Annotated in this window: 44 protein-coding genes; 24 read left to right on the top strand and 20 right to left on the bottom strand. The window is 50.4% G+C overall.

What is annotated here, in order from left to right; genetic code table 11:
• Window positions 1-72: 72 nt before the first annotated feature.
• Window positions 73-1,575: a class I adenylate-forming enzyme family protein gene (locus tag G8770_RS14055; RefSeq protein WP_167187934.1), complete on the top strand. Its 1,503-nt coding sequence runs from the start codon at window positions 73-75 to the stop codon at window positions 1,573-1,575.
• On the opposite strand, the gene G8770_RS14050 is transcribed toward G8770_RS14055, so the two are convergent.
• Window positions 1,535-1,912 (bottom strand): hypothetical protein, encoded by a 378-nt coding sequence (locus G8770_RS14050; protein ID WP_167187931.1) that lies wholly within the window; start codon window positions 1,910-1,912, stop codon window positions 1,535-1,537. The two genes, G8770_RS14055 and G8770_RS14050, sit on opposite strands and share 41 nt — an antisense overlap.
• 257 nt (window positions 1,913-2,169) lie before the next feature.
• Window positions 2,170-2,970 (bottom strand): enoyl-CoA hydratase, encoded by an 801-nt coding sequence (locus G8770_RS14045; protein WP_167187928.1) that lies wholly within the window; start codon window positions 2,968-2,970, stop codon window positions 2,170-2,172.
• A gap of 630 nt (window positions 2,971-3,600) precedes the next feature.
• Here G8770_RS14045 and G8770_RS14040 point away from each other — a divergent pair.
• On the top strand, window positions 3,601-6,051 hold the full coding sequence (locus G8770_RS14040) for a TonB-dependent receptor (protein WP_167187926.1): 2,451 nt from the start codon (window positions 3,601-3,603) through the stop codon (window positions 6,049-6,051).
• A gap of 190 nt (window positions 6,052-6,241) precedes the next feature.
• Here G8770_RS14040 and G8770_RS14035 read toward each other — a convergent pair whose 3' ends face one another.
• From G8770_RS14035 to G8770_RS14010, 6 genes are all read right to left on the bottom strand, one after another.
• The gene (locus tag G8770_RS14035; RefSeq protein ID WP_167187924.1) at window positions 6,242-7,102 is read right to left on the bottom strand and encodes a MaoC/PaaZ C-terminal domain-containing protein; all 861 of its coding nucleotides are present in this window, start codon (window positions 7,100-7,102) and stop codon (window positions 6,242-6,244) included.
• Between the two features lie 166 nt (window positions 7,103-7,268).
• Complete coding sequence (locus tag G8770_RS14030; protein WP_167187921.1) at window positions 7,269-8,450, bottom strand: lipid-transfer protein; 1,182 nt, start codon at window positions 8,448-8,450, stop codon at window positions 7,269-7,271.
• Window positions 8,451-8,514: 64 nt separating this feature from the next.
• Entirely contained in the window at window positions 8,515-9,351 is an 837-nt protein-coding gene (locus tag G8770_RS14025; protein WP_167187918.1) for an enoyl-CoA hydratase/isomerase family protein, read from the bottom strand.
• A gap of 6 nt (window positions 9,352-9,357) precedes the next feature.
• On the bottom strand, window positions 9,358-10,236 hold the full coding sequence (locus G8770_RS14020) for an SDR family NAD(P)-dependent oxidoreductase (RefSeq protein ID WP_208022267.1): 879 nt from the start codon (window positions 10,234-10,236) through the stop codon (window positions 9,358-9,360).
• A 105-nt stretch (window positions 10,237-10,341) separates the two neighbouring features.
• A complete protein-coding gene (locus G8770_RS14015; protein WP_167187915.1) occupies window positions 10,342-11,250 on the bottom strand; it encodes an alpha/beta fold hydrolase in 909 nt (302 codons plus the stop codon).
• A 273-nt stretch (window positions 11,251-11,523) separates the two neighbouring features.
• On the bottom strand, window positions 11,524-12,192 hold the full coding sequence (locus G8770_RS14010) for a TetR/AcrR family transcriptional regulator (RefSeq protein ID WP_167187912.1): 669 nt from the start codon (window positions 12,190-12,192) through the stop codon (window positions 11,524-11,526).
• A gap of 128 nt (window positions 12,193-12,320) precedes the next feature.
• Between G8770_RS14010 and G8770_RS14005 the strand changes: the two genes are divergently transcribed.
• The gene (locus G8770_RS14005; RefSeq protein ID WP_167187911.1) at window positions 12,321-13,799 is read left to right on the top strand and encodes an aldehyde dehydrogenase family protein; all 1,479 of its coding nucleotides are present in this window, start codon (window positions 12,321-12,323) and stop codon (window positions 13,797-13,799) included.
• 50 nt (window positions 13,800-13,849) lie between these two features.
• Here the strand turns inward: G8770_RS14005 and G8770_RS14000 are convergent, their stop codons facing one another.
• The 3 genes from G8770_RS14000 to G8770_RS13990 all read right to left on the bottom strand — a co-directional run bounded on the left by G8770_RS14000 (window position 13,850) and on the right by G8770_RS13990 (window position 18,243).
• A complete protein-coding gene (locus G8770_RS14000; RefSeq protein ID WP_167187908.1) occupies window positions 13,850-15,478 on the bottom strand; it encodes a GMC family oxidoreductase in 1,629 nt (542 codons plus the stop codon).
• Between the two features lie 157 nt (window positions 15,479-15,635).
• Window positions 15,636-17,183 carry a class I adenylate-forming enzyme family protein gene (locus tag G8770_RS13995; protein WP_167187905.1) on the bottom strand — a complete coding sequence of 516 codons (1,548 nt, stop codon included), beginning with the start codon at window positions 17,181-17,183 and terminating at the stop codon, window positions 15,636-15,638.
• Window positions 17,184-17,241: 58 nt separating this feature from the next.
• On the bottom strand, window positions 17,242-18,243 hold the full coding sequence (locus G8770_RS13990; RefSeq protein ID WP_208022266.1) for an aromatic ring-hydroxylating oxygenase subunit alpha: 1,002 nt from the start codon (window positions 18,241-18,243) through the stop codon (window positions 17,242-17,244).
• Between the two features lie 238 nt (window positions 18,244-18,481).
• Between G8770_RS13990 and G8770_RS13985 the strand changes: the two genes are divergently transcribed.
• The 4 genes from G8770_RS13985 (at window position 18,482) to G8770_RS13970 (ending at window position 22,691) form a co-directional block, all read left to right on the top strand.
• Window positions 18,482-19,150: a TetR/AcrR family transcriptional regulator gene (locus G8770_RS13985; protein WP_167187902.1), complete on the top strand. Its 669-nt coding sequence runs from the start codon at window positions 18,482-18,484 to the stop codon at window positions 19,148-19,150.
• Window positions 19,151-19,759: 609 nt separating this feature from the next.
• Entirely contained in the window at window positions 19,760-21,067 is a 1,308-nt protein-coding gene (locus G8770_RS13980) for an amidohydrolase family protein (RefSeq protein WP_167187899.1), read from the top strand.
• A 339-nt stretch (window positions 21,068-21,406) separates the two neighbouring features.
• On the top strand, window positions 21,407-22,513 hold the full coding sequence (locus tag G8770_RS13975) for an NAD(P)H-dependent amine dehydrogenase family protein (RefSeq protein WP_167187896.1): 1,107 nt from the start codon (window positions 21,407-21,409) through the stop codon (window positions 22,511-22,513).
• Between the two features lie 10 nt (window positions 22,514-22,523).
• The gene (locus G8770_RS13970; RefSeq protein WP_167187894.1) at window positions 22,524-22,691 is read left to right on the top strand and encodes a hypothetical protein; all 168 of its coding nucleotides are present in this window, start codon (window positions 22,524-22,526) and stop codon (window positions 22,689-22,691) included.
• 54 nt (window positions 22,692-22,745) lie between these two features.
• On the opposite strand, the gene G8770_RS13965 is transcribed toward G8770_RS13970, so the two are convergent.
• The 4 genes from G8770_RS13965 to G8770_RS13950 form a co-directional block, all read right to left on the bottom strand.
• Window positions 22,746-23,183, bottom strand: coding sequence for a Zn-ribbon domain-containing OB-fold protein (locus tag G8770_RS13965; RefSeq protein ID WP_208022265.1), 438 nt, complete (start codon window positions 23,181-23,183; stop codon window positions 22,746-22,748).
• A 22-nt stretch (window positions 23,184-23,205) separates the two neighbouring features.
• Window positions 23,206-24,396 carry a thiolase family protein gene (locus G8770_RS13960; RefSeq protein WP_167187891.1) on the bottom strand — a complete coding sequence of 397 codons (1,191 nt, stop codon included), beginning with the start codon at window positions 24,394-24,396 and terminating at the stop codon, window positions 23,206-23,208.
• Between the two features lie 110 nt (window positions 24,397-24,506).
• Window positions 24,507-26,870 (bottom strand): acyl-CoA dehydrogenase family protein, encoded by a 2,364-nt coding sequence (locus G8770_RS13955; protein ID WP_167187888.1) that lies wholly within the window; start codon window positions 26,868-26,870, stop codon window positions 24,507-24,509.
• Between the two features lie 157 nt (window positions 26,871-27,027).
• Window positions 27,028-28,656 carry an AMP-binding protein gene (locus G8770_RS13950; RefSeq protein WP_167187885.1) on the bottom strand — a complete coding sequence of 543 codons (1,629 nt, stop codon included), beginning with the start codon at window positions 28,654-28,656 and terminating at the stop codon, window positions 27,028-27,030.
• Between the two features lie 338 nt (window positions 28,657-28,994).
• Between G8770_RS13950 and G8770_RS13945 the strand changes: the two genes are divergently transcribed.
• The 13 genes from G8770_RS13945 to G8770_RS13885 all read left to right on the top strand — a co-directional run bounded on the left by G8770_RS13945 (window position 28,995) and on the right by G8770_RS13885 (window position 45,284).
• Window positions 28,995-29,363, top strand: a complete 369-nt coding sequence (locus G8770_RS13945; RefSeq protein ID WP_167187882.1) for a Zn-ribbon domain-containing OB-fold protein — start codon at window positions 28,995-28,997, stop codon at window positions 29,361-29,363.
• A gap of 187 nt (window positions 29,364-29,550) precedes the next feature.
• Window positions 29,551-30,324, top strand: a complete 774-nt coding sequence (locus G8770_RS13940) for an SDR family NAD(P)-dependent oxidoreductase (RefSeq protein ID WP_167187879.1) — start codon at window positions 29,551-29,553, stop codon at window positions 30,322-30,324.
• A gap of 9 nt (window positions 30,325-30,333) precedes the next feature.
• Window positions 30,334-32,706, top strand: a complete 2,373-nt coding sequence (locus G8770_RS13935) for an acyl-CoA dehydrogenase family protein (RefSeq protein ID WP_167187876.1) — start codon at window positions 30,334-30,336, stop codon at window positions 32,704-32,706.
• A 43-nt stretch (window positions 32,707-32,749) separates the two neighbouring features.
• On the top strand, window positions 32,750-33,979 hold the full coding sequence (locus tag G8770_RS13930; RefSeq protein WP_167187873.1) for a CaiB/BaiF CoA transferase family protein: 1,230 nt from the start codon (window positions 32,750-32,752) through the stop codon (window positions 33,977-33,979).
• On the top strand, window positions 33,979-35,136 hold the full coding sequence (locus G8770_RS13925; RefSeq protein ID WP_167187870.1) for an acyl-CoA dehydrogenase family protein: 1,158 nt from the start codon (window positions 33,979-33,981) through the stop codon (window positions 35,134-35,136). The genes G8770_RS13930 and G8770_RS13925 overlap by 1 nt, the downstream gene beginning before the upstream one ends.
• A 5-nt stretch (window positions 35,137-35,141) precedes the next feature.
• The gene (locus tag G8770_RS13920; protein WP_167187868.1) at window positions 35,142-36,194 is read left to right on the top strand and encodes an acyl-CoA dehydrogenase family protein; all 1,053 of its coding nucleotides are present in this window, start codon (window positions 35,142-35,144) and stop codon (window positions 36,192-36,194) included.
• A gap of 42 nt (window positions 36,195-36,236) precedes the next feature.
• Window positions 36,237-37,472 (top strand): acetyl-CoA C-acetyltransferase, encoded by a 1,236-nt coding sequence (locus G8770_RS13915; protein ID WP_167187865.1) that lies wholly within the window; start codon window positions 36,237-36,239, stop codon window positions 37,470-37,472.
• A 152-nt stretch (window positions 37,473-37,624) separates the two neighbouring features.
• Window positions 37,625-38,818 carry an amidohydrolase family protein gene (locus tag G8770_RS13910; RefSeq protein ID WP_167187862.1) on the top strand — a complete coding sequence of 398 codons (1,194 nt, stop codon included), beginning with the start codon at window positions 37,625-37,627 and terminating at the stop codon, window positions 38,816-38,818.
• Window positions 38,819-39,072: 254 nt separating this feature from the next.
• On the top strand, window positions 39,073-41,325 hold the full coding sequence (locus tag G8770_RS13905) for an acyl-CoA dehydrogenase family protein (protein WP_208022264.1): 2,253 nt from the start codon (window positions 39,073-39,075) through the stop codon (window positions 41,323-41,325).
• A 61-nt stretch (window positions 41,326-41,386) separates the two neighbouring features.
• Entirely contained in the window at window positions 41,387-42,544 is a 1,158-nt protein-coding gene (locus tag G8770_RS13900) for a thiolase (RefSeq protein WP_167187859.1), read from the top strand.
• 111 nt (window positions 42,545-42,655) lie between these two features.
• Entirely contained in the window at window positions 42,656-43,456 is an 801-nt protein-coding gene (locus G8770_RS13895) for an enoyl-CoA hydratase/isomerase family protein (RefSeq protein ID WP_167187856.1), read from the top strand.
• A gap of 101 nt (window positions 43,457-43,557) precedes the next feature.
• On the top strand, window positions 43,558-44,334 hold the full coding sequence (locus tag G8770_RS13890) for an enoyl-CoA hydratase/isomerase family protein (protein ID WP_167187854.1): 777 nt from the start codon (window positions 43,558-43,560) through the stop codon (window positions 44,332-44,334).
• An 89-nt stretch (window positions 44,335-44,423) separates the two neighbouring features.
• Window positions 44,424-45,284 (top strand): MaoC/PaaZ C-terminal domain-containing protein, encoded by an 861-nt coding sequence (locus G8770_RS13885; protein ID WP_167187851.1) that lies wholly within the window; start codon window positions 44,424-44,426, stop codon window positions 45,282-45,284.
• 92 nt (window positions 45,285-45,376) lie between these two features.
• Here G8770_RS13885 and G8770_RS13880 read toward each other — a convergent pair whose 3' ends face one another.
• Both G8770_RS13880 and G8770_RS13875 read right to left on the bottom strand, forming a co-directional pair.
• Window positions 45,377-46,282: a MaoC/PaaZ C-terminal domain-containing protein gene (locus G8770_RS13880; protein WP_167187848.1), complete on the bottom strand. Its 906-nt coding sequence runs from the start codon at window positions 46,280-46,282 to the stop codon at window positions 45,377-45,379.
• Between the two features lie 485 nt (window positions 46,283-46,767).
• Entirely contained in the window at window positions 46,768-47,613 is an 846-nt protein-coding gene (locus G8770_RS13875; protein ID WP_167187845.1) for a TetR/AcrR family transcriptional regulator, read from the bottom strand.
• A 28-nt stretch (window positions 47,614-47,641) separates the two neighbouring features.
• Between G8770_RS13875 and G8770_RS13870 the strand changes: the two genes are divergently transcribed.
• A complete protein-coding gene (locus tag G8770_RS13870) occupies window positions 47,642-49,219 on the top strand; it encodes an amidase (protein WP_167187841.1) in 1,578 nt (525 codons plus the stop codon).
• 1,373 nt (window positions 49,220-50,592) lie between these two features.
• On the top strand, window positions 50,593-51,489 hold the full coding sequence (locus G8770_RS13865) for a LysR family transcriptional regulator ArgP (protein WP_167187838.1): 897 nt from the start codon (window positions 50,593-50,595) through the stop codon (window positions 51,487-51,489).
• Between the two features lie 56 nt (window positions 51,490-51,545).
• On the opposite strand, the gene G8770_RS13860 is transcribed toward G8770_RS13865, so the two are convergent.
• From G8770_RS13860 to G8770_RS13850, 3 genes are read right to left on the bottom strand one after another with little or no spacing between them, the layout of a single operon-like run.
• On the bottom strand, window positions 51,546-52,940 hold the full coding sequence (locus G8770_RS13860; protein ID WP_167187835.1) for an MATE family efflux transporter: 1,395 nt from the start codon (window positions 52,938-52,940) through the stop codon (window positions 51,546-51,548).
• A 24-nt stretch (window positions 52,941-52,964) separates the two neighbouring features.
• The gene (locus G8770_RS13855; protein WP_167187832.1) at window positions 52,965-54,239 is read right to left on the bottom strand and encodes a cytochrome c; all 1,275 of its coding nucleotides are present in this window, start codon (window positions 54,237-54,239) and stop codon (window positions 52,965-52,967) included.
• A gap of 18 nt (window positions 54,240-54,257) precedes the next feature.
• The gene (locus tag G8770_RS13850) at window positions 54,258-54,851 is read right to left on the bottom strand and encodes a TetR/AcrR family transcriptional regulator (RefSeq protein ID WP_167187829.1); all 594 of its coding nucleotides are present in this window, start codon (window positions 54,849-54,851) and stop codon (window positions 54,258-54,260) included.
• Window positions 54,852-54,964: 113 nt separating this feature from the next.
• Between G8770_RS13850 and G8770_RS13845 the strand changes: the two genes are divergently transcribed.
• Both G8770_RS13845 and G8770_RS13840 read left to right on the top strand, forming a co-directional pair.
• Window positions 54,965-56,260, top strand: coding sequence for a hypothetical protein (locus tag G8770_RS13845; protein WP_167187826.1), 1,296 nt, complete (start codon window positions 54,965-54,967; stop codon window positions 56,258-56,260).
• Window positions 56,250-57,671 (top strand): DUF1592 domain-containing protein (locus G8770_RS13840; protein WP_167187823.1); only part of this gene is annotated, 1,422 nt, incomplete at its 3' end. The genes G8770_RS13845 and G8770_RS13840, both read left to right, overlap by 11 nt.

Raw genomic sequence — 57,671 nt, 5'->3', positions numbered from 1 at the left:
TTCAGTATAAAAATAAATCCCAATTCGTTAATTTCCCTGTAACAGCTTCCAAGAACTTACGAGGTCATCTATATGCAAGCTTCCACTCTTGCCGAAAAACTATCCTCTGCTATTTTGAATCAACCACAGGGGATGGCATTTGACTTTAAAGGCAAGAGCTATAACTGGAACTATGTCAGCCATTTTGTTGATGCTTTGAAGAGGCGTCTAGACGTCTTGGGTATTGTATCGGGTGAGCGAGTGGGGTTAATCGCCCACACCCGTCCGCATCATGTAGCCTGTCTCTGGGGCCTGTTGATCCACGGTCGGGTAGCATCCATGATTTACGGCTATCAATCCGCTATCAAAATGGCATCTGATATCCGTCAGATGCGTTATCCGCTGATTATCGCCGATGCCCATGATTGGAACCCGGTCACCATCGCCGCAGCCAGGGAGGCGGGGAGTGCAGCCTTGAGTATCAGTGCTGAAGGCGTCCGCTGGGTTGAAGATCTTACCGGTGTAGGTCTAACCACAGACCGCTCCCGGTTACCGGAAGTTGCTGTAGAAACGCTTAGCAGCGGTACAACCGGCACGCCCAAACGAATTCCTCTGTCACTCGCTAACCTTCAGTCCAGTGCCGAAGCGGCTGTCAGCAGTATTCGCAATATGCAAGGTGAAGGCGCATCGTCGCCTATGATTATCGCTTTGCCCTTGGGCAATATCAGTGGAGTATATGCGGTGCTCCCGCCAGCTTTAATGGGTCAATCTCTGGCGTTGTTGGAAAAATTTGATGTGGATGCTTGGCTGACACTGATGGCGCGTTATCAGCCTGCTACTGCCGATATTCCTCCGGCCGCTATGGCGATGCTGTATAAGCGCGGCATCGACCGGAAATCCTTAAACTCTGTCAGGGTTATTCGGACCGGTGCAGCACCGTTGGACGCAAAAGTTCATGCCTATTTTTCCGATACGTTGGGTATTCCGGTCAACCTCAGCTATGGGGCCAGTGAATTCTGCGGCGTTGTTACGACTTGGATGCTGGATGAATTACACACCTTTGGAGCCAGCAAGCGAGGCAGTTGCGGTCGTGCGTTACCAGGAATAAACCTGCGAGTGGTCGATAGAGATACCGGTGTGGTCTTACAGAATAATGAAAGTGGATTGTTAGAGGTACTGACGGCACGAGTGGGGCCAAACTGGATTCGAACATCGGATCTGGTGCACATTGATGACGATGGCTTTATGTGGTTTGAGGGTAGAAATGATAACACCATCTTTAGGGGCGGCTTTAAAGTGGCTCCTGAAGTGGTTGCAGAAATATTGCGCCAACATCCCCACATTGAGGATGCCGGAGTCGTGGGTGTTGGCGATGATCGATTAGGTCAGGTTCCTGTGGCAGCATTGCAGCTTAGCAAAGATGGTTCAAAACCTTCTGACAAAGCTTTGAAAGATTTTTGTCGAGAGCATTTGGCCGCCCACCAAATTCCGGTTGAATTTATCTGGCTTAAAAAGCTGCCTCGGACAACCAGTCTTAAGCTCAGCACTGCTGATCTTAAGGCACAATTGACGGGATTGTTAGAAGAGTCAATTTAGATGCCGGGCATTCTGATTCGGAATAGGTCGTGTTAATGGCCGGATTTGCCAGGCGCTGCCCGTAGGTGTTGTTTGTTTCAGAGATTTTCTTGAAGAGTGCGTTTAAGGGGGAGGCGGGAGCTTTCCAGTCGAGCGTGATTTGACGGTGCGACAATTGCCAATCGGCATTATCCAAAGTTTCAAAAATATCCGTATAGTAGCCGCTATGATCAAGCCCAAAGGGAGACATAACCATAAAGCGGGTGAAACCTTTGGCTGTGGTGGATGTTTCAAAGTCAATTTTGGATGTAGTCAAATGGTGATTTAACTGGAAGCTTTTGGGATCGATACCGGGCAATGACCGTATCAGATCACCGAAGTCAGTAAAAAATTGGCTGATGTCCCATGACCAAAACAGGTAGGATAGTCAGATAAAGGTCGAAAAACAGCATGGTCAGTAAAAACTGAGAGCAGTTCGGGCATATTGCCCCGATCAACTGCGCTGGCGTAGATCGCAAGCGTTTTTTGAATGGCAATGCGACTGAGTCATTCGTGCATATTTTTACCGTGACGTTCACGGCCCTCAAGTGGCGGGGCCGTGAATATGTGCATTAATCAGGAGCTGGATTTTTTGCCGCCTTCAACCATGCTGGCTGCGCCTTGATTGACGATATCCCAGAACTCTTTAGTGGAAGAGCTGACAGTGTGGGTATCAAAATGAGCGTTAATGCTGCCGCGGAACCCCTGGATATCCGCAGTACGATTCAATGAACGCTTGAGCATACGCATGGCATGAGGAGGCGCTTTGGCAATCTGTTCTGCAAATTTAAGGGTGAAGTCTTCCAGTTCTTCACGGTTGACCACATGATTGACCATGCCCCATTCTTTTCCTTCCTGCGCGGAAATTCGACCACCGGTAAACAGTAGTTCTTTAGCTTTACGCAGTCCGAGAACCCATGGGTGTACCAAGGCTTCAACGGCAGCAGCGCCCATAGAGTGTAGAACCGGATCGGAGAAATAGGCATCGTCACTGGCAACGACCAGATCGCAAGAGTTGGCAACCATAAAACCACCTGAAATACAGGCACCACTGACTTGAGCAATAGTCGGCTTCGGGAAATCCCAGATACGCATTGCGTTGCCCAGAAAGTGTTCTTGCTCCCAATCCCAATGCTGTTCTACAGTGTAGTTTCCACGTAATTCAAGCCCATCTACCAGATCGTGTCCGGCTGAAAAGTGCTTGCCAACGCCTCCAATAATCAATACGCGAACATCATTATCTCTTTTGGCGCGGTCGAGGGCATCGTCCAATTCTGCTAATAAGCGGGTTGACTGAGCATTGCCTTTGCTAGGGCGGTTGTGGCAAACCCGCAGGACATGCCCGATTTTTTCATAGGTAATATCATTGTAATCCATAGGTTTGATGCCTCGTAAGTAGTGATTGTGCTAAATGTAAATCTAAGCCCTTAGTGATTTTAACTGGCAGTATATCAGTTAATAAGTTAACACCAGATATATTTGGATGCAATTCTTTCTGTTTCAGCCGATTTACAGTTTTAATCTTGGCAGTCCAGAGAAAGGGGGATTTCAATATTTTAAGACCATACGTGTATGGAATAGAATGTGTTTACTGTCCATGTATGGGTAAAGATAATAAGGTTTATGTTGCCGGTCTTTTATATCTGAAAAACGGTATTAATTAGCGGTTTCTAGCTTTTTATATAAGTTTTTTGGCTTTCATATCTTGTTAGGATGTTTCAACTTAATGCTTTGCTTATTCTTAAAGTATCGATCTCCATGCCTTGGATATATTGTGTGATTTCTTCACGATAGAGCCGAGGATGGGTTACTAGCGGTAATGTGGCTACTGACCTAAATAACAATTCTGATCATTAAGTCTGTTTCTTAATTAAAAGCTGACTATTTGTTTATTATATCTTGCGGGTCGATGTTTTTTCGTACAAAATATTAAAAGTGACGATTAGTCAGTTGTTGTCTGGGGTAAATTCTGTTTTTATAAAAATAAAAATTAAGGGAGTTCCAGCTATGCCCGTTAATACCATATTTTACAAAACGTCTAATAAAATATTTCATAAGACTGCACTCGCGGCAGCTCTGGCAGCATTTACCAGTTTGAGTCATGCTGCCGTGATTGAGGAGGTTATTGTAACTGCACAAAAGCGTGCAGAAAGTCTACAAGATGTACCTATTTCTGTGGATGTTCTTCAAGCAGATGCTTTGAGAGCACGTTCGATCAATAATGCGCAAGACCTGGCTATTGCTACGCCTTCGGTGGTATTCCAGAAAGGCGGGATGCCATTTGCCAACAATTTTGTTATTCGTGGTATCGGTTCCATGGGTATAGAAGGCGGTATTCAACCGAGTGTTTCTTTTGTTGTGGATGGTGTTCCTCTGTCACGAATCAGTGAGTTCTCTGCAGATTTGGGCGACATTGAACGTATTGAAATACTGCGTGGCCCGCAAGGTACTCTTTACGGCCGGAATGCTACCGGTGGTGTGGTTAATATCGTACGTGCAGCACCCACATCCGAGACCGAAGGGTATGTGCAGCAGTCTCTCTCTGATGATGAGGAATATACTACTCGTTTGATGTACAACACAGCGCTGAGTGACAAGATTTATTTGCGGCTGTCTGGAATGTACACCAACCGCGATGATTATATTGAAAACGTGATTGATGGTAATCCTGACTTGGGTGGCGAAGAAACCATGGGAGTGATGGGTAAACTTGCCATCAACTTTAATGATTCGACTGAATTACTGGTAACCGCCGACTATCGTAAAGTACGTTCGTCTGAAGGTGCACAACACGTTGACGCGGTGGAATCTGGTTCTGGCGTCGATCCAGTATCTGGTTTGACCTACGATACGATCGGTGCCATCCGTCTGAGATCGTTGGGGGGCGGTAATGCGGCTCTCGGTCAAGAGGTTGTTGATGACCCCTTTAAAACCAGTCAGGACCATGACCAACAAGCGAATATGGAATCCTATGGTATTAGCTTTGATCTGACCAAAGAGTTTAGTGATGAGCTGACGTTGAAATCCATCACTGCCTATCGTTCCAGCTCTAGTTATTCCTCAATTGATGTTGATAATACCCCAGCCAATGCCACTCAAACTTATGGGCTGGGGTTGGTCGCGATGATTGATACTAACGTTAGTACACGTCCACACGATGAGCTGATCGCTAACGAGATTGAGTATTTCAGTCAAGAGTTACGTTTTGAAGGCAGCACTGATAAGCTCGACTGGATTGCCGGTGCTTATTACAGTCACATGGAAGAAGTAGCGGATAATATTGCTCCAACGTCCTTGTTTAACAACGCCGTCTATCGTGCCGATCCCAAAGAAGCAACGGCGACCTGGAATAGTTATGCTGCGTTTGGTGACGTGACTTTCCATGTGAGTGACACATTTGATATTTTTGCCGGTTTGCGCTGGACTCAGGAAGATATGAATATCAAATACTGGAATCAGGTTTATCAAGTGCCGCTGGCTTTTGTGACTCCGGGGGCTATTGATTTCGGTGTGGAATATACTTACTTGGATTTGTCCGATCCTTCGGTTGCTGCGGTTTTAGCTGGCGGTGGTTTAACAACCACGGAATTTGAGCGGGATGATACTTCTGCAGACTGGAGTGGTCGAGCGGGTTTCTCATGGGATTTTTCAGACAGTGCCCAGCTCTACGCCACGGCTTCTCGCGGCTTTGTGGGTGCCGGCGCTAACATTGGACGTTCCGCGAATGCATCAAATGCAGTGGTTAATCCATCTACTACGACGGCTTATGAAATCGGCTTGAAGTCCCAGTTGTTTAATAACAGCGTTCAATTGAATGGAGCTGTATTTCGGCAGGAAGTGGTCGACTTGCAAACCTCGCGTGTGGTGCCTGGCAGTATTAACACTGAAACATTTAACGCGGGTACTTTGACGACACAAGGTATTGAAGGAAGTTTAGACTGGGCTGCCACTGATATCCTGATGTTATCAGCCAGCGTGTCTTATCTTGATACTGAAATTGATGATCTAATCCAGCCATGTTACCCCGGGCAGACGGCATCTCAAGGTTGTAACGTCGATAATGGTGGTGTGTTTGTACAGGATGTTTCTGGCAGCCAAATGGTACTTGCTCCAGAACTTTCTTATAATGTCCAGGCTCGTATGAATATTCCGTTGGAGTCGGCTCCGTTGAATCTGTTTGCTCAAGTATCATACACCTGGCAAGATGACACTTCCTTGACTCTGGACTATGATCCAGCACTGACGCAAGAGTCATATGGTTTAACAGATGTGAGCCTGGGTATTGAGGATCAGGCTGGGTACTGGAGCGTCATGTTGTTCGGGAAAAATATTACGGATGAATATTTTGCAAGCTCACTGTCAGCCTCTAATGGTTATGCCGGTCAGGGCCGTGTTCAGAGTCGGACTACCCGTGGTGCTCAGGCTTACTGGGGAGTGACTGCAAAATATAATTTTTAATATAATCGTGTCAGTATACTAAAGAAAAACCGCCGATTCCGGCGGTTTTTTTATGATGGTGTAAACTGATTTTTTGGATAAAGCGGAAGAAAGAATTTATATAAAGCCATGTACTTTTAAATGGCTTTTAAAGTTTTGTGAATGGTATTGTATTCGGTAATAGGTAGTGGAGATACACGTATGCCTTGCATCACAGACTGAATTCAGCAAGTCCATTGGTAAGAACAACGGTATCTGTCTCCAACACCTTAACTCTGAAGGCAACTTGACCTGGGGCTTCTTCCCAGATTTCCGTACGAAGCGTGTCTCCAGGCATGACCGGCGACGCAAAACGTAAATTCAAGGTTTTCAAGCGATTCGGGTCATTGTTGCAAACGGCCTTGAGGATAGCTCGACCCGCAATACCAAAACTGCACAGCCCGTGCAAAATAGGGCGGTCAAATCCACCCATGGCAGCAAACTTGGGGTCAATATGCAATGGGTTAGAATCACCACTAAGGCGGTAAATGGCAGCCTGTTCTTCACGAGTAATAAAATCTATGTATGTATCAGGATCTCTCTCTGGCAGAGGATGTGGTTTGGGTTGGCCTTCAGATGGCCCACCACAACCGCCATTACCGCGTAAAAATACACCGGACGTTGTGGTGGCCAGTAATTCATTACTTTCGTCATCATAAATCTTTCGGCTCAGCATCATGACTGAGCCCTTTTCAACTCCTTTGTCATAAATTTCCTCGACAAAACTAACACCGCGAACTCGACCGTGAGATGGCAGAGGCTTGTGAATGGTCAGATATTGCTCGCCATGCAGAAGCTTGGTTAGATCAATCCCGGTAGCGGGATCTGCTACCCACATAGGCCCGGTAGCGAGCACAACGGCCATTGTTGGAAAAGCCTTGAGATTCATTTCGTAGATAAAAGGCAGGTCTTCACTTGGATTTCCTGCTCCTGCCGCGATACCTAACGCATAAAGTATGGTGTCGTTGGCGGAATAGCTTTGTATGTCTTCCGGTATTGGCCAATTTTTTATTTTTTCATATTCGAAAGCCATGGGATCTCCCGTTTATTGTTCTGAGTAAATGTTGATGTATTAAATAGGTCCGCTGTTCATTTAAGGTAGGCTAACTCGATTGCGCGTTCGATGGAATGCACTCGATCAGCAACAGGAAGTAAAAATACACTCCCTGTTATCGTGTTTACTCACCTGGACTTATAATCTATTGGGTCAGTACAGAGACGACACAAGCACCACCTAAGCCAATGTTGTGTTGTAATGCTACTCTGGCATTCGGTACCTGGCGATCGCCGGCGGTGCCCCGCAGTTGCCAGGTGAGTTCTGTAATTTGGGCAAGTCCAGTGGCACCCAACGGATGACCTTTGGAGAGAAGGCCACCGGAAGGATTCGTCACTATTCGGCCACCAAAGGTGTTATCACCGTCGGCCACGAATTTTTCAGCACCACCTTCAGAGCACAGTCCCAACGCCTCATAACTGATGACCTCATTGGTAGAAAAGCAATCATGCAGCTCTACTAAATTAACATCTTCCGGGCCAACTCCGGCTTGCTCAAATGCCGCTTGAGCTGTGCGACGAGTTACTCCGGCACCGATGGCATTGATCATACTGCCACTCTCAAAAGAGTCAGGGCCATCGGTCTGCAAAGAAATACCTGCTATACGAATCGTATTTTTTAGATTGCGCTTTTTGGCGTAGTTTTCAGACACGACAACCACGGCTGCGCCACCACACGTGGGGGGACAGCACATCAAGCGAGTTAGAGGACCGTAGATGCTTGGTGCACCCATGACATCTTCGAGCGTTAGCGGCGTTGTAAACAAAGAATAGGGGTTTTGTGCGGCGTGTTTTCGGGCTTTTACAGAAATCTTTCCGAACAGATCGGCACTGGCGTTGTATTTTTCGAGATACTCTTTACCTGCGCCGCCAAAATACATCGCAGCTTGCATCACGTTACTATCCCATCCCTGGATGCTTTCTACCGCGGCATCCAAACGGGTTGTTGTGGCCTTTCGATCAGAAGTATCACTGGCAAGAGCACCACTGGGCATTTGTTCGAAACCAACGGCGAGAGCAACATCAACGGCACCACTGCGAACAGCTTGCTGTGCTAAAAATAGTGCTGTTGAGCCGGAAGCACAGGCATTATTGACATTGATGATTGGGATTCCGGTGAGTCCTACATTATAAAGAGCGGTCTGACCCGAGCAGGTGTCACCAAACACAAACCCTGCAAATGCCTGCTGGACATCCTGATAAGGAATGCCTGCATCGAGAAGGGCATTTCTGGCAGCAGTGGCTCCGAGAACATCATATTCTTCACTTTTTCCGGGCTTGGTAAATTTTACCATGTTGACCCCGGCAATTAGAGCGTTACTACTCATGATTTTTCCTCTTCAGATAGGCTTATTCAGCCTATAAAATAATATCGGTAAGGTATCTGTCGTTCTAACAACCTTTAAACGTTGGCGACCGCTTATCAAAAAAAGCACTTAAGGCTTCTTTAAAATCGTCTGTGTCTGCGTTGTTTGCAAAGCTCTCACCTTCATCATCAAGCTGTGATTGCAGGCTGGAATCGAGGCTTTTTCGAACCAGACGTTTGATCGATGCCAATGCTTGAGGGGCGGATGCCGCCAGTTGTTGTGCCAAACTTTCGGTTTCGGTTTGCAGTTTATCGACCGCAACGACCCAATTCACCATGCCTAATCTGAGTGCTTCGTCAGCATTGATATTATTGGACAACAGCAAAATTTCCATGGCTTTATGGATGCCAACCAACCGCGGAAGAGTCCATGTGCCTGAACAATCGGGATTGTTGGCGACACGGATATAGGCCGAGTTAATGATGGTGTTATCGGCCGCAATAACCAGGTCTGAGATCATTGCCAAACTCATTCCTGCGCCTGCAACAGCTCCGTGAATTGAAGCAATAACAGGTTGCGGCGCTTCTGACAGGGCTGCAATCGCGGCATGAATAGGGTCTATCAGTGTGCGTGCAGCTTCACCTGCATTTTCACCGGCAGCCTGAAAGTAGGAGAGGTCGCCACCAGCGAGAAATGCTCGTCCTTCCCCGCTGAGGACAATTACCCTGACCGATGGTATGTCTTTAATCTCATTGACAATCGACAGTAGGGCTTTGGCAGTATCCACATTAAGTGCGTTCAGGCAGTCTGGCCTGTTAAAGCGAATATGGGCAATGTGGTTGTCTACAGAAAACACAACCGGGCCATCAACGCGCTTGCCACTGTTTGTGACCCCTGAGATTGAACTGTTGTTATCCGTCATAAGAAACTACTTTGCAAAATCCATAATTGTCAGTGTTGGAGCATCTAAAAATATTTTGTCTTCTGCCGCTGCAATGCTTTGTGCGTCGATTTCCGGGTTTTCGCCAGGTCCCCGGATGCCATCAGCGCTAACAAATTTTAACTCGCGGATACTTTGCCCTGACGCAAACAGGCAATGTCCCGTGCGATTGCCTGACAAATTGCTGACCATATAAAGAACGGTTTCAGCCACATGCTTAGGGTCAAGCAGCTGGCGCTGTTCGTCGTTCATGAGTGGAGCGGTTAATGCCGAAGTAGCCGCCGGAGCGAGAGTCCATACGCGGATTCCAGATTTTTCGCCTTCAATGGCCATAACGTTTGACAAGCCCAGTACACCGGCTTTAGCTGCCGCATAGTTTAATTGGCCAAAGTTTCCAATTAGCCCGGATGTGGACGCTGTATTAACAATTACGCCGCCTCCATTTTCTTTCATCCAGGCGAATACGGGTTGCGCAACATTGAACATTCCTTTTAGATTAACAGTCAGTACCGAATCCCAGTCTTCTTCTGTCAATTTTAAAAAGCTTTTGTCACGCAATATTCCGGCATTGTTTATTAGAATGTCCGCACTGCCAAAACACTCAAGAGCAGTTTTCAGGAGTGACTTTCCTCCTTCAGCTGTCGATATGTCTCCGGTATGGGCTACTGCTTTGCCACCAGTGGCCTGAATGCTCTGTGCCAGTACCTCGGCCAGATACTGACCCTCGGTATTTTTACCGATATCATTAATCACAACTGCTGCGCCATTGTCAGCCAGCAAGCGTGCGTAAGCTGCCCCCAACCCTTGGCCGGCGCCGGTGATGAGTGCAACTTTATTTTCTAATAAGGACATACTTTCTAAGGGCATGGTTTCGGTCTCTTTGGTCTGTGATTAAAGACAGGCGTCATTGCACCTGTCATGTTGATTTATGGATGTGAAAACGTGTTATCGAAACTTTCGATTCAAACAGCATTACTCTCTCACCGCCTGTAATAATTTTTGTAACGTATCGACAAGCTCTAAGGGGTGGTCCAGCATTAAATGGTGGTAAGCGTTATCCAATTTCACTAACTGATTCGCATTAGGAAGAAGCTGAAAAATGCGCTGAGCCCGGCCATTTCCAGCAACAATACTTCGCTCACCATAGACATAATCGATTTTTGTCTGAACATTTTCCAGCAGGGCAGGACCATTCTTTTCTTCGAAGTTGGTGAGCGCGGGATCAAATTTCCAATGCCAGCCAGCGTGACTGTGTCTGACGGAATGGTAGGCAATATGGTGCAGTAATATATCTGATACTTCAGGTTGAGGAGGATCAAGTCGGAAACGATCAATTGCCTGTTCCCTTGAAGGATGTTTTTTTGTCTGCAATAAGGGTGCGATAACCGGTAACTGATCGCTATCGGGAAAATTAACATAAGTGTCAACGATAATGGCATGTCCAATTCGTTCTGGTGCTTGAGCGCAGACTTTTAAAACCTGTGATCCACCAAAGCTATGACCAATTAAGGTGGGTGCGGTTAGCGAAAAATGATCGATAAATGCAAGGATATCTTCTGCGAACCGAAAGGGGCCATAGCTATCACGATGGTCACTGTCCCCCATGCCTGATAAGTCAATGGCCGCGATACGATAGGTATCCAGGAAGAAGGGAGCCAAAAAGCTCCACCAATGGGCATGACCGCGAAATCCGTGAATCAGAATAATTGCCGGACGGCTTTGATCGTCCCACTCCCACCCCAAATAATGTATTGAAGCGCCATCTATAAAAACCTGGCCAGACAGGCCAGCGCACGCCAAGTTGTTCCGTATCCACGCAGGAGCTTTGTGAGATAAGGTGTAATGGCTTTTTTGCTTTAGCAAGTTTGTGGCTGGCTCCATGGTGAGCTTTCCTGGCGGCGTATGGGTTATGTTATTTTCCTGATAGTAAAACTAATATATCATCAGTTATTGGGGTGGGCAAGCCGCTAGTTTGCAGGGGTGGGTTTGCGATGGACAATTTGCGAGAAGGGTGACGGGGCAGGCATCAAGCGATCGTTAAAGGCGGTTTTATGGAGGGTCGTTGCAGGGATGATAGGGTGGGTCAATCCGCTCGGGTGCCTGGAGCCCGGTATTGGATTGGTAGCGTGAGCTGAATAGGAGTCAGGTTGATACTCAGTACTGAGGCTCCATTGATCGCAATCTTTCATCGAGAATCCACAGGCCGATATTGATTAAATATTTTTGAAAATCGGGTTCGTAGATCTTCTCCGGATAGAATTCCAGCGCATTAAAGAATTGGCTTTGCATGCCCTGTAACAAGAAGGTGACGGCTTCCCGGGCTCTATCGGCCGTGACATCGGGATGAGTCTTTAGCACTAAAGGCACAAAGTGATCATCCACAAAGTTTATAAGCCCGTAGTTTTCCCCGTAGATTTTACCAATATCAAAATACGCGCTATAACGAGTGTGGAACGATAAGTGTAAAGATTTCAGTCGATCATGAAGGGCAACGCTGCAGTTAATCATTTTTTCTAATAATGACTCAAGTGTCACTTCTGGGCGACTATCGAGGAAGAGTAAGCGGAAAGCACTATCCTCTATGGCTGCGTGGCATTCGCGTTGATAAAGTTCGGCAACGATCGCGTCAAGATTGGGAAAATATTGATAGATAGAACCCTTTCCCGCTCCGGAAACATGCTCCAGTAGCGGTAAGGTGAGTGCTTCCTCGCCATATTCGGTCAGTATTCTCAAGCAGGCATCCAAAATCGAAGAGACCATATGTTGAGAGCGGCCTTGTTTGGGCACTTTTCGAGGTTGAGGCGGGGGGGTTTGTTGAAGCATCGGAATCGGTCCCAAACGACTTACTCAAAATACCCAAAATGCGACCCGAAAGTGGTTTTCTTTCCAGTCTTGTCAGCAATAATGGGTGGCAGAAATCCAATCATAAATAAAAAAGGTGTCGATACACTATGCAAAATCATCTTCGAAATCAATTATTTATCAACGGCCAGTGGCTGGATAGTGCTAACTTGCAATGTCAGACAGTGATTAATCCTGCCGATGAATCGGTTCTCTGCGAAGCGCCGCTGGCGGGTGACCGCGAAACTGAGCTGGCACTACAGGCGGCTCGTCAGGCGTTTGATGAAGGCGAGTGGTCAAAATTATCTCGTCACCACCGGATAGAGTATTTGCGTGGGTTTCACCGTTATTTAATTTCACAGCGTGAACGAATTATTGAGTTGATTGTCACTGAATGTGGTGCAACACAAATGGTTGCTGCGGTTATGCATTTTGATATGAGTATGAAGCATGCCAGCCAATTACTCGAGGATGCGTTACAACTTGTGCCGGAACCTGTGCCATTGGAAGTATCGCCTGCGATGGATGGCTCCACGGTTCTGGGGGGCGCGCAGCTGGTGTATGAGCCCGTTGGGGTGGTGGCGGCAATTACAGCCTACAATTTCCCATTTTTCCTGAATGTCGTCAAAGTCTTTCACGCCCTTGTAACGGGCAATACAGTTATTTTAAAGCCTTCCCCTTACACGCCACTACAGGCGTTTATATTGGGTGAAGCTGCAGTTGCTTGTGAGCTGCCCGAAGGTGTTTTGAATATTCTCAATGGTGACTTGCTGGTAGGAGAGCGACTCACCACCGATGTACGTGTTGATCTTGTCAGCTTTACCGGTTCGGATGCCGTTGGCTCGAAAATTATGACTCAGGCAGCACCTTCTCTCAAGCGACTGCACATGGAACTCGGCGGAAAGTCCGCGCTGATCATTCGAAACGATGCGGATTTACTGAAAGCAGCAGAAGCTGGTTTGATGAGCTTTACGTTTCAGGCGGGACAGGGCTGTGCTTTAACTACTCGTCATTTGGTGCATAACGATGTCAGGGCTCAATACGTAGAACTACTGCGGCAAATGTCATCATTTATTAAAGTGGGTAACCCTCTGCAAGCGGATGTCACCATGGGGCCTCTGATTCGTGCGGCGGCAAGGGAGCGGGTAGAGCAGTATATTGCATCTGGAGTTGACGCTGGCGCCAAGCTGGTTTTTGGTGGAGACCGCCCACCAGGGGTAAATACTGGTTTTTATGTTAATCCAACGTTATTTGATGATGTTGACAATCAATCAGTGATCGCACAGGAAGAAATTTTTGGTCCGGTGGGCGTGGTTATTGGTTTCGATAGCGATGAAGAGGCTCTGTGCCTGGCGAATGAATCCAATTATGGCCTGGGCGGCATGATTTTTTCCAAAGATACGGGTCAAGCATACCGTATGGCGTTGCAAGTGCGTACTGGGAATATTGCCATTAATGGTGGCGCTGGCACCATGCTGTCGGCAGCTCCGTTTGGGGGTTATAAGCGTTCAGGGTTTGGCCGGGAGCTGGGACGTCACGGACTTCTGGATTTTTGTCAGGTTAAAAATATCAGCTATCACGCAGGGTAAACCATAGGCCGCCGACCAGATGCAAAGTATTCTGATCGGCGGCCGATTTATCAACTTCTGAGTGCGTCTTCGAGTATCATTCCAGCGGCATGACGGGCAACTGCCATCGTCGGTGCATTGGTATTGCCAGAGGGCAGGCGAGGGAAAATTGAGGTGTCAACAACTCGCAACCCCGTCACTCCGCGAACGTTTGTGCGTGTATCCACCACCGAATCAGAATCACCTCCCATACGGCAGGTGCCTGACACATGGTAGGCCGTCATGCCGTTTCTCTGATAGAAATCCAGTAACTCTTCATCAGTCTCGACGTTTTTTCCTGGACTCAGTTCTTGTTCGATATAAGGTGCGAGAGATGGTTGTTGTGAAATATTTCTGATTTTCCGAAGCATGGCGACGGCAGTTTTTTGATCTTTGTCCGTTTGCAGGAAGTTGGCGACAATCAGCGGCGCTGTGTCAGGATCGGCTGACTGTAGAGACAAGCTACCTCTTGAGGTTGGGTGCATTGGGTAGCCGCCAATGGTTATGCCAGGGAGTTTTTCAGGAGCCGGAGGGTATTTGTTTTGAGCCAGGGAATAAAGGCCGACACCTAATTGACAATCAGAGCGTTCGGCCTCCGATCGACTGGAAGTATAGGCAATAATTTCCTGTGCAGCGTGGCTCATTGGGCCATTACGAAACAACAAGTAACGGAGTATGCTTTTTATTAACCCCAGGCCCTGAAACGCGGAATTTAAACTGCCATCCCGAACACGGTACTGAGTTTGGATAAAATAATGTTCTTGGAGATTGCGCCCGACCTCGGGTGCATGATGAATCGAAGGAAGGTTCAGCGATTGCAATTGCTCGGAATCACCAACTCCAGAGAGCAACAGTAATTTAGGAGACTCAATGGCCCCGGCGGAAAGAATGATATCTCGTTGGCAGTCTAAGCGCTTTAAGGTACCTTTGTGTTTAACTTCTACAGCAACAGCTCGTTTTTTGTCAAATACGATACGCTGAGCCTGGCTGCTGTGAATCACGGTTAAATTCTTACGCTGCATCGCTGGCTTCAGGAATGCGGTTGCAGCACTGCAACGTTTTCCGCCGCTAATAGTACGAGGCTGATAGCCCGCACCACCATCCAGATTGGTATCCTCGGTAGTTTTAATGCCAGTGTCTGCCATTGCCTGAAGTGTCGCATCACCCAGCTGACGAACTGGCAGTCCGCTACCGTCCTTTGGGTGAGTGGTGATACGCAACGGGCCTTTGTCGCCGCGAGCAGGGTTGGCGCCGAGTTCGTGCTGTTCGTGAGCAATAAAGTGCGGTAGTAAGTTCTGCCAATTCCAGCCTTCGCATCCCAGGGTTTCCCATTCATCGTAATCAGATGGAAAACCTCGAGCATACACCATGCCATTAATGCTGCTCGACCCGCCTAGAACCCGGCCTTTTAACCAGGTTTCTTGATTGGAGTCGCTGCTTTCGTTGAAGTGGGGAAAGCCTTTATGTATTTGATACTGCCAAACATAACGGCTATCAGGCTGCAGAATTTTTCCAATTCCTCGAGGCATGTCGAGTAAAAAGTTTTTGTCTTCAGGGCCGCTTTCAAGCAGTAATACCTGATACTTTCCGTCGTGGGTCAGTGCGTCTGCCAACACGCAACCAGCAGATCCTGCTCCGACGATAATGTAGTCGTAAACCATTATGAGACCTTTGTTATAACTTTTGTGGAGGATAGAGAAAAGTTACACAAGGGATGGGGTATCTTCAACGAATAGAGAGTCGCATTTTGATTTTCTCGCTCAGGGAGGTTGATCGATCTTTGTCAAAGATAGCGTTTTATCTCTGTTGACGTGGCGGTTAGCCCCCCATTTGTTGCCGTAAAACTTTTTTGTCAATTTTACCCGTTGGCATTTTGGGAATGTCGGTGACCGAAATCACAGAGCGAGGCTTTTTATAGCTGGCAATCATAGTTTTTACATGATCGATAATGTCTTCTTCAGACGCTTCCATTCCCGGCTTAAATACCACTACCGCACATACCGTTTCACCCCATTTGTCATCAGCTTGACCAATTACCGCACACTCGATAATGGCGGGGTGAGTGAGTACAGCATCCTCAACTTCGCGGGAATAGATGTTTTCACCGCCCGAGATAATGACATCTTTTTTTCGATCGACCAGGTATAACATGCCATCTTCGTCGATAATCCCCACATCACCGGAATGGCACCAGCCGTCGCGAAAGGTCTCCAAAGTGGCGGGGTGATTATTCCAGTAGCCGCGAGCCATAGCGACTGACTGGACAATAATTTCGCCAGCAGTTCCGGTTGGGCAGTCGCTACCGTTATCATCAACAATGCGAATTCGGGTGTTGGGAAAGGGTTGTCCAACAGAGGTTAGCCAGTGTTTTTCCTTCTCGCTACCCTCTGGTCTGTGTTGTTCGCGCAGCAGTCCAGAACTGAACACTTCAGTCTGGCCATATAAGTTGACAAAGACGTTACCCAGCATGGACATACCACGTTTAAGCAGCGGCAGTGGCATGGCCGCTGCGGAATAAACCAGGGTGTGTAAACTGGAGAAATCAGTATCCGTTACGGCAGGGTGGTCAAGCATCATTTGAACCAATGTCGGTGCCAGATGAAGTATGGTGATGCCGTCATTGGTGACGCTCTTGAGTAGTTCAGTTGGGTCAAACTGACGATGAAGCACAACACAACCGCCACGAAAGTGGACGCCCATCTGCATCGCCAAAGCGCCAATATGGAATAATGGCATCACCAGCAAAATTCTATCGCAGGGGCCAGATCGGGTTTCCACAGACATGCATTGGGCTGAGACCCTCATTTCCCGCTGTCCGAGTATGCAGCCTTTAGGTTTTCCCGTGGTGCCGCTGGTGTATATTAAGCAGGCAATATCTTCTTCTTTGGCCTGAAAGGATGACCCTTCATCTTGACCGGTTTCGATAAAAACTTCGTAATCAATGGCCCAGTCTGTGCTTCCACCGATACACACATAGCGCTCAACGCTGGATAGCTGTGATCGAAGCTGTTCAATGACGGGTAGGTACTGAAATTCAAAGAACAAAATCTGCGGTGAGCTATCATTAATGATATAAGCTATTTCAGGTGGCGCCAGACGAAAGTTGACCGTAGATACAATCAATCCGCTCCAGTGGCCAGCGGCCATGACTTCGGCAAAAGGCAGTGAGTTCATCGATAGAATGCTGATGCGATCCTGACGACGCAGGCCTTGTTGCTCAATGGCGGAGGCCAGTTTTTTGGCCCGCTGTAGTAATCGCCCGTGAGTCAGGATTTGATTGTCCATGATGAAGGCAGGCTGGTCACCAAAGCGGTTGGCATTATCTTCCAGCGTATCCCCGAGGGTCAGGGGCAGATGGCTTCGCATGAGGCTACTCCAAGGTAGATTTATTATATTCATGGCTGTCTTAAATCGTGCGGAGGGGCTATTCTACGGGTGGTAAATCATAAAATCCTGCCTGCCACTTGCGCAGAGCTTTAAAGGCTCTGACATCTTGTTTTGCCAATAATGGGCGGTTTACATACGTTTGATGCCGCCAGACAAGCAGATCTTCATCGACTGTTGTGAGGATTTCTTTGTCAACGCGAGCTTGAATGTCTTCAGGCATGTCGCCTTGGTCGCCGGGCTTGCGCGGCCACCAAATGGTATTAAACAAGTCTGAACAAGAGTCATCTACTGGAGTGGCACTAAAAAGCACTCGATAATTGTAAGACCCTTTGAAAACATTAAATGAAGCTCCGACCCCTGAGGTGCGAGTGTCGAAAGTCATAGTGATTTCATTGTTGTGTTTTATTGAGCGAAAACCAAATAGGGTCCGGAAAACTGAACCATCTTGATGGTAATCCTGTTCCAGCAGTTCCGGGTCAAGCGGAGAGTCGTGCACATAACGGAAGTGCATAGAGTCGACACTGTTTTCAAATGTAATTTGTGGGTGAACTTCTTCTTTAGACCAGATTCGGGCGCCGTGAGGGTAGATTGGGTAGAACTCTTCTTCGTCCATATCCAGATAATCGCGAAAACTGTCAAACATATGTGGCAGGCTCCAGCGAGGTGCTGCGCCGGTTGGGTCGTGCCAGAGGAATATACACCCATGTTGTTCAGAGCTGTGCCAGGTTTTCAGGCGTTTGTTGACGGTATGTTCTTGATAGGGAATATGTGTGTTTTTGCCTTCTCCATTCCAGCGCCAACCGTGATAGGGGCAGGCGAGTTCGTTGCCAACAACCTTGCCGCCATATCCCAGGTGGGCTCCCAGATGATGGCAATGGGCATTCATGATGCTGAGCTCGCCTGTTTCACTGCGAAATGCCACCAGATCTTCACCAAAATAGCGCATTGGTTTAACGCCACCATTTGGTATCTCTTTGCTCCAGCCTACCTGAAACCAGCCGACAGGCTTCATTGAAAAAGGTAACTCTTTTACATTCATTGCGCAGTGCTCCTCGTTATTCTCGGGAGTGGGTGGGGTTGCTTGCGCGCAGAGGCGCTCGGAATAAAACTAATATATCATCAGTTATTGTGGTGGGCAAACAGTATTATCATCTAGCTCATTGGGCTTACTGTTCATTACTATTCCTAATGGACATTCCAAAAAACTAATAAATAAATGATATTTGTTAATTTTTAAGTTTGGTTGGTGTTATAATCCTGCTTAATGTGATATTCAAGTGAGATCAGCAATTATGGTGCGAGTGGTGAAAACCAATAATCATGGACAGTCTTTAGGGCGTAAAGGTCTTGAAACGCGACAGCGCTTGATGACTGCAGCATTGAAATTGTTGAAAACGAACTCACCAGTGGAGTTGACGGCAGTTGCCATTGCCAAAAAAGCCAAGTCATCGTCTGCCACCTTCTATCTGTATTTTACGGATGTTCGAGGTATGCTACTTGCGCTTAACGAAGCGGCGGAAGCTGACATGACTGAAGTTCATGAGGTTCTGGACGAGCCTTGGGATCCTAATTTACTGGATGTCGAGCACGCCAAGAAGGTAGTCTCAGCTTACGTTTCTGTCTGGGATAAGCATCGGGAAATTCTGCGCTACCGCAATCTGGAGGCTGATCGTGGTGACCTGGAGTTTGAGAGTATCCGTTTGAGAACGTCGGTGCGAATGGTCAGTCGATTCGCCGATCATATTTACGCAGCACGCCCCAAGAAATCCAAATTCACACGCAATGATGCTCTGGCTGAAGCTTCAGTGTTGGTTGCGGCGATGGAAAGGTTGGCCGCTACCGACTTGGAGTCCATCGATCGCGGTGTCGGTGCTGGTGCAATGTGGGATGCGATGACTCGTATTATTGCGCGAACCCTCAGCTGCAGCGGAGACAATCAGTCTTAGTATGCTGGACGCTTGGTATTCAGTTGCCCTTGTTGCAGTAGAGTAGATCCGTATTCGAGTCGTTTCTTTCTGAAGCAAGGGCGTGCTGGACCCTATTCACTATGTTGTTGGCTTTCTTTTGTTAATATCCTCTTCCAGTCGCCTCTATTATCTTCCTTGCCAGATATTTGGCATATGGTCAGTTATCAGGTTGGTGGCTGTGTTAACGGTTACTTGTCAACAAATCTTTTTTCGGCCCACAGTCAATCTTTTGTCAGCCTAAGTGATGTGCTGATGTGAAGAATAGGTTTCTACTCGACCAGTGGCAGTCGTCTCGGTTTTTTCTCCTCCATAACCTGTAATTTTCAGGGTTTACCCCTTAATTCGGTTTTAGCCTGCTTAGCCAATTACATCATTTTAGGTTGGTGACAGCCCTTTATGGGGTGTTACGCCAGAGGCTTCTCTGAAGATTCTTTCTCAACGATCCCTGCTTGACTACTTATTATTTTGCCCATAAACTAACAATCAGTCATCTTTTTTTTTAAAAACCTGTTTTTTTTGGCCTGAAACAGCCGCAACGGATGGCGATAAAGTGTCCTTATAATTAATTCCGTACGAGGTATGATAATAATGAAGATGGAAGATATGATTCTGATTAGTGTGGACGACCACGTAGTCGAGCCACCTGATGCATTTGAACGCCATGCACCGGCCAAATATAAAGATCGGATGCCTAAAGTCGTCAAAGGAGCTGGCGGTGAAGATCTGTGGGCCGTAGAGGATATGACCTTCCCCAATATGGCGTTAAATGCGGTTGTTGGTCGCCGTAAAGAAGAGTACGGAATGGAGCCTACCTGTTACGAGCAGCTTCGTACGGGCACTTACGATGTTAAAGCTCGTGTTGACGATATGAACGTCAATGGGGTTCTGTCAAGTCTGAATTTCCCATCGGTGCCTGGGGTTTGTGGTCAAAACCTGGAGAGACTTAAAGATAAAAATCTCGCTTATGCCATCGTGCAAACCTGGAACGACTGGCATATCTTGGATTGGTGTCAGGCGGCTCCCGGTCGTTTTATTCCTATGGGTATTGTGCCAACGTGGGATGCCGAATTAGCGGCAGAAGAAGTTAAGCGTATATCCGCTCTTGGGTGTCATGCTATCGTATTTCCACCGAATCCCAATATGACAGGAATGCCAAGCCTCCAGAACGAATTTTGGGATCCGCTTTGGAAGGCGTGCGCAGATAACAATGTTAATATTTGTATGCATATTTCTGACCCGTCCATGTCTGTTCCCTCAACAGAATCTCCCGTGGATGTTTTTATCACAAATTTGCCAATTTCATTGTATGCGACGGCGAGCGACCTGACTTTTTCAGCCATTCTTCGAAAATACCCGAACATTCGCTTTTCTCTGTCTGAAGGTGGGTCGGGCTGGATTCCTCATTTTAAAGATCGCGCTGACTTTGTTAATAAGCAACATATTTGGACGAACCAGGATTTTGGTGGCCGTAAGCCCAGTGAGGTTTTCAGTGACCACGTCTTTAACTGTTTCATCTATGATCCAGTAGCGGTGAAGTTGCGTAAAGAAATTGGTGTTGACACGATGATGTGGGAATGTGACTACCCACACTCTGATACCACCTGGCCTCAATCACCAGAGGTTCTGTGGGAAAGTATGAAAGAGGCCTCAGACGATGAGATCAATAAGATCACTCACGAAAATGCCATGAGAGCTTATAACTTCAACCCATTTGAGCATCTAAAGAAAGAAGACTGTACCGTAGGTGCCCTGCGTGAGAAAGCCAAGCATGTCGATCTTTCTTATACCGACACTTCGGGTGCGGGTATTCCGCCGGCCAAGCATGATGGCGTAGTTACTTACGGAGATATTCTTAAGCAGCTGGCCGGAACTCATGCGGTGGTTCGAGAAGACTGATTTTGTTGGCTTTAAACAAGTTCGCTTCCGGGGCGAGATTCTCAGATGTTTCCTGCGTCTGATCGCTCCCGGGATGTGCAGTCATTTCGATGTTGCGAATTCGACTGTCCTCAAGTTTTATCAGTACCGCAAAAGCTACAGCTCGTTTACCGTTTAATCTAGTCATTAAGAGAGCTGTGGCTTTTCCGCTTCAACAACACACGAAGGAACAGCGGGCATGCATTGTCTTTACCTTCGTATGCCTGGAGCTTTTTGGTGTTAATTGTCCAATAAGGCACTAATTTTCAGTGTATTCACGTCTTTTAATGAACCTATCCAATAAGAAAAAGAGGTCTTAATATGCGCGCACCTTATAAAGTTATCGTCTGGGGGCCAGGCATTGTTGGTAACGCTTGCCTCAAGGAAGTGATTAAAAAGCCGGAGCTGGAACTGGTTGGAGTGCTTGCTTACAGTGACAGCAAAAATGGCATGGATGTTGGCGATTATCTGGGGGTCGAACCTGTCGGTATCAAGATGACCACAGATCAGGAGGCTATGATCGCTCAAGAAGCGGATGTGGTGTTGTTTTCGGTCAATATGAGTGCCGAATTGGATCTCAATTCTGATGCCACCAATATTGCCTGCCGTCTTCTCGAATCCGGTAAAAGTCTGGTGACTTCGGCGGGTTGGTGGTATCCGGCTTATCATTCTCAGGCATTACACGACAAGCTGGAGGCGGCTTGTAAAAAGGGAGGCAGTTGTTTGCACGGTACCGGGGTGAATCCGGGCTGGTTGTATGAGCGCATAATTGCCACCATGACTGGAGCCAGTACTACTATTAAGCATATTCACGTTCAGGAATTATCTGATAACAGTCATATTGAAAGCGCGGATATGATGGGTGGGCTGGGTTATGGTTCTGATATGTCAGAAACGCCATGGATTGAAAATGTCGGCGACCGGGGTTACTCGGAAACATTGGCTTTAACCTGCCACATTATGGGTGTAAAGTTGGATCACATCGAGTCTGAAAAGAGGTATTTTGTGGCTCGTGAAGACTACAAGCTGATTCCATTTACAGTGGAAGAAGGCAAGCGTAACGGCGTTAATTTTCTGTATCATGCCATAGTTGACGGCAAGAAATTCATTACGCTGGAAGAGATCTGGTATGTGGATGAGCGCGATTTACCCGACGGTCTTCATCGTGGTGATTATTACAATATCACGATCGAAGGTGAACCAGTATCTCTGCGAGGTCAGTTCCAACTGATGGCTTCTGTGGAAGAGAATCTGGAGCATCGTCCAGGCGACAATACCCTGCCGGCTTACTATGCCACCGCGGTACCTATGATTCAGGCAATTCCATTGGTTTGCGGTGCTGAGCCTGGCATTGTGCTGGCTTATAACTTCGCTAACTACACTCCGGATTTGCGTAATTTTAAAAGCCCGCTCATTGTGCGCAAATAATACGACGACCATGGCAGAGACTAGATGGTGGCTGGTGGCTGAGCTACCCTTTGCAGCGCCTTGGGCGCTGCTGGTTAATGAATGTCAGCGTGGATTGTTGGAAAAAGACTTGGCGTTGATTCCGGTAATTCATAGCCATGCCAGTCATCGTGCTGATTTTGCCAGAGGCGATGAATAATCCTGCGGTGGCGTATGCATGTAAAGTCAGGTCACAGACATTCTGGCCTGAGCCTCATACGGGAACAAATAAAGGCAGCCAGACATCGTCGACGTGTTCGAAAACCACCTTTACCCGTTGCCCAATCACGACTTTATCGGGATCGATGCCGACGATGTTGGTAGTCAAGTGCAAGCCAGGCTGCTCATCGAGTTCGACAATGGCAATGACGTAGGGTTCTGTCATGCCGGGCGTCCACGCCTGGTGATTCACGGTGACAGCGCCGACGGTAGCCAGACCGGACACTGCTTGCGGGGCGATATTTTCACCCAGGCATTTTGGGCAGATCACACTGGGCGGATGTTGCCAGTGGTTGCAATCACCGCAGCGCTGAAAGCGCAGGGTGCCATCTTCGCCGGAGACCCAGAAAAAACGGTTGAGTTCATCCAGCTCCGGTAGCGGGCCGGGAAGGGCGCGCTTGTAAACAGGTGTTTCGTTGACGTCTGACATCATCTCTATTCCTTAATTCCGTGACTCAATCTCTGACCAGTAGCGCGGCGCCAGCGATATTGCCGCCGCCATTGGCGACTGCTGCGACCTTGGGCTGCTGGCTCAACTGACGCTCGCCAGCTTCGCCTCGAAGCTGCAGTACGGCTTCGTGGAAGAACCCAAAGCCGTGGGTGCGCCCTGCAGACAACTGACCGCCGTGGGTGTTGAGTGGCAGCTCACCATCGCGACTAATACGCTGGCCTCCCTCAATAAAGGCACCGGCTTCGCCACGTCCGCAGAAACCCAGGGCTTCGAGCCATAAAACCGTGAGGAAACTGAAACCGTCATAGAGTTGAGCGACATCCACATCGGCCGGTGTTAGATCGGTGCGCTGCCACAAATTGGTTCCGGCAGGTTCGCCATTAAAGCGCGTCAGGTCGATTTGCTGGTCCCAGCTGTCGCGGCCTTTGAGGGGGCCGGTAATAGCCTCAAAGCGCACGGGAATGCTCTTCAGATCCGGCGCTGTGTCCGCGTGGGAAATAATGATTGCGGTCGAGGCATCGACCGGAATGTCACAGTCAAACAGACACAATGGTGTGGAGATCATACGAGCCTGAAGATAATCGTCCAAGCTCAATGGATCGGTGAAAATTGCTTTCGGATTCAATTGCGCATTGCGGCGGGCAGTGAGGGTGATTTGTGCCAGCTGCTCGCGAGTCATGCCAAATTCTTGCATGTAACGCGAGGCTGCCAGCCCGACCCAGTTGGTGGCAGAAAAGGCATTGAACGGAATTTGCCACTGGAATGAGCCGCCAATGCGGTTGCGTCCAGCACCCACCAGACTTGAGCGTGAACCCTTGGCGATAGCGCTGGCTTCACACATGGTGCGAAAGCACAGGACGTGTCGAGCCTGGCCGGTGGCCACCGCCATACAGGCATTGATAATGGCTGACATTTGAGTGGACTCACTGCCTGCACTGTACCAGTTCAGTTCCAGCCCCATGGCTTCTTTGATATCGGTTACCGATACCGGGGAAAAGCCTGGCTGCATGGCTTCCATATTGCCGGGCCAACTGGCTACGCCATCGATGTCAGCGGTGGTTAAGCCCGCGTCTGCAAGTGCGGCTTTGGTGGCATCCACGGTCAGTTGCAGGCCGCTGCGGTCCAGGCGCCGGCCTACCTGCGATTGGCCAACACCTGCGATGATGGCGTTTTTTTCGAGGTATTTAGTGGTCATATTGATTATTCGCCAGTGAGGAAAAATGGCTGGGCTGGCGGACGTTGAGCAGCGAGTTTTTGCAAGTTACTCACTGGACTGTCAATGTCCGCCAAATGCCCAGCTCAGGGTTACAATTGATTAAAGGGCACATTCTTATCGGGGCGGTGGTCCTGAGGCAATCCCAGCACCCGCTCGCCAATGGTGCTTAACAGTATTTCATCGGTGCCGCCGGCAATGCGTCCAGCCGGATCAATCCACGACCACGCAAAGTCGGTGCGGAAGTCACCCTGTGGGTCCATATAGGCGCCCTGAGCACCGAGCAGATCTAGCGCCAGCGCACCCTGGCGCTGGCGGGCACGACCTAAAATCAGCTTGCGAATGGCGCCTTCGGGTCCTGGCTCCATGCCATTCTCAATCGCAGCCATGGCGCGGCGATAAATGTTGCGCAACCCCTGACGCTCGATAAAGCCCTGAGCCAGTGCGGCGCGAACCTGGCCGTCAGCCATGGCCGGTGCACCATCGATGCGAGCATCGCGGGCCAGTTCAATCAGTTTGTCCAAAGACACGCCGCCAATGCTTTCATCGTAAACCCCGGCAATACGTTCCACCATCAGCATTTCCATGGCGACGTTAAAACCCTTGTTTTCCGGGCCAAGACGCTGATTGTCAGGAATAAAGACATCGTCGAAGAAGACTTCATTGACGTCGTCGTGACCCGCCATGCGGCGAATCGGACGCACGCTAATACCGGGAGTGCTCATGTCGACAAAAAAGGTCGTAATGCCCTTGTGCTTGACGACACTGGTATCGGTGCGCGCGACCACAAAGCCGTAGTGGGCTACTTGAGCCCAGCTGGTCCACAGTTTCTGGCCATCCAGCTTCCAGCCCTCGATACCGTCGCGGGTTTCGCGCACGGCTTTGAGGCGCACGGCAGCCAGATCCGAGCCCGCAGCCGGTTCGGAGAACATCTGGCACCAGATATGATCCCCACGAATGGCCAGTGGCCCTAATTCATCGCGGGTTTCGTCAGGCGCGTAGCGCAGAAAGATTGCCATAATCTGAGCGGTACTGATGACAAAGTACTCAGTCGGCAGTTGGTAGCGCAACTCCTCCTCGCCAAAAATGATTTTGTGCAATTCACTTTGTCCACCGCCGCCCCATTTAGCAGGCAGATTAATAGCGGCGTAGCCAGCTGACTGCTTGAGCGCTTGCCAGCGGCGACCTAGAGCCAGGTCTTCTTCAAAGCTGAGGCCACGGCGGGCATCACCGGAAAAGGCCGAGGCGTTCTCGGCTAACCAGGCGCGGGCTTGCAGGCGGTATTCGTGCAGTTCGGCACTGACGCCCAGGGCTTCCTGAGAGGTATCGTTTTGCGTCAGTGGCTGCTCAATATTCGCTTGCTGCAACAGGGTGTTACGCCAGCCGGGGACACTGCCCAGTTCCAGTGCCAGAGCGCGTGAACGACGATAGTAATGCTGTGGCATGCCTGCCCAAGTGGTGCCGATGCCAGCGTGGGTTTCGATGTTTTCCTGGGCGGTAAATTCGTAGGCATCGGTAGCCGCAATGCGGGCGGCGGCACTCAGAGCGAGCCAGTTACTGGCGCCCGCGGCAAAGGCTTGTTGCGCGTCCAGTGCGCAACCGCGAGCCAGCTGAATACGCCAATACATATCGGCAATCTTGTGCTTGATGCCCTGAAATCGACCAATGGGCTGGCCAAAGACCTGCCGTTCGAGTGCGTAGTCACGAGCCATCAGCATGGCATGTTCAGCCCCGCCTGTTTGTTCGAACGCGGTGGCCAGCGCCGCCAGGGCCAGACTGCGATCCAGCAGCGCGGTAGGGTGAGTGCAATGAATGACGGTGGCTCGGGCGTTGCTGAAAACCAGATCGGCACCGGCGCGAGCCTGGTCAAAGCCGGGCTGAATGGTGCGATTAACACCAGCCTGATCCAGCTCAACAGTAACCATCACCACCTGACCGGTACGGCTGTCTGTGGCGTGCAGCAGGGCTGTATCGGCCACTGCCGCAAAAGCAGCGATGGCTTTGTGACCACTTAGGCCTTGATCATTGAAAGTAACCGATGGCTGGCGGGGAATGGCGGCGTCGCCTGGTTCGGCAAATGCCAGGCAGCCTTTGAATGTGCCGCTGGCGAGATTCTCGGCCAGTATTTGGGCCTGCTCATCCATTTCAGCTTGTCGGAGAGCTTCGATGATCACATAGGCCGGGATCAGTGGCAGGGAGACACAGTATTTACCCAGCAGTTCGGTCAGGGTGGTGAGTCCAGCCATTCCCATGTTGAGTCCGCCAACGGTTTCAGGGGCTGACAGCATGGGCCAGCCAAGCTCAACAGCAGTATTCCAAAGCGTTTGATCAAAACTGCCTGGATGATCGAGCAGTGCTTTGAGTTGTTCCGGTTGGGTCTGATCCTGCAAAAAACGCTGGGCCTGTTCACGAATCATATTGAGTTCGGCGATTTGTTCTTCGGTTGCGTGACTCACACATTTCTCCGGTAGCTATACCTGTGATGTAAGGGGCGTCTCACCTCTATGCAGACCGCAATACTCGTGATGGCTTGGTGAGACGACGATTAATCTACTGAGCCCATTGTATTGATCAGATTTGTATTGATCAGACTCAACGGGGTGGTGATCGTTATCAGCGTTTTTGGATTTTTATGTCGGCAACTTCCCGATCCCAGGTAGTTGATGTCACACCTTCATCACGAAGCTTGTATTTAAGTACGCGACCCACCGGATTGCGAGGCAATTCGGTGCGAAACTCAATATAGCGGGGTACGGCAAAGTAAGGCATCTGATCCGCGGACCAGCGACATAAATCCTCTTCCGTAATCGTTTCACCCTGACGCAGTACGATGGTGACTTTCAGATCGTCCTCGGTCATGTCAGACAAGACTGCGTGAGCGGCAATGTCTTCGATTGCCGGGTGACGGCGGAAAGACGATTCCACTTCAAAACTGGAAATGTTTTCGCCGCGACGGCGCAGGTAATCTTTTTTGCGATCCACAAAATAAAAGAAGCCGTCCTCATCAAATTTTCCAATGTCACCGGTATGGAACCACATATTGTCCATCACTTTGAGAGTGTCTTCCGGACGTTTCCAGTAACCGTTAAACATGACGTGTGGTTTAAGTGGGCGCACAATCACCTCGCCAGACTGGCCATCGGGAACTTCATTACCATTGTCGTCAATGATGCGCACGTCAAAGCTGCTGTTGCGTTTGCCGGAGCAATCGGGTTTGGTTTCAGCTTCCAGAGGGAGCGACGTTACCAGTGAGCACTCGGTCAAACCAAAACCGGGGCATACGGTGTGCTTGGCTCCGAAGCGTTCCTTCCAGGCTTCCTGTAATTTGGTCGGAAAAGGAGCGCCACCCACAATGGCCAGTTGGCCACGGCAGCGTTTTTCAGCATCGTTTTCCGGTGCGGTTAATAGCATAGGGAACATGGAGCCGAGCAGCGTGGTGTAATTAGCCCCGGTACGTTCAATTTCAGGCCAGAAGTTGGAGACTGAGAAACGTGGGTATAGCGCCATTCGGCCGCCGGCTTTAAGGTCACAGAGTACATTGACCACGGCATTTAAATGAAACAAGGGCAGGGCTGTCCAGCTGACGGTATCTTTACTGCGGCCTGTGCCTTCGCTGATGAGCTGGGCAAGGTTGCAGGCATAATTATGGCTCACCATGCAGCCTTTGGAGGGGCCTGTTGTGCCTCCGGTGTAGATCAGCATGGACAGATCGCCAGGCGAGACCTCGATCATGGGGTCGGAGGTATTAGTGCTGTGCAGCTCGTCCCAGGAAAGTAATTGATGTTTGAAATCAGTCAGGTTGGGCTTGTCACCTCGATAAACCAGCGTTTTAATTTCTGATAGTCCGTCAGCAATTTCAGCTGTCCGTTCTGCATAATCAGATTCGGCAATTACGATGGTCGCGGCACTGTCGCTGAGTTGGTGGCGAAGGTATTCGCCTTTGTAAGCGGTGTTGATGGGCACACTGACGGCGCCGAGTTTGTTAATGGCAAGCCAGATAAAAATCGCTTCGGCGCTGTTGTCAAGCAAGGTTGCAACTGTATTGCCCTTGCTGATTCCCTGTGCTTTTAGTCCGTTAGCCAGCTGACAAGCTTCGCGATCAATATCGCTTACGCTGTAGATTTTACCCAGGAAATCGAGAAAGGGACGCTCGGGATTATCGTTTACAGCCCGGCGCAATAAATCATTGATAGTGTCTTGCTCGGTGCCGCTCCAAGAGGTGTAGGGGGATGTACTGGTCATAGATTTTATCCGCTGTTGACAACGTTATTATTGATCCATAAACTAACACATAGTCATCTTTTGTGCAAGCGTGTGTTGAGTCTGACTTTGACGCTTGCCAAGAGGCAAGAGCACACAATATACCTGTCGCGCATGGTGTTAATGCTTTTCAAATATAGTGCCCAATATTTTTCGAGTGCGATATTTCAGGCTCTGTCGATTGTCACCCTGAATAGAGTGAAAATGAAGGAAAATCTGTCGTCTTGATCAGTAAGGATGTCAGGTAAACGGTGTTGCGCGATCGAAGATTATTAACCCTGTGATTGCATTTTCACACGACAATGACCCGGATGAAAAAAATGACAAATATACACCCCGATGCCGATTACAAGGCTTTTTTGCTGCAGGGACGCTTTATGATTCAACGCAGCACGAGCTCTGGTCGTCATGTGTTTTATCCTCGGGTTATCTCGCCGGGTACCGGCGCCGATGATTTGCAATGGGTAGAAGCATGCGGTCGCGGGTCCGTTTATTCCACGACGGTCATTCGAGGCAGAAACCAGGAAGACTCTTATAATGTCGCCCTTATTGATCTCGAAGAAGGGCCACGAATGATGAGCCGAGTGGAAGGTGTAGAGCCGCAAGAGGTCTATATCGGCATGCCGGTGAAGTCCCGTATCGCAGGCATTGACACCGATGAACCCTGTGTTGTGTTTGATCCTGCGTAGTTGCCGCTACAACAATACCAAGATCAGTGTCACGGCAGACCAAAATGCAAGTCTTGCCGTGACGATAATCAGTGAACAGGCTTTTCGCCTTGAGGCGTTATCCATTGCACATTGGACACTGCACATTGCGGTGGCAGTGCCTGCAATTTCACAAAATAATATTAATTAATGATTTCAGGAGTCTGCAATGAATAACCCCATGTCTTTAATCGGGCGCACCATTCTTGTGACCGGTGCCGGTCAAGGAATTGGTATGGCTATTAGCCGTACGGCACTGGAGCAAGGTGCAAGCGTTGTCGGCATCGATATGAATCCTGAGGCCTTGCAAAATGCGGCCGCAGAGCTGGGTGATCAATTTTTTTCCATCGCCGGAAATGTTACAGATCCGGAGTTTGCAGAAAGGGCTGTTGCTGAAGGTGTTGAGCGATTTGGGGCGATTCACGGATTGGTTAACAATGCGGGCATTACCCGCCCTGCCATGATTGACAAAATGACCCAGCAGCAATGGCAATCGGTTATTGATGTCAACATGACCGGCACTATGAATTTCATTCAAGCGGTTGGCCGTCATATGTTAGAGCGCGCTAAAGGTGGAGACAAAAACCCTGGCGCCATTGTAAATATCTCTTCGGATGCAGGGCGTCGCGGCAGCTTGGGACAAATCAATTATGCCGCGGCTAAATCTGCTGTATTTGGTATGACCATGACCGCCGCGCGTGAGTGGGCTCGTTTCGGCATTCGCAGTAACGCGGTGTGTTTTGGCGTTGTGGCGACTGCAATGACAGAAACGGTTCGTACCGATGAACGTTTCGCTGACACTTATTTGGCACAAATACCCCTTGGCCGTTGGTCAACTCCGCAAGAGGTTTCTGTGCCAGTATGCTTTTTACTTTCAGAAGGCGCGTCTTATATCACTGGCCAAGTATTGTCCGTTAACGGTGGCTTCACCATCGCAATGTGAGTAATCAATATGAGTGACGATATTATCGAAATTCTGCGTGAAAGCGCGAGTGACTACTTGCAAGCGAAAGTGGACATCAATGAACAAAAAGGTCATGTCGGTTTGCCGCGTGTGCGCAATCGCCAGCAATGGCAGGAGATTGCTGAGTTGGGCTGGCTGGGCTTGGCTCTGCCAGAATCTCAAGGCGGCTCCGGCATGGGCATTAAGGCTGCTGCATCCCTGTGTGAAATTATTGGCCGTCGCTTGTTTGCGGAGCCCTATATCGCTGGTGCACTGATGCCCAGCGTGATTCTGGGGGCTGCGGGTGATGTTGCTGCGGATTCAGCAGAAGGATTGGTTTCTGGCGCAGTGCATTTTGCATTAGCGTGGCAGGAGCAGGTCAGTGAAGCCGATAACCTCACCTATGGCACTCGCTTCGAGGCGTTTCCTGAAGGGGGGCAGGTCGCTGGCATGCTGCATGGACGCAAGCGTTTTGTGTGTGCGGTAGAAGATGATGGTGTACTTCTGGTGGCAGCTACTACACCAGAGGGCACCGCCATTGTGGCGGTCAATGCCAATGCCGACGGTATCACTGTTCAGCGTGTTGCGACGGCACAAGGCCATTATGCCGAAGTAACCTTTAAAAATACGCCGGTGCGAGATTATCCGTTGCTGCAAGGTGCTGTTGCAGATGCTGCGCTGGAAAAAGCGCTGGCCTGGGGGCGGGTCGCTGCGGCTGCCCAGCTCGCTGGTTTGGCTCGCGGAGCGCTGGAGACGACTTGTGATTATGTGGGTCAGCGTCGTCAGTTTGATCGCGCTCTCAGTTCATTTCAGTCGGTGGCGCATCGTTGTGCTGATATGCGGATTAATGTCGAGCTGGCCGACGCGGCCTGGTCGGCTGCGGCGCTGGAACTGGATTTAACAGAGCGTCCTGCGGCGTGTGCAAGTGTCTATGCCGCCAAGGCCCGCGCTGGCGAGGTGGCCACTATGGCTGGTCGCACAGCGGTTCAGCTGCATGGTGCCATGGGTTTCACCGAAGAGTGCGATATCGGCTTGTTTTTGCGCGCTGCGATGCAATACAACAGTTGGTTGGGTGTACCTACGGGTCTGCTTCGCCAGTTTATGGCTCACACCATTCAGCCTGAATTTGGGGCTGTGACTGACAATTCTTCTGGTGCCAGCGGCGGTGAGATGGACCGCACGGGTCAAACTACGGAGACAGAGAGCAACCGTGAACTGGCAGGAAATCGTGATGCGCTGACGGATGAACAATTCCGTCAGGAATTGCGTACCTTTTTGGCTGCAAACTTTCCTGCTGAATGGCGTCAGAATTTTCATCGTCCCTTTCGTCGTCTGCGGGGAGAGCAGCAAGTGCACTGGTTGCGAATCCTCAATGACAGTGGCTGGCGAGCACCTGCTTGGCCACGGGAATATGGTGGCATGGGACTGTCGTTTCGCAAGCAGTTGATCTATCACGAAGAGCTGGAACATGCCGGAGTAGCGCGGGTTATTGATCTGGGTGAATCACAGCTGGGACCAACCTTGATTTTGTTGGGCTCTGATGAACAGCGCGCTCATTATTTGCCTAAAATTCTCAACTGTGAGCATGTCTGGTGTCAGGGCTATTCCGAGCCTAATGCCGGTTCCGATTTGGCCAGTCTGCGCACGTCAGCGGTTTTGGATGGTGATGAGTTTGTGGTCAATGGGCAAAAAATCTGGACCACCCATGCCAATGACTCGACGCATATTTTTACCTTGGTACGCACCGGTAAATACGAGAAAAAGCAGCAGGGCATTAGTTTTCTGTTAATCGATTTGCAGACTCCCGGCATTACGGTACGACCGATTTTAAATCTGGCCGGTGAAGATGAATTTTGTGAAGTTTTCTTTGATAACGTGCGGGTTCCCAGAGAAAATCTGGTAGGCGAACTGGATCAGGGCTGGAAGGTCGCCAAGTCACTTCTCGGTTATGAACGGATTTGGATTGGCAGTCCTGCATTGATTACCAAGGCGTTGGAGCTTTCGTCTCAGCTATTGGCTATGCGTGAGCTGGATATAGATTGCGGCGCCCGAGACCGTTTCGCTAAGTTATGCGCCGATCTGCACGACTATCGACTGTTGTATGCTCGTATTTGTGACGATATTGCTGACAGCGGACGAGAGCCAGGGCCGGAAGTGTCCATGCTCAAATTGTATGCCTCAGAGTTATTGCAACGCGTCACCGAATTTAATGTCGAGGCGGCGGCTGAATGGGGCGGTGTTGTGGGTGATACGCGTATTGGCGATACCTTGATCGACTTGCATTGGCAATTAATGATGTCGCGTCCGGTCACTATTTTTGCCGGAGCTAATGAAGTGCAGCGCGATATCATCGCTAAAGCGGTGTTGAAATTACCGGCTTAACAGATTGTTTATCCATACTGCTGAAAGAATAACGGAGAAAATCATGACAAATGCAGGCCCATTATCCGGTTTGCGTGTGCTGGATATGACACGTGTGGTTGCCGGCCCTTATGCCGGTCAGATTTTAGCGGACCTGGGTGCCGAAGTTGTCAAAATTGAACGGCTGGGTGAAGGCGATGATTGTCGCCGTGTTGGTCCACCCTGGATTAAAGACGAGCAGGGTACTGACACCAGTGAGTCCACGTATTTTCAGGCGGTGAACCGCAACAAAGAATCGATCGCGGTTGATTTTGCCAAGCCGGAGGGGGCTGCTTTGATTCAGAGCCTGGCGGGGGAGGCGGATATTCTGCTAGAGAACTATCGTACAGGAACCTTGGCGAAGTACGGTCTGGGCTACGCAGCTTTAAAAGAAATTAATCCTGGTTTGATCTACTGTTCGGTGACCGGTTTTGGTCAGACCGGTCCTTATGCGAACCGCTCCGGTTATGATTATCTGGTACAGGCCATGGCCGGTCTGATGTCAGTGACGGGGCATAGGGATGGCGAGGCGGGTGATGGCCCCATGCGTGTGGGCGTGCCTATTGCCGATATCTGTGCCGGCCTCTATGCCGCTATTGGTGTGCTGGCCGCCGTTAATCACCGACACGCTACCGGTGAGGGACAGCATATTGATGTCTCCTTGTTTGATTCGCAACTGGCCGCCATGCTCAATACCTTCTCCGCCTGGTTTAACGGTGGTGTTGCCCTGGGGCGCACGGGAAACGATCATCCGAGCGCCGCACCTTATGGTGTGTTTGAGGTGGACGACGGCTTTATTCTAATTGCGACGTTTAACGACCGTGAATTTGCTCGCTTGTCAACCGTGCTTGGGTTTCCAGAATGGGCTACTGACGAACGCTTTGCCACTATGGGGGCGCGAGTTGCCAATCGGGAATTGCTGCGTGCCCTCGTGACGGAGGCACTGCGTGGCAAAGGCAAGGCCGAGTGGGTCGACATTATGAATGCGGGTACGGTATCGGCAGGCTCCATTAATGAAATGGCCGATATTGCCCACGATCCACAGGTACAGGCGCGTGAATTAATAGTGACTCAGGAACACCCGATAACCGGAACCATTCGCAGTGCGGCCAGCCCTATGCGTTTCTCTGAATCACCAGTGACCTATCGCAAGCCACCCCCTGTGATTGGTGAACACACGGAGCAGGTGCTGCGCCAGTGGCTGCAATACGATGACAGCCAAATTCATGAGCTGCACGATCGGGGAGCCATCTGATGCTGAGTTCACCTTTTCATTTCCCCAGTTATCACGTACCGCCTGAAACCGAGGGCTTGCGTGAGGAGGTGCGGGAATTTTTGGCCGAGATGTCCTCACACTGGTCCGGTTGGGACATCGGCCACTCATGGACGGGTTTCAATCGGGAATTCAGTCGTGAAGTGGGCAAGCGAGGCTGGATTGGTATGGCCTGGTCCAAAGCTTACGGAGGGCACGAGCGCAGTGTGGTTGAGCGCTATGTGGTGGTGGAAGAAATGCTGGCGGCGGGCGCTCCGGTCGGTGCTCACTGGGTCGCTGATCGTCAGAGCGGTCCGCTGATACTGCGCCATGGTAATGAGGCGCAAAAGCAGACGTTGTTGCCGAGGATTGCCCGAGGCGAAGCCGCCTTCTGTATTGGTTTGTCAGAACCAGACAGTGGTTCTGATTTGGCCTCTCTGCGAGCCCGTGCCGAAAAAGTCAGCGATGGCTGGCTGCTGAATGGCCGTAAAATCTGGACCACATATGCACGCGAATGTGACTTTATGATTGGGCTGTTTCGTTCCAGTGGTTCGCCCGAACAAAAACAGAAAGGCTTGTCACAGTTTTTGATTGATTTAACGGTTCCGGGGATTGAGATTAATCCAATCCGTGATTTAACCGGAGAATCCCATTTTAACGAAATCGTTTTCGACAATGTTCTCCTGCCGGAAGACAGTCTGGTGGGTGAAGAGGGCAATGGCTGGGCTCAGGTGAATGCCGAACTGGCCTATGAACGCAGTGGTCCTGATCGTTATTTGAGTTCATACCCGCTATTACCAGCAGCCATTGATGCTCTTAATGAAAATACGATGGATCGTCTGTCTGCTCGTGCTGTAGGTTTGGCGTTTACCGATATCACCGTCCTGCGGGAAATGTCTCTGTCTATTCTGAATCAATTAGGTGAAGGTAAAACCCCGTTGCAAGAGGCTGCCGTCACCAAACTGCTAGGCACAGAACTGGAACAGGATATGCCAGAGCTGGTCCGCAGCTTACTGGATTGTTCACCGAGCATTGACCCACACCATACGCTGTCACATATGCAGGGTTACCTGACTCAGTCGGTGCCAAGCTTTTCACTGCGTGGCGGCACTAACGAAATTATGCGTGGAATTATTGCCCGCGGTTTGGGCTTGAGGTAACAACAATGACAGATGCCACTGATTTACCTATTGGCGAGATGCTCGCTGATCAATTGCAACGCCTGCTGGCTCGTGCGGTGGACGCCAAACGTCTTACCGCGATTGAGGAAGGGGCTCCGATAACTGAGTTGTGGCAGGAAATTGAAGCATTGGGAGTAACACTGGCATTGGCAAGTAATGACATTGGTGCGGATCTGGGCTGGCAGAACTGTCTGCCTATGCTGCGCACTTTGGGTTGGCATGGGGCTCCGGTGCCGCTGGCAGAGTCTTTGCTTGCCAGTCAGGTGTTGGCCGCTGCGGGTATGGATATTCCAGCAGGCGCTTTAGCCGTTTCTCACGTAGCCTTTACGCTGGATGGGGACAATTGCGTTAGCGGCAGCGACGGATTGGTGAGCTGGTTGCCGCATTGCAGTCATTTGGTGGGTGTTGCTGTTCGCAATAAACAGAAATTTTTATTCGTCGTCAGCACTACCGATTTGCCCTCCCAGCCGGTGGATTCTTTTGCTCGGATTCCGGCGGCGGCGATTACTTTGCAGGCTCAAGCTGTTGCTCAGTGCGCGCCGGTGGCAGAGAGTACCGACTTGCTGGCGAGCATGGCGTTGCTGCGTGCTGCGGTTATCAGTGGCATTCTGGATCGCATCCTGTCACTGACCATTGAATACGCTAACACCCGTCAACAGTTTGGTCGTCCTATCGGTAAGTTTCAGGCCATTCAGCACCACGTGGCTGAGCTTGCCATGCAATCAGCGGCTGCTCAGGCCGGCGTTATTTTTGGTTGTCAGCAAATGGATGTCGGCAATAGCGTCAGTGGCGCGGCCATTGCTAAGGTGCGCGCCAGCGTCGCCGCCACAGCTGCTGCCAGCGCCGCGCATCAGGTTTTTGGGGCTATCGGGGTGACCGAAGAGCATGAGTTGCAGTTATTGACCCGGCGTCTTTGGCAGTGGCGTGGCGAGGCCGGCAGTGACCACTTTTGGGCAGAAACCTTAGGTCGTGAAGTGATTGCGGCGGGCAGTCATAATCTGTGGCCCAGAATTACTGATGCCCAACTTCGGGCTTAAACGGTTGTACTGCAACGCTACTTTTCCTTTTAAGGGCTGATTATGAATGATGTTTGGATTATAGATGCTTGCCGTACTCCGCGTGGCATTGGCAAACAGGGAAAGGGGGCTTTGGCTGAATTGCATCCGCAGCAATTGGGCGCCACTGTGCTTAAGGCGCTGACTGAACGCAATACACTGGATACGGCTGCCATTGATGATGTGATCTGGGGAACCAATTCACAGATGGGTACCCAGAGCGGTGACTTGGGACGCATGTCTGCATTGGCGGCGGGTTATAGCCCGAAAGCCGGGGGGATTACCATCAATCGTTTTTGTGGTTCTGGTTTGTCGGCCGTGAATCTGGCAGCGGCCTCTATTATGGCTGGATTTGAACAGTTGATGGTGGCGGGCGGAACAGAAATGATGTCTTTGTTTCCGGGTTTCAGTAACGATCAATCACCATTAGTGGATCGCGGTAACCTGGTCTTGCGTAACTTACACCCGCAATCCCATCAGGGGGTGTCGGCGGATGCTATTGCGACGCTGGAAGGCATTGACCGGGAGGCGTTGGATGAGCTGGCTTACCAAAGTCAACAGCGCACCGCCCACGCCGTAGCTAATGGCTATTTTACTCAATCGCTGATTCCGGTTTATGACAAGCAGGGTAAGTTACTGCTGGATAAAGACGAATATCCTCGTCCACAAACAAGCCGCGAGAGTTTGGCTGAACTCAACGCAGCTTTTACACTGCTGGCCGATCATGCGCTAGACGATCAGGGTACGACTTACCGCAGTTTGATCTTACAGAAATATCCGGATCTGAAAATCCGTCATGTTCATCATGCCGGTAATTCATCGGGTGTGGTGGATGGTGCTGCTGCCGTACTGCTGTCGTCACCGGACTACGCCAGTGCACATGGTCTTAAGCCTAGAGCCCGGATTATTGCTGCAGCTAATGCTGGCGATAATCCGACTTTGATGCTCAATGCGCCGGGCCTGGCCATTCGCAAAGTGTTACAGCAGGCAGGTTTAAGTGTTGCTGATATTGACCTTTTTGAAATTAACGAGGCATTTGCGGTTGTAGTGGAAAAGTGTATCCGGGATCTGAAATTGGACCGCGACAAGGTCAATGTGAATGGTGGTGCCATTGCCTTGGGGCATCCCATTGGTGCCACGGGTGCTGTACTGGTAGGAACCTTAGTGGATGAGCTGGAGCGTCGGGGATTGCAGCGCGGTCTGGTGACCATGTGTACCGCCGGCGGTATGGCTCCCGCGCTGATTATTGAACGCGTCTGAACCTGGTTGGGAATGCCAATCAGCAGGAAAGACTGATACTGAAATTGTATGCGATGCCTGTAGGAAATACATTACTGTAGTAGACGATACACAAACTGCAGTGCGCGCTTTTTGACTTTTATTCTACGACAATTAATTTACTACAAACTACTATGACTAACTCTCTCAATTTTCCAGCCTTTGATTGTGATTCCCATTTTTACGAGCCGCCTGAAGCGCTGTTGAAGTATTTGCCGAAAGAATATACACAACTATTACAATTTGCCCAAATCAATGGCAAAACCAAGTTAGTCATTGACGGCCATGTATCCAATTACATTCCTAACCCCACATTTGAAGTGGTGGCAGCGCCAGGTTGTCATGTCGATTATTATCGGGGGAACAACCCTGAGGGTAAATCCTTCAGGGAGTTTAATGTGATTGAGAAACGCAAGGATGAGTACGCTTATAAAAATGATCGACGCAAGCAGCTGTTAGAAGAGCAGGGGCTGAGGGGAACCCTGGTATTTCCTACTCTGGTCTCGGTTGTTGAAGGACATATGGCCCATCGGCCGGACTTTTGTCACGCCGTCGTGCACTCTCTGAATCAATGGATTAAAGAAGAGTGGGGCTTTGGGGAGGATGGCAAGTTCTTTGGGATGCCGGTAATCTCCATGATGGATGCTGACAAAGCACTGGAAGAGGCTCAATGGTTAATTGATAACGGAGTCCGTGCCGTATTAATTCGTCCCACTTATGTCTCGGACGGCCATGGCTCGCGCTCGATGGGGTCGCCGGAGTTTGATCCTGTATTTTCCCTATTGGCCGAAAATAATATATTCGTCACCTTTCATATTTCCGACAGTGGCTACAGTGATATTTATGCACGCCATAAGCTTGGTCAGGGGGGGGAGTGGCTACCCTTTGACAAAAATGACCCGCTGGAAGCGGTCATGGATGTGAATTTTCTGGCTATTGGTCATCATCTGGCATCGTTGATTTGCCACGGTGTCTTTGATCGCCACCCGAGCTTGAAGGTTGGGTATATCGAGTGTGGCTGTGCCTGGCTGTATCCTCTGGTTGATCGTTTGAATCAGGTTTATCGAATGCAGCCACAGATGTTCAGGCAACATCCGTTGGACGCGATTCGAAAAAATGTCTGGATTCACCCTTTCTTTGAAGATGATATTTACAAACTGGCGGATCTGATTGGTGTTGATCATGTCTTGTTTGGCAGTGATTGGCCACATCCGGAAGGACTTGCGGAACCGTTGGAATGGTTAAAAGATATCGAAAACATGCCCGAACCGGATAAAGCGAAAATCATGGGTGGGAATCTGATGGGATTGTTAGGCATTGCAGACTGAGGCTAGTCTAAATTATTGCATAGAAGCTCAGGCACTGTGTGAATGATTTGACTTCAGGACTGGCAGGTAAACTCTATGCTTAACCAGCAACAGGATGCTGGCGGTGGCAGCAAAAAAAACAATCTTCTCGATCAAAAAATCGAGTAAAAAGGTCAGGTCCAGCATACTTCTAGCTCCATCAAAACTGACCATTTCCCCTGGCTCCAGCGTTATTATTTAATAGGTGTTGAAAACTGATGAATAGTTAGTTTAATATGAAGATCAAACTTCATATATGGCTGTGCATCATGAATCTCCACCTGTCCGACGAGCAGCGTATGCTGCGCGAATCCATGGCCCGGTTATTTGCCGCTGAATCTACTTCTGAGCGCTTGCGTGCTGCCGAGTCCAGCGGCTTTGATGCCGCTCTTTGGGAGCAGGTCAGCGCGGCGGGTATCCCCATGTTACGGGTGCCTGAGACCGAAGGTGGCCTTGAAAGCAGTCTTCTGGATGCGTTGCTGGTAGCTGAAGAGGCAGGGCGTTACCTGGCCTCTGCCCCTGTGATTGAGGTGATAGTTGCCTGTCGTTTACTCGGGTTAGCCGGGCGTTCTGAGGCTGCTGCCGAGCATTTGGAGCGCAGCCTGAGCGGTTCAGTACTGACGTTGGCTCTGCACAATGTTGCTACACGACCATTACAGGTTGTGCCTGCTGCCACTATAGCTGATGCTGTGTTATTTCTTGATGGAGACGAACTGGCACTCTTGAGTGGTTTTGAAAAGCCCCAAACGGTTGCCAACTTGGGCAGTGATCCGTTAGCCCGGATTCATTTTCAGGAATGTGGCGGTGAGCGTTTGTCACTGTTGGTCGGTGCTGAGGCCGTCACCTTGTTTCAGGCCGCAATAGAAGAGTGGAAGTTGCTTAATACGGCTCGCCTGGCAGGGCTGACCCGGCAGGGCCTACAGATGGCCGCGGACTATTCCAAAGAGCGTTTTGCCTTCGGTAATGCGATTGGCAGTTTTCAGGGGATTTCTCACCCACTGGCCGATGCCGTTACTGAGGCTGAGGGTGCACAACTGCTGGCATGGCGCGCAGCCTGGGCGATTTCGAAGGGTTGTAAAGATGCTGCCGCCAGTGTATCCATGGCCTACTGGTGGGCATCACAAGTGGCCGCGCGGGCTATGAGCCGTGCCCTTCACACGTTTGGGGGCTATGGCGTCTCGCTGGAATACGACATTCAGTTTTACTACCGTAAATCCAAAGCAATGGTGTTACCGCTGGGCGATCCCCAACAGGAACTGCAACAGGTTGCTCAGCGTTTGTGGACTGATGTTGTGGTGAGCCTGCCTGACGCCGGCCAGATCGATTTGGATTTCAGCCTGGGAGCGCGAGCGGAAGTCTTTGGTGAAGAAGTTCGTGCCTACTTCGAGAAAAATCTAACGCCAGAATTGCGTGCCCACGCTCATCATTCCGTGGCGGGTTTCCACCCCGAGTTTAATAAACAGCTGGCGCGCGATGGCCTGTTGTTTCCGCATTGGCCCAAACAGTACGGCGGGTTAGAGCGTGATGCTTACGATCTGGCAGCGATGACGGCCGTAATGGAGTCCTATGGCTGGGAGCATGTGACGGCACCGATTACCAACCAGGTAGCACAGATTCTCATGATGTTCGCCTGCGACGAAGTCAAAGAAGAAGCGTTGAGTCGTTTCGGTCGCGGTGAAGCACTGGCTTGTATGGGGTTTACTGAGCCTTCCTGCGGTTGCGATCTGTTTGCGGCAAAAACCAAAGCAGAGCAACAAGCTGATGGTAACTGGTTGATCAACGGTCAGAAAATTTTCACCACCGCCGCGAACCTCGCCGATTATTGTTTTTTGTTGGCACGTACCAGCCCCGATAAGCCCAAGCACGCCGGGTTGAGCGTATTTCTGGTGCCCATGACGTTACCCGGCATCGAAGTTCATGCTGTACACACCCTTCAGGATGAGCGCACCAATATTGTCTATTTCAGCGAAGTGCTATTACCAGAAAAATACCTCATTGGGCCAGTGGATGGGGGGCTTAAGGTTATGGCCAGTACTCTGGAGATGGAGCATGGTTCAGCCGATCAGTATCGCCACGGCCATGTGACGATGGTGAACGCTGCTGAAGCCTGGGCTCTGCAAACCACTCGCGATGGCGAACCTCTACTACACGACCGCGATGCCGCCGGACGACTGGCTCGAAGTAAGGTGCATCTGGAGGTTTCCACTCTGTTGTGCCGTCGAGCTATCTGGGCCATGTCCGAAAAAGTGCACAGCCGCTATTGGGGCCCTATGGCGAAAATGTTTGCCACCGAAATCTACCAGCGCGATGCCCTTGACCTGATGGATTTGGCGGCACCGGACACCGTGTTTGCGGATCATAGCGGGCTTGGGCAGGTGGAGTTGGGTTATCGCCAGTCCATTGGCACCACTATTTACGGTGGCACCAGTGAAGTGCAGCGCAGTCTCGTCGCGGAACAGGCTTTAGGTATGCCTAAATCCCGTAATTAAGCGAGTTTAAAAACAGATTTGGGTCGGCGGGTCCCAGCAGCAATAATAAACAGGATGGGTTATGGAAATATTTCCACGCGGTAAAACGGCTATAGTTGGCACTGCCACCTTTGGGATGGGAGAGGCTCCGGATTATCGTCCTTTGGATTTGGCCGCCAATGCGGCCAAACTGGCACTGGCCGATGCTAACCTGACGCTACCAGACGTAGATGCGCTGTTTGTCTGTACCGGTGATGATGCGCTGTCGGGTTTATCGGCGGCGGAATATCTCGGGATTCGCCCGCGTTTCAGTGACAATAATCGCACGGGTGGTTCGGCGTTTGTTTCCCACGCCATCACTGCCGCGATCATGCTGGAAGCGGGTTACATTGATACGGCGTTGATCATTTATGGCAGCAATCAGCGTACCGGTGCTGGTGGCCTGGTATCCATGCGCCAGGCGTCACCCTATGAAAAACCTTATCGACCGCTGAACCCGCTATCGTCCTATGCGCTAGCAGCTGCCCGGCACATGCATCAGTATGGCACCACCCGCGAGCAGTTGGCTGAAGTGGCGGTCGCCGCCAGGGGCTGGGCCAACCTCAATCCGGAAGCTTTTATGTACGGCAAGGGCGAGCTGACCATCGAAGACTGCATGAATGCCCGCATGATCTCTGACCCCTTGGTCAAAACCGATTGCTGCCTGATTACTGACGGTGCGGCGGCCATTGTGATGACTCGCGCAGATCGAGCCAAAGATCTGGTTACGACACCTGTCTATTTGCTGGGTGGTGCGGCAGCGGTCTGGCATTCCAGTGTTGACCAGATGCAGGATTTGACCGTGACTCCGGCGGCAGAGTCCGGTCAGCGTGCGTTTGCTCTATCGGGCTACCAACCCAGCGATATGAACGTCGTCAATGTCTACGATGCTTTCACCATCAATACCATTCTTTTTCTAGAGGACCTCGGCTTTTGTGCCAAAGGCGAGGGCGGAGAATTTGTGGCTGGCGGCCGAATTGCTCCAGGTGGAGTGCTGCCGGTGAATACCAATGGTGGCGGATTGTCATGCTGTCATCCGGGTATGTATGGTTTGTTTACCATCGTTGAAAACTGTCTGCAATTACGCGGCCAAGCGGGTAAGCGACAAATAGAGAACGCCCAGCTGGCGGTATCCCATGCTAACGGTGGAACCCTGTCGAGTCAGGCAACGCTGGTACTTGGCACCGGAGAGACTGTTTGAATGTAGACGGCCTGGTTTTAGATAACCTGATTTTAGATCATTGAGTTTAATCGCGTAGCCTTAAATAATTTTATAAAAGCCGGCACAGCCGACCCTAACGGAGAATTTTTTATGTCAGATTTTTTCGATCGTTACGAGTTTTTCAAATTTGAGCGCAAGGGCAAAGTTCTCAATATTATTTTAAATAATCCGGAAAAACTGAATGCCTTCAGTGAAGCTGGTCACCGCGAATTATCCCGTGTTTTTTTTGATGCAGCGGAAGATTTGGACAGTGAAATTATTGTAGTGACCGGCGCAGGTCGCGCTTTTACCGCAGGTGGCGATCTGGAGTATATGCAAAAACTGCGTGACAACCCAGAGTTGATGCATCGCACTATCCGTGAGGCCAAGCGCTTTGTGTTTACACTATTGGATTGCGAAAAACCGGTTATTTGTAAAGTAAACGGTGATGCAATTGGTCTGGGTACCACGCTGTCCTTTCTGGCTGACATTACCTTCTCCACCGAGACTGCCAAGTTTGGAGATCCGCATAACAATGTAGCATTGATGGCCGGTGATGGCGGCAGTGTGATTTGGCCACAACTGATGGGTTACGCTCGAGCTAAACACTACTTGTTTACGGGTGAGGTCATCAAGGGTAAAGAGGCGCAGGAGATGGGCTTGATTCACAAAGCTGTGGCGCCTGAAGAGTTGGATGCTGCGGTTGATGCTTATACTGAGCGTCTGCTCGCTATGCCGATTCAGTCCGTACGTTGGACCAAGCAAGTGGTGAATATTCCATTAAAGCAATTGGCTCACAGCATGATGGATGCCGGGATGGCTTACGAGCATATTGCAGGCCAGACCAGCGATCATCAGGAAGCGATTGACGCATTCCGCGAGCGTCGCAAACCTGCCTTTACGGGTAAGTAATATTTGGGATTGATCAGACCTTGTTCCGGCAGAGTGCAGCCGTGCCAAAGTATTTGGTCAGTACTGGCGTATAAATACATGCTCACAGGAGTCAGGTGCCTATGGCGGGACACATTCAAATAACTCACCAGGATCAAGTTACCGTATTGGTGCTGGACAACCCCGGTAATCGCAATGCGATGTCTACCAATATGGTCATTGAATTAATTAATGCATTGGAGGCTGCTTTTGGTGCTAGTGATTGCCGAGCCATTGTATTGACCGGTCTCGGTGAGCATTTTTGTGCGGGTGGTGATGTTTCCGAAATGCAAGCCGATCGTCCTATGCTGGGCTCACGTTTGCGTATTGAACGAGCACACCGAATCGTACGCTTACTCAACGGTGGCCCCAAACCTGTGGTTTGTGCCGTAGAAGGATTTGCCTATGGATTGGGATTGTCGTTGGCGATGGCCAGTGATTTCGTGGTTGCCAGCGAGACCGCTAGTTTTTGTGCAGTTTTTAATAAGGTCGGTCTAATTCCGGATATGGGCTTAATGTGGAGTCTGCCCCAGCGTGTTGGTGTGGCTCAGGCCAAACAATTATTTTTTACCGCTCGTCAGGTAAAAATCGACGAAGCTCAGCAGTTGGGCATGGTTGATCAGCGGGTTGCTGCGGGAAGTGCTGAGACTGAAGCTATCGCTCTGGCGCAGCAAATGGCGGCTGCGGCACCCATTCCGGTAGCTCTGGTAAAGGCGGCTTACGCCAAGGGGGATGTGACTCTCGATGATGTTTTGCGCACTGAGGTTGATCATCAGCCTGCACTTTATCTGAGTCAGGATCACAACGAGGGCGTTGCGGCTTTCAGGGAGCGACGGGCGCCCGTGTTTACCGGGCACTAATTATAACCACGTGGGTGGCACTCTTCACTTCCAGATATGAGAGGCAATATTAGCGCTGTTACGGTGGTCGTATTTAGCGGAACTTAATCATGGCAACGACTTACGAAGATTTAATGAAATTAGAGGTGCCGGATGTATCAAGCACCTATAGCGAAAAAGACACCATGTTTTATGCGTTAAGTCTGGGGGCGGGCACAGATCCGATGGATGCCTGTGATCTTGGGTTGGTGTTTGAAAAAAACCTGCAGGCTATTCCAACCATGGCCGTGGTACTGGCACATCCTGGATTTTGGCCCCGCGAACAAAACAGTGGTCTTGACTGGGTTGAAATTGTGCATGGGGGCCAGCGCGTTAAGCTGCATAAATCCTTGCCTGTCGCCGGTAAAATCATTGGCCGAGGACGGGTTCGCGATGTCATCGACAAGGGTGAAGGCAAGGGTGTGTTGGTGTTTTTTGAGCGCAATCTCTTCGACGCCGAAACGGATGAGTTGTTGGTGACTATGGAGCAGACGTTGTTCTGTCGGGGTGATGGCGGCATGGGAGGTTCTGGTAATCAGCCGGTCGCACCTTTTGCGATTCCTGATCGACCCGCGGATCTCAGTGTTGAGCGGGAGGTTTCGCCGCAAATGGCTTTATTGTATCGTCTGAATGGTGATATGAATCCACTGCATGCCGATCCCGAAATTGCGCAAAAAGCTGGTTTCGATCGCCCAATTTTACAAGGGCTGGGCACTATGGGCGTCGCTGCTCTGGCTCTGATAAAGACCGTGTGTGAGGGAGATCCTTCACGCATGACCGAGGTTGATGTTCGCTTTACTGCGCCGTGCTTTCCCGGGGAAACACTGCGAACTGATATCTGGATGGATGCAAAAGGTGCGGCATTTCGTGTGAGTGTGCCTGTACGGAAGGTTACAGTTATTGATAATGGTCGGGTAGACATCCGAGGTTAATACGTATTTTGTGATGTCAGGGGTGTTGAATCAGCGGTGGGATGAGAATCTGGCTTTTGAATGTAAACCCCTCGGGTGAGGGGTTTTGTCTTTTATTGCTCAAATTCTACGACGCCGTTGTTCATCACCAGAGTGTTTCGCTCAACGCAACTTACCCGAAATACAGCTTTACCCGGTTCGGTAAACCACACTTCGGTGCGCAGAGTTTCATCGGCAAAAACCGGTGAGATATAACGCAGCCCCAAATGGCGCAGACGGCCAGGCTCATTGTCACAAGTCAGCTTTAATACCGCGCGACCTGCAATGCCAAAAGAGCACACGCCTCGCAACATTGGCTTGCTTTCTGTCATCAGCTCCGATTTAACCGCTTCCAGAAACTCCTCTCCCAAATGGTAGGTGGTGTTTGCGCTTGTTGGGGTTGATAGTTCAATTACGGCATCGGCCGGGCGGTCATCGGGTATAGATGCCGGACGTGGACTGCCGGTAGCGCTTCCGCCGAAGCCACCATTGTTGCGCAGATAGGTAGCGATTTTGACGCAGGCTATTTGTTTGCCATCCTTGGCACCGCCCAATAGATTTAAAATCTTACGTTCGTACATGAGAGCGCCTTTTCCTGCGCCCTTGTCATAGATTTCTTCGACGCAATAGTTTGCTACTAACTCACCTTCTTGGGGCAGCAGCCCGTTCATGGTAATGGATTCTTCAACGTGGACGGTTTTGGTCCAGTCAATGCCGGTTTTGGGGTCTTTGGTCCACATATTGCCCTGATTCAATACGACCGCCATCATTGGAAGTACTTTCAGGTCATCCGTTTTAGTCAAAAAGTGTTCTTCTTCGGCTGCGAGAGGCCCCGGCATACCGACACCAATGCCATGGGCATACTGAATGACATCTTCGCGGGTATAAGTTTCTGTGAGTGGTTGAAAGGGCCAGCTCTTTACAGCCTCGTAATCTAGACGGAATTCAGATTCTGCTTGAGTATTGTCCGAGTAAGTCATTGGTGTTCCTATTATCATCATTATTAGATCGACGCGATTTTTAGTATTCAACTCAGACTAAAAATAACACATAGTTAGTTATTATTTAAAGCTATTTAAGATTAAGAGTCTATGGGGCCATGTTAGTCTTGTAGATAAAAGGCAGGAATTTAAAGTAAATAGTTCATTTATGCTTAATACTGAAGATAATAATTATATTATAGTTATCATAGTGTTAGTTATATGGAGTGTACATATCCGAAGCTATAGTCACTTGCTTCACAACGACTGACATTGCTTTCAAAAGATACATTCAAGGGATAAACACTTCGACGCCTTTGGTAGGCTTCGGGTAGGGTAGAGTCAGCTTGCTGATGAATTTGACTCACTGGTCAGAGCGATCGCTGACCTTGAAATGCTCCTCGAGACATTGTCAATGTGATCAATTATTTAAATAAAATTAAATAAATTGCTTATAGAAACATTTACATTAGGTGGATGACGTTTTAAGTTATTTCACAGCCTTTCAAAAAGATATTGATGTCTATATCAACTTTCTTCAGTTCATCGTCGGGATTGCTGCTCACTGACAATAAGGGGCGCAAATTTCCTCGAGCCAGCATGTAAAAGGTGTTGGCTGCGAGGCCACTGTCAGGGTGCTGCATTTTTCCTCTTGCAATAAGTTGATCAAAAAACGCTATTAAATCTTTTAGCACTTCCAGTCGAGCCTGTCCCCATATGCTCTTGGACATGGCGGGATAACGTCCGGCTTCTGAAATGTTGATACGCAGTGTTTCAAGAAATTCAGGGCGACTGTCGACACGGTAAATGTGGTGGGCGAACTGACGTAAGGTGTCTGCGGGGTTCTCGATATCCAGTTCAAACGTCGCAATGGCTTGGGCTTGCTGTTCCGCAATTTTTAAAGCCACGGCTTCAAACAGTAGTTCCTTGGAGCGAAAGTGGCGATAAATGGTGCTTTTGCTGACCCTTGATGAGACCGATATTTGATCGATGGAGGCGCCAGTTAATCCTTTTTCCAAAAAAATCGCTTTGGCAGCGTCCATCAGGACTTCCAGTCGCTCCCGGGAAAACTGTACTGGCGATTTTTGTTTTTTATTCAATGAGGGCTGACGTGGGGATCTGGGCATAAGGACAGTGTTATCTCTGTGATGTTGTTTATGCAGAACCACACCCACTAGCTGGTCTGGCGCTTTTTGCTTGTCTGGTACCAGTTTATCACATACTATTCGAAACGGTATCGTATCGTATTGAGCTGAGAGTGATGGCCTGTAACAGATCAGATGCTCCGGCCGACACCCAGAATTGAAGCCTGTGACAGGCAGTACATCCATTTCGCTGGTCATTAGTGAGGGTAGTTTTATGAATCATCAAGAATCACAAGAGCCAAAAGATTTACCGCAAACACCTGAAGCCCAAACACCTGTAGCCCGTCGCAACTTTATTAAAGGGCTGGTGGTATCAGCGGCTATGGTGCCCGCGATACCGGGTTTCGCCAGTACGCTTAAGGTGAGCAGTGATGATGAGCTGAACTGGATGCCCGGCTGGAAGGTGCGTGAGATGATGGTGAATAAGCAGCTGTCACCCACTGAAGTGGCTCTGCATTTTCTGAAACGCATCGAGAAGCTGGATCCGTTACTGCACGCCTATATCACTGTGGATGAGCAATACACACTCAAAGAGGCACAGATGGCTGAGAAAGCGATCATGAGAGGTGAAGCGCTCGGTCCGTTGCACGGACTACCCATACCCATTAAAGATCTTTACATGACGAAGGGTATGCGGACCACTCGCGGTTGTATGGTGTTTAAAGATAACATTCCTCAGGTCGATGAGCTTCTGGTTGAACGCCTGCGTAAAGCCGGTGCCGTTATTCTGGGAAAATCGCAAACGTCCGAGTTTGCCAGCTTTCCCCGTACGAAAACGCTGCTGGCCGGTGAATGTCGTAACCCCTGGAACACGAATCACATCACGGGCGCATCCAGTGGCGGTTCCGGTGCAGCAGTGGCCGCGGGGATGTCTCCATACGCGATTGGCAGTGATGGCGGTGGCTCGACTCGTATCCCCGCGGCGTATAATGGCGTAGTTGGATTCCAGCCCAGCGCCGGTCGTATCCCCGCTCGTGAGCCGCATTCTGTCCAAATGGCTTCTGCGGGCCCCATGACCATCGATGTGCGTGATTCTGCGTTGATTATTCAGGCCTTGTCGGGGATGGATCCCCGCGACCCCAGCGCCATCGAGCGGCCTGCGCCGGACTTTCTCGGTCATTTACACGATGGTGTTAAAGGACTCCGTATTGCCTGGAGTAAAGACTGGGGGCATGCCAAATTGGATGTGGATCCCAGAGTAAGCCAAGCCGTTGCCAAGGCGGTTCACCGGTTTGAAGACGCGGGTGCTCGTGTTGACAATCCCACGATTGTGCTGGACGAAGATAAAGCCTGGGAAGTGTTTATGACGGTGAATCGCTTCGCTTATGATCGTCATGGCCATTTTACGGATGAACAATTTCAACAGTTAACACCACCCAACCAACACATGCTGACACAATTCTCAAAGATGGGGAAAGTCAACTTTGAACAACAGATGGCGGCGATGGAAAAACGCGCTGATCTGCAGCGTTGGATTGATAATATTTTTGCCAAGCATGATCTGATTTGTACACCCACCATGGGATTGGTGGCTCCCAAAGTTCCTGAGGGTGAGTGGGATCAACCTTACACCGATTCACATTACGCGACTCGTATGGGCACACCCTACACCTACATCTGTAATGTGCTTGGCTTGCCTGCTATTTCTGTGCCTTGTGGGTTTATTGATGGATTGCCTATCGGTCTGCAGATTATTGGTCCGCGTTTTGCCGACACACGAGTGATGGCAGCCGCACAGACGTTCAGCGAAATCCAGCCTTGGATGAATAAGCATCCTGAAATGTTTCTGTGATATTTAAAGTTTCACAGCTGTTTCATAGAAGGCCAACTCCCTAAAGAAGTGATTTGTTCCGCCATGGATGGCTGAGGAGGGAGTTTGGATGGTTGCGAGCGTGTAGGCCGTGTTGCGCTTGGGGACGAGATTATTCGAAGGGTGACCCATGTTTTGGTATTCCCCGAAATTCAAAGTATAAGCTCTGGGAAGAAGCCCCGATAATGATTATTGGCAGAAATTAACAACATCGCCGAGAGTTACTTGATCATTACAAATTGATAACTTCCCCCCATGGTGTTCAAGGCTCTTTGAAGTAGACACGTTCGACCGTTATAACTATTAGACGATAGAGCGATATCTTATTGATATCCTGCTGTTGTTTTATAAAGCGTAAGTCTATAATTTTGTTGAAAATTTCTGATTACCTATGAACTTTCGGTTACCTTTCAGATGTGCTTACGTTGCGTATAATTGTCATCCTGACAATGAAAAACAACAACCAATAAAGCTATAACGATTTTTGGATCAACAATAACCCGGTTATCACCATCATGCTGCCCAACGAAGATTAAAACAGCCGACACCACCTGGCTCTTTGCCCTGGCCGCTGGGATAAAGTGGCGCTTCTAACTACGGCCTTGGCTTTTAGGTTCTTATTCTGCGAACGTTAACGGAGAATCACGTCGATCCACCGTCAGTATCTTTCTGCCTGTATTGGGCGGTGAGTTTCCCCTGTGATCCGGTGTTTTACATCTCCCAGCCTAGGCATTCTGACATCACTAACCTCATTATTTTTCTGGGTGTGTAGGGTGTCAGAACTGCTGCAAATAATATTCAATGTCATCTGGCCGCGAAGCTTGAACTGTTTATGCACCTCCTTAGCGATTATAGGTTTTGTTATCGCAATAAAGTCTAGTTGGAGGAAGCAAAATCTTAGCCGATGGAGCCATGGTATTAATCGTGGTATTGGCTGTTTTTTGACTCTCTACCATATTGATTTTTATAAAGTTTTCTGTTTATTTGACTTTACGGATTTGATTGTGTCTATGATGCTGACTTTTTATCAAAATTTAGTCTATATCGGGGGAAACTACATTTTTGCTTGTTCATCATGGTAGATGTAATGGTATCGGATTTATTAAACGATTCTATCCTGTTGAAAAATATAGCGAATTTGTAGTAATTCATCCTCTGACGGGAAAATATTAACTGTATATGCAGCTTATTCAGAGATTAGTGTTAGTTTTATCTCAATATGTTCTAAATGGGTGTCGCAAAAAACTAACAAAATCGATCATGGTATAAGCCATGGTATTGGTTGTTTTATGATTCCTTATCTTATTGATATTTCTAATATTTTACCTCCTATTAATATTGGGACATCTAATGTCATGCTGGATTACGTATCCCTCGCTGCCCTGGCGGCGGTGATTCGCGAGGGCAGCTTCGAGAGGGCCGCCCGCTCACTCAATGTGACGCCTTCGGCTGTCTCGCAGCGGGTTCGCCAGCTGGAGGAGCGTGTTGGCTGTGCCCTGGTGATACGTGAAACGCCATGCCGCGCCACGGCACTCGGGCAGCGCTTGTGCCTACACATCGACCGCGTATCCCTGCTGGAGCAGGAACTGCAATCCACCTTGCCAGCACTTGCCGCAGAAGGGGCAAAAAAAGTGACTGTGCCGGTGGCGGTTAATGCCGATAGTTTCGCTACCTGGTTTGTTCCCGCTTTGGCAGACTTTTGTGCCGAAACCTCCGCGTTGATGGATGTCAAGGTGGACGATCAGGACCATACCTCGGAGTGGTTGCGCAGTGGCAAAGTGCTTGCCGCTGTCACTTCCAGGACGCGTCCCGCCACCGGCTGCAACAGTCAATTTCTGGGGACGATGCGTTACCTGGCAGCGGCAAGCCCGAGCTTTGTACAACGCTATTTTGGTGACGGTATCGGCGCAGACAGTTTGGCGCACGCGCCGAGTCTTGTGTTCGATACGAAAGACGAATTGCAGTCACGCTGGGTTCAAGGGTTTTGTGGTCGACACATTGAGTTGCCTCGGCACCGGTTACCTTCACCTCAGGCCTTTGTGACGGCCACCCTCACCGGAATGGGGTGGGGACTTCACCCCTCAGAGTTAATTGCGGACTGCATAGACAATGGCTCTCTTATCGAGTTGGTACCGGGTTTGTCCCTGGATGTGCCGCTATACTGGCAATACACGCGTTCGGCGTCGTCATTGCTGGATGGGTTGACCCATCATATTGTGTCCGCTGCCCGATCATCCCTGATCATTTCCTGACACAAAGCTGGCTGTGGCGTGAGTGGCTCTGCCGAGGCTAACCTAACCGGCAATTATCATTCACTGCCTGCAGCTGCACTGGTTTGCACTGCTGAAGGCTGGGAGTCTGTTACCGCTGTCTTTCTCAGCCAGTATTTACTTTTAAAGTACACCAAGGCGACCGTCGCGTTAATGAACCCTGCCAGAGGCGCTGACAGCCATAAGCCCAATTCCCCCATCCCGGTGTAATGGGACAACACAAAGGCCAGTGGCAACTGCACCGCCCAAACCCCCATCAGGGTCATCAACATCGTATTAAAGGTATCACTGGCGCCCCGGAATGCACCCGTTAATGCCATTTGCAGCCCGGAAAACGGGAACGACAAGGCGAACATTTTCAATGCGATTGAGGCTGCCGTCAGTAAGGTTTCATCGTAGGGGATAAAGATGTGCATGATCGGACGGGCAAAGACAAAAAACAGCATGGCCACCAGCAGCATCAGAGCAAAGTTAAACATACTGGCTGAAGTGCCTATACGCACTGCATGCTTGGCATTACCTGAGCCAATGCTTTGTCCGGCCATGATGGACACCGCCATCGACACACTCAGTACGGGAATGATAAGAAAAATCAGCAGACGCGACACCATGCCATAGGCGGCCAGGGCTACCAGACCAAACTGACCGACGAGGAGTGTCATGATGGACATGGATAACGCCTGCGTCGTCTGTTCAACGGAGGCGGGCAGCCCCAAACGCAGCAGTTTGGTGATGACCGACCAATCAGGCTTTAGCCTGTCAAGGGTAACCGTTAAGCCAAAACGGGGCTGCAACATGAGGTGGATGCCGGCGCCTGCGGAAATGATTTGGGTAATGAGCGTGGCGTACGCGGCACCGATGACCCCTTGCGCCTCGATGGGGCCCCAACCAAAAATCAGCAGTGGGTCCAGCGCTGCATTGACCACCACACTGAGCAGAATAATTTTTAACGGCGCTTTGGAATCTCCGATGCCGCGTAAAATGGATTGATACCCCAGGTTTAAGAACACAAACAGCGTGCCCGCAAACGAGATGCGCATGTAGGTGACGGTATCGGCCATTACGGTCTCGGCAACGCCCAATAAATGGGCAATCGCTGGTGCCAAAAAATACCCGATTGCGGATAAGGCCAAAGAGAAGATTGTCAGGCCGGTTAAGGTTTGTGACGCCGTGTGGCCGACCTTTGCCGATTCGCGGGCGCCAAAATATTGAGAAATTAAAATGGTGCCGGCCAACGATAAACCACTGCCCACCGAGATCATCAAAATATTGACCGGAAAACTCAATGTCACAATGGCCACGGCTTCTGCGCCCAGCCGCCCCACCCAGAAGGCATTGATCAGGTGGTAGCTGGTCTGCACAGCGCCACCGATGAAAATCGGAATGGCCAGCGCCAGCAGCGGTCTCAGTAATTGCATACGGTTGGATAACACAAGCATTTCCTTGGAATTGACTTTTTAGCGTTGAGATCTGACCTGATCAGCGGTGACAGCACTGGCCTGATTGCCAAAATTCACCCGCAGGTAACTGGCAATACTGGCAATGTCCTGGTCGGACAAACGCTTGCCAAACATTTTCATCCGCGTGCGGTCGGCGATAAAGGGCGGCGGCGGTAAATGCGGGCCGTACAAAATCACATTCAGCAGCGACGACGGATCGGGGGCCTGGATGATGGCACTTTCCACCAGTGAAATCCCCAAAATGTCGTCGCCCAGCCCGGTGGGCAAATGACATGCGCCACAGTGAACCGTGTACATGGTTTCACCGGCGGCCAGGGTTTCCGGGCTCGGTGGCGGCCCGCTTGGCTGGCTGTTGGCGGGGATGCCTTTCAGGTAGATGGCAATAGCTTCTGCGTCGTCCTGGGTCAGGTGGCTGGTTGAATTCATCACCACTTCATTCATTGGGCCGTGCAGTACCGCTTTATCGTTGAGACCGGTTTTGAGGTAGGTGACGATATCGTCGCTGGTCCAGGCGCCCAATCCGGTTTTGGCCGGTGTCAGATTCACCGCAGACCATTGCTGATAGTCTCCGGTTTTCACCTTATCCAGATACACCCCGCCGGTTAACGCCAGATCCGACTGTTCCGCGCCGAGGAGATTTCTTGGGGTGTGACAGGCATCGCAATGCCCCAGGCCCTTGACCAGATAGGCACCCCGGTTCCAGGCGGCGGAATTTTCCGCATTCCAGCTGTAGGCCGCTTCATCGTGAAACAGGCCTTTCCAGAAGGTCATTAACGCTCGTTGATTGTAGGGAAACTGCAGGTCGTTGGCGGGGACCGGCGCGTTCACCGGGGCAATGGTCTGCAGGTACACATACAACGAGGCAATATCCTCATCGGTGAGTTTGGCAAACGCCGTGTACGGGAAAGCCGGGTACAGGTGCGTGCCGTCGGGACGAATGCCTTGCTTGAACGCATTGTAAAAATCTTTAAACGACCAGGCTCCGATGCCGGTTTCTTTATCCATTGTAATATTGGTGGAAAAGAGTCTGCCAAACGGTGTTTTGAACTCCACCCCGCCGGCATAGGGCTCGCCGTCGTTGCTGGTGTGGCAGGTTGCACAGTTGCCAACAGTAGCCAGATAGCGGCCTTTTTCAACCGTAGCGTTGTAGTGGGCCAGATCATTAGGTGTCAGTGCGGCCGGCGCTTTAAACACATACAGACAACTGGCAACGACAGCTAACACCAAAGAGCAGACTGTTATCACCCGCCTGCCAGACTTTATAAAACTCATGCTAACCCTCGAACATGTTTACTTATTATTGTTAATGACTGTTTCTGTCTCATCAAAAGGAATGCGAGCCAGGCGCAGCCATTCCTGAGTCCGTTGCAGGAGATACTCTTGTGAGCTTTTTTCTGCGGAGGCCTGGAACGCCATAATGGATCCGGCCATGTGGGCTCTGAATGCCACCACCGCCGAGTCATGATCGATAACGGTTTGCGGCATCGCTTTTGAGACAGCATCTGACAAGGCCTTACCGCGCCGGACTTCCAGTGCCGCTAACTCGGTATCCTGAATGTTTTGGGAGTAGGTGCTGAAAAATGACGCACTGGATTCCTTGCTGCCCGCATGCTTTCCAATAAAAGCCGCAATCGCCAATAAGCTGTTGCCGCCGGGTGTCTGTGGCAGATGCGTCAGCAAGCCTTCAAAACGCTCCACCATCTGAGTCAGCAGCCTGACCTTTAACGCCTGGGTACTTTTAAAGCGCAGGATGATGGCTGCCCGGGAGAGCTTCACCTCAGAGGCCACTTCCGCCAGGGTAAACGCCTCCGGGCCGCGTCGGCCCATCACTTGGCGGGCACTTTCCAGGATCTGTTCGTCGCTTACGGTAGGGGTTCTGGCCATGGCTCGGTCTGCTCGTCTAACTTTTGATTGTTTTATACTAACACTGGAGTTAGGATAATACTAACACTGTAGTTAGAATAATATTAAAAATCGCCTCAGGATACCCATTGGCTATGTCTTCAAAACAATTCATCAGGCCGCAAACGCAAACGCCTCTTCAGGTGTCTACCGCAAGGACACCCACCACCAGGGTCAGGCCAGCTCTGAATGCCGTCGTGTTGGCACTCTCCGCACTGTTTTTGCACCCGGCGACCGCTGCGGTGGACGCTCCTTTTGTACAGGGAGGCAAGGCCGGGTTTGTGGTGTCCAAAATCAGTTATGCCTTAGGGCCTGACGCCAAAGATGCCGACACCTGCCCAGACGGCATGAGCTTAAACCCGGTGGAAATTTTTCAGCTTACGCCGGAAGCCAAACGTCATCAGGGTGAGTCGGATAAAGACTACGGCAGCCGGCTGGACCAGGGTGGCTGGAAAATCGCCACGGCGGCCAATGGGCAAAACCTGTGCATGAATCCGGAGGCTGGCGGGCCAGACCCTCACTTTCGCACCGTCAAGCGCAGCGACGTGGCTGTACCCGGCATCAATATGGATGGGGTGAATACCCCGGTTGGCACAAGCAACGACGCCAATTCCTGTCATCAGTCAGACTTTATCGGCATCAACGGTGAAGCCGGTGTCGATAATCAGTTCTACCGGTTGGTGGGGTGCAGCCGTTCCTTTCAAACCAGTGGGGCTTCCAACACCTATGGCATCGAAATGCTCACCGGCGCCTGGGGCATTCTCATTTCCGTAAGCGGTGTGGATGATCTCAGCAACGATGACGAGGTTGAAGTAGGGCTGTACGCCAACGCCGACCCCATTCGTCTGAGCCCCGGTCGAGATCCGCTGCAATACGCCACCTACGCCATGGATCAGGATCCGCGATTCCGGGCCACCACGCGCGGTAAAATTCAAAACGGTGTGCTCATCACTGAGCCAGTAACCGTGAGGTTTCACAGTATCGTCAACAGCCTGCGCCTGGAGCGAGAGCTGCAAGATGCGCGATTGCAGATGACGCTCTCCGAAGACGGTGTCCTGGACGGTTACCTGGCGGGCTATACCCCGGTAGAAACCATGTATGACCTGCAGTACGGCTATCGCAGTGGCAAAGACAGTCAGGGAGAGCTGGCGTCATTAAAATTGAGGCTGGGGACAGCCAATGGTGCCGCGCGAGTCTTGGGTCACAGTTGTCCGGGAGCCTATCACGCCCTCTATCAATTGGCGGACGGCAACCCGGATCCGAACACCGGACGATGCACGTCGATATCGACTCAGTATCGCGTTACCGCTATTCCGGCCTTTGTGGTGGATGTGAAAACCCAAAGCCTGAATGATGCCTTGAAACAAACGGAGACTGACGATGGTTACTAAACAAAGCCATGCGCAGAGATGGAATTGGTTGTTTTCAGGGGTGATGGTTAAAAAAAGCGGCCTGGGACTGGCTTCGGGTTTATTGTTGGGGCTGACCGGCTGCGACAGCAGCGATATTGCCAATCAGGAACCAGAGCCGGTGGGTGGCCCGACGGTCATGCGGCAATTGAGCGAATCGCAATATCGGGCAACGGTTGCCGATATTTTCGGCACCGAGATTCCCGTGGTTGCGCGCTTTGGCAAAGGTTTGCGTGCAGAAGGTTTGCTGGCGGTGGGCAGCAGTGAAGCGGGTATCTCGGCCATCAGTATCGAGCAATATGATGCAGCCGCACGCAGTGTGGCGACCGCGGTTGTCAGCGAAGCAAAACGTTCCCAACTGGTACCGTGCACCCCACACTCCGAATCTCAATTTGATGCCGAATGCGCGAGCTTGTTTGTGCAACAGTACGGCCCACCATTGTTTCGCCGTCCGCTCACCGATCACGAAGTGGCTCGGTTTGTGGGCGCAGCCCGGACGGGGCAGGAACACCTGGGCAGTTTTTACGAGGGCCTCAAATACGCCTTGTCGGGCATGATGCTGGCGCCGGATTTTTTGCTGCGTATTGAACACACTGAACCCCCGCAGCAAACCGAAATCAACAGTTCGACAGCCGAGACGGCCGGTGTTGTGCAGCTGGATGCGTTTTCCAAAGCTACCCGGCTCAGTTATTTTTTAACCAACTCGACACCTGATACTGAACTCCTGCGGGCCGCGGCTGCCGGCGAATTGAATACCGAGGCCGGGCTCGAACAGCAAGTCGATCGCCTGTTGCAGTCGCCTCATTTCGAGCAGGCCGTGCGGGCATTTTTTGAGGACATGCTGCAGTTCGATTTGTTTGCTGACCTGGCCAAAGATCCGCTCATCTACCCGGCGTTCAACTCGGAGGTGGTGACCGATTCCCAGGAGCAAACGCTGCGCACCATCACCGACCTGCTCATCACTCAAAATGCAGACTACCGAGATCTGTTCACCACCCGTGAAGCCTATCTGACCCGCGCTTTGGGGGGTGTCTACCGGTTGCCGGTGCCCACGCGCCATGGCTGGGAAAAAACCGAGTTTCCGGTTGAGTCCAATCGGGCCGGCATTCAAAGCCACATTTCTTTTCTGGCCCTGCACGCCCATCCGGGCCGTTCATCGCCCACATTGCGCGGGCTGGCGGCGCGGGATATTTTCTTGTGTCAGGATGTCCCCGACCCGCCGGCGAATGTGAATTTCAGCATCGTGCAGGACCCATCCAATGCCAGCATGCCCACCGCCAGGGAGCGGCTGCAAGCTCACCGCACCGAACCCTCCTGTGCCGGATGCCACAAAATCATGGACCCGCTGGGTCTGACGCTGGAAAATTTTGACGGTCTGGGCACCTATCGCACC

Origin of the sequence: Pseudomaricurvus hydrocarbonicus (assembly GCF_011602365.1) — a bacterium.
Lineage (GTDB): Bacteria > Pseudomonadota > Gammaproteobacteria > Pseudomonadales > Cellvibrionaceae > Pseudomaricurvus > Pseudomaricurvus hydrocarbonicus.
This window is presented reverse-complemented; position numbering and strand designations above follow the sequence as displayed.

Excerpts from the sequence above, each read along its gene's own strand:
- G8770_RS13975 (WP_167187896.1), top strand. The coding sequence starts at position 21,407 with ATGCGCGCACCTTATAAAGTTATCGTCTGGGGGCCAGGCATTGTTGGT.
- G8770_RS13940 (WP_167187879.1), top strand. The coding sequence starts at position 29,551 with ATGAATAACCCCATGTCTTTAATCGGGCGCACCATTCTTGTGACCGGT.
- G8770_RS13875 (WP_167187845.1), bottom strand. The coding sequence starts at position 47,613 with ATGGATGTACTGCCTGTCACAGGCTTCAATTCTGGGTGTCGGCCGGAG.
- G8770_RS13950 (WP_167187885.1), bottom strand. The coding sequence starts at position 28,656 with ATGACCAGTACATCCCCCTACACCTCTTGGAGCGGCACCGAGCAAGAC.
- G8770_RS13995 (WP_167187905.1), bottom strand. The coding sequence starts at position 17,183 with ATGCGAAGCCATCTGCCCCTGACCCTCGGGGATACGCTGGAAGATAAT.
- G8770_RS14045 (WP_167187928.1), bottom strand. The coding sequence starts at position 2,970 with ATGGATTACAATGATATTACCTATGAAAAAATCGGGCATGTCCTGCGG.
- G8770_RS13845 (WP_167187826.1), top strand. The coding sequence starts at position 54,965 with ATGTCTTCAAAACAATTCATCAGGCCGCAAACGCAAACGCCTCTTCAG.
- G8770_RS13880 (WP_167187848.1), bottom strand. The coding sequence starts at position 46,282 with ATGACTTACTCGGACAATACTCAAGCAGAATCTGAATTCCGTCTAGAT.
- G8770_RS14005 (WP_167187911.1), top strand. The coding sequence starts at position 12,321 with ATGCAAAATCATCTTCGAAATCAATTATTTATCAACGGCCAGTGGCTG.
- G8770_RS13870 (WP_167187841.1), top strand. The coding sequence starts at position 47,642 with ATGAATCATCAAGAATCACAAGAGCCAAAAGATTTACCGCAAACACCT.
- G8770_RS14030 (WP_167187921.1), bottom strand. The coding sequence starts at position 8,450 with ATGAGTAGTAACGCTCTAATTGCCGGGGTCAACATGGTAAAATTTACC.
- G8770_RS13890 (WP_167187854.1), top strand. The coding sequence starts at position 43,558 with ATGGCGGGACACATTCAAATAACTCACCAGGATCAAGTTACCGTATTG.
- G8770_RS14000 (WP_167187908.1), bottom strand. The coding sequence starts at position 15,478 with ATGGTTTACGACTACATTATCGTCGGAGCAGGATCTGCTGGTTGCGTG.
- G8770_RS14010 (WP_167187912.1), bottom strand. The coding sequence starts at position 12,192 with ATGCTTCAACAAACCCCCCCGCCTCAACCTCGAAAAGTGCCCAAACAA.
- G8770_RS13925 (WP_167187870.1), top strand. The coding sequence starts at position 33,979 with ATGCTGAGTTCACCTTTTCATTTCCCCAGTTATCACGTACCGCCTGAA.
- G8770_RS14020 (WP_208022267.1), bottom strand. The coding sequence starts at position 10,236 with ATGCCCTTAGAAAGTATGTCCTTATTAGAAAATAAAGTTGCACTCATC.
- G8770_RS14035 (WP_167187924.1), bottom strand. The coding sequence starts at position 7,102 with ATGGCTTTCGAATATGAAAAAATAAAAAATTGGCCAATACCGGAAGAC.
- G8770_RS13905 (WP_208022264.1), top strand. The coding sequence starts at position 39,073 with ATGAAGATCAAACTTCATATATGGCTGTGCATCATGAATCTCCACCTG.
- G8770_RS13930 (WP_167187873.1), top strand. The coding sequence starts at position 32,750 with ATGACAAATGCAGGCCCATTATCCGGTTTGCGTGTGCTGGATATGACA.
- G8770_RS14040 (WP_167187926.1), top strand. The coding sequence starts at position 3,601 with ATGCCCGTTAATACCATATTTTACAAAACGTCTAATAAAATATTTCAT.
- G8770_RS13895 (WP_167187856.1), top strand. The coding sequence starts at position 42,656 with ATGTCAGATTTTTTCGATCGTTACGAGTTTTTCAAATTTGAGCGCAAG.
- G8770_RS13935 (WP_167187876.1), top strand. The coding sequence starts at position 30,334 with ATGAGTGACGATATTATCGAAATTCTGCGTGAAAGCGCGAGTGACTAC.
- G8770_RS13980 (WP_167187899.1), top strand. The coding sequence starts at position 19,760 with ATGAAGATGGAAGATATGATTCTGATTAGTGTGGACGACCACGTAGTC.
- G8770_RS13965 (WP_208022265.1), bottom strand. The coding sequence starts at position 23,183 with ATGATGTCAGACGTCAACGAAACACCTGTTTACAAGCGCGCCCTTCCC.
- G8770_RS13990 (WP_208022266.1), bottom strand. The coding sequence starts at position 18,243 with ATGAATGTAAAAGAGTTACCTTTTTCAATGAAGCCTGTCGGCTGGTTT.
- G8770_RS13850 (WP_167187829.1), bottom strand. The coding sequence starts at position 54,851 with ATGGCCAGAACCCCTACCGTAAGCGACGAACAGATCCTGGAAAGTGCC.
- G8770_RS13960 (WP_167187891.1), bottom strand. The coding sequence starts at position 24,396 with ATGACCACTAAATACCTCGAAAAAAACGCCATCATCGCAGGTGTTGGC.
- G8770_RS14025 (WP_167187918.1), bottom strand. The coding sequence starts at position 9,351 with ATGACGGATAACAACAGTTCAATCTCAGGGGTCACAAACAGTGGCAAG.
- G8770_RS13915 (WP_167187865.1), top strand. The coding sequence starts at position 36,237 with ATGAATGATGTTTGGATTATAGATGCTTGCCGTACTCCGCGTGGCATT.
- G8770_RS13970 (WP_167187894.1), top strand. The coding sequence starts at position 22,524 with ATGGCAGAGACTAGATGGTGGCTGGTGGCTGAGCTACCCTTTGCAGCG.
- G8770_RS13920 (WP_167187868.1), top strand. The coding sequence starts at position 35,142 with ATGACAGATGCCACTGATTTACCTATTGGCGAGATGCTCGCTGATCAA.
- G8770_RS14055 (WP_167187934.1), top strand. The coding sequence starts at position 73 with ATGCAAGCTTCCACTCTTGCCGAAAAACTATCCTCTGCTATTTTGAAT.
- G8770_RS13945 (WP_167187882.1), top strand. The coding sequence starts at position 28,995 with ATGACAAATATACACCCCGATGCCGATTACAAGGCTTTTTTGCTGCAG.
- G8770_RS13855 (WP_167187832.1), bottom strand. The coding sequence starts at position 54,239 with ATGAGTTTTATAAAGTCTGGCAGGCGGGTGATAACAGTCTGCTCTTTG.
- G8770_RS13865 (WP_167187838.1), top strand. The coding sequence starts at position 50,593 with ATGCTGGATTACGTATCCCTCGCTGCCCTGGCGGCGGTGATTCGCGAG.
- G8770_RS13910 (WP_167187862.1), top strand. The coding sequence starts at position 37,625 with ATGACTAACTCTCTCAATTTTCCAGCCTTTGATTGTGATTCCCATTTT.
- G8770_RS13885 (WP_167187851.1), top strand. The coding sequence starts at position 44,424 with ATGGCAACGACTTACGAAGATTTAATGAAATTAGAGGTGCCGGATGTA.
- G8770_RS13900 (WP_167187859.1), top strand. The coding sequence starts at position 41,387 with ATGGAAATATTTCCACGCGGTAAAACGGCTATAGTTGGCACTGCCACC.
- G8770_RS14015 (WP_167187915.1), bottom strand. The coding sequence starts at position 11,250 with ATGGAGCCAGCCACAAACTTGCTAAAGCAAAAAAGCCATTACACCTTA.